Origin of the sequence: Streptomyces sp. NPDC085866 (assembly GCF_044541035.1) — a bacterium.
In the GTDB taxonomy this organism is placed as follows: domain Bacteria; phylum Actinomycetota; class Actinomycetes; order Streptomycetales; family Streptomycetaceae; genus Streptomyces.
The window spans coordinates 198148-252209 of record NZ_JBITSQ010000007.1; the positions used below are offsets into that span (position 1 = coordinate 198148).

At 71.5% G+C, this 54062-nt stretch carries 57 protein-coding genes, 7 pseudogenes and 1 riboswitch (1 of these 65 running past the window's edge); of the genes and pseudogenes, 21 read left to right on the top strand and 43 right to left on the bottom strand.

The window, feature by feature from the left end; genetic code table 11:
* Positions 1-119 precede the first annotated feature (119 nt).
* Positions 120-214: pseudogene (locus tag ACIF83_RS19350) on the top strand.
* A gap of 10 nt (positions 215-224) precedes the next feature.
* On the opposite strand, the gene ACIF83_RS19355 reads toward ACIF83_RS19350, so the two are convergent.
* From ACIF83_RS19355 to ACIF83_RS19370, 4 genes are all read right to left on the bottom strand, one after another.
* Positions 225-695, bottom strand: coding sequence for a DUF6174 domain-containing protein (locus tag ACIF83_RS19355; RefSeq protein ID WP_399728312.1), 471 nt, complete (start codon positions 693-695; stop codon positions 225-227).
* An 85-nt stretch (positions 696-780) separates the two neighbouring features.
* A complete protein-coding gene (locus ACIF83_RS19360; protein ID WP_399728315.1) occupies positions 781-1914 on the bottom strand; it encodes an MFS transporter in 1134 nt (377 codons plus the stop codon).
* A 170-nt stretch (positions 1915-2084) separates the two neighbouring features.
* Positions 2085-3155, bottom strand: a complete 1071-nt coding sequence (locus tag ACIF83_RS19365) for a hypothetical protein (protein WP_399728318.1) — start codon at positions 3153-3155, stop codon at positions 2085-2087.
* A 55-nt stretch (positions 3156-3210) separates the two neighbouring features.
* On the bottom strand, positions 3211-3336 hold the full coding sequence (locus tag ACIF83_RS19370) for a hypothetical protein (RefSeq protein ID WP_399728320.1): 126 nt from the start codon (positions 3334-3336) through the stop codon (positions 3211-3213).
* A 36-nt stretch (positions 3337-3372) separates the two neighbouring features.
* Between ACIF83_RS19370 and ACIF83_RS19375 the strand changes: the two genes are divergently transcribed.
* Positions 3373-3846 carry a TetR-like C-terminal domain-containing protein gene (locus ACIF83_RS19375; RefSeq protein WP_399728323.1) on the top strand — a complete coding sequence of 158 codons (474 nt, stop codon included), beginning with the start codon at positions 3373-3375 and terminating at the stop codon, positions 3844-3846.
* Here ACIF83_RS19375 and ACIF83_RS19380 read toward each other — a convergent pair.
* Positions 3827-4810: a hypothetical protein gene (locus ACIF83_RS19380; RefSeq protein WP_393479192.1), complete on the bottom strand. Its 984-nt coding sequence runs from the start codon at positions 4808-4810 to the stop codon at positions 3827-3829. The two genes, ACIF83_RS19375 and ACIF83_RS19380, sit on opposite strands and share 20 nt — an antisense overlap.
* A gap of 340 nt (positions 4811-5150) precedes the next feature.
* On the opposite strand from ACIF83_RS19380, the gene ACIF83_RS19385 reads away from it, so the two are divergent.
* A complete protein-coding gene (locus tag ACIF83_RS19385; RefSeq protein ID WP_399728326.1) occupies positions 5151-5951 on the top strand; it encodes an SAM-dependent methyltransferase in 801 nt (266 codons plus the stop codon).
* 101 nt (positions 5952-6052) lie between these two features.
* The gene (locus tag ACIF83_RS19390; RefSeq protein ID WP_393479184.1) at positions 6053-6973 is read left to right on the top strand and encodes a serine hydrolase; all 921 of its coding nucleotides are present in this window, start codon (positions 6053-6055) and stop codon (positions 6971-6973) included.
* On the opposite strand, the gene ACIF83_RS19395 is transcribed toward ACIF83_RS19390, so the two are convergent.
* The 3 genes from ACIF83_RS19395 to ACIF83_RS19405 form a co-directional block, all read right to left on the bottom strand.
* A complete protein-coding gene (locus tag ACIF83_RS19395; protein ID WP_399728329.1) occupies positions 6974-7345 on the bottom strand; it encodes a LysR family transcriptional regulator in 372 nt (123 codons plus the stop codon).
* 78 nt (positions 7346-7423) lie between these two features.
* Entirely contained in the window at positions 7424-8041 is a 618-nt protein-coding gene (locus tag ACIF83_RS19400) for a hypothetical protein (RefSeq protein WP_398140745.1), read from the bottom strand.
* A 163-nt stretch (positions 8042-8204) separates the two neighbouring features.
* Positions 8205-9077 carry a class I SAM-dependent methyltransferase gene (locus ACIF83_RS19405; protein ID WP_399728332.1) on the bottom strand — a complete coding sequence of 291 codons (873 nt, stop codon included), beginning with the start codon at positions 9075-9077 and terminating at the stop codon, positions 8205-8207.
* Positions 9078-9202: 125 nt separating this feature from the next.
* Between ACIF83_RS19405 and ACIF83_RS19410 the strand changes: the two genes are divergently transcribed.
* Positions 9203-9694 carry a peptidylprolyl isomerase gene (locus ACIF83_RS19410; RefSeq protein ID WP_393479175.1) on the top strand — a complete coding sequence of 164 codons (492 nt, stop codon included), beginning with the start codon at positions 9203-9205 and terminating at the stop codon, positions 9692-9694.
* Positions 9695-9798: 104 nt separating this feature from the next.
* Here ACIF83_RS19410 and ACIF83_RS19415 read toward each other — a convergent pair whose 3' ends face one another.
* Positions 9799-10128 (bottom strand): branched-chain amino acid transporter permease, encoded by a 330-nt coding sequence (locus ACIF83_RS19415; RefSeq protein ID WP_393479172.1) that lies wholly within the window; start codon positions 10126-10128, stop codon positions 9799-9801.
* Positions 10121-10870: an AzlC family ABC transporter permease gene (locus ACIF83_RS19420; protein ID WP_399728336.1), complete on the bottom strand. Its 750-nt coding sequence runs from the start codon at positions 10868-10870 to the stop codon at positions 10121-10123. Before ACIF83_RS19420 ends, ACIF83_RS19415 begins: the two co-directional genes overlap by 8 nt.
* A gap of 62 nt (positions 10871-10932) precedes the next feature.
* On the opposite strand from ACIF83_RS19420, the gene ACIF83_RS19425 reads away from it, so the two are divergent.
* Complete coding sequence (locus tag ACIF83_RS19425; protein WP_393479167.1) at positions 10933-11391, top strand: Lrp/AsnC family transcriptional regulator; 459 nt, start codon at positions 10933-10935, stop codon at positions 11389-11391.
* A 190-nt stretch (positions 11392-11581) separates the two neighbouring features.
* A complete protein-coding gene (locus ACIF83_RS19430; protein WP_399728340.1) occupies positions 11582-12373 on the top strand; it encodes a ribonuclease BN in 792 nt (263 codons plus the stop codon).
* 8 nt (positions 12374-12381) lie between these two features.
* Here ACIF83_RS19430 and ACIF83_RS19435 read toward each other — a convergent pair whose 3' ends face one another.
* The 3 genes from ACIF83_RS19435 to ACIF83_RS19445 all read right to left on the bottom strand — a co-directional run bounded on the left by ACIF83_RS19435 (position 12382) and on the right by ACIF83_RS19445 (position 14234).
* On the bottom strand, positions 12382-12807 hold the full coding sequence (locus tag ACIF83_RS19435; protein ID WP_399728343.1) for a MarR family transcriptional regulator: 426 nt from the start codon (positions 12805-12807) through the stop codon (positions 12382-12384).
* Positions 12804-13694: an NmrA/HSCARG family protein gene (locus tag ACIF83_RS19440; RefSeq protein ID WP_399728346.1), complete on the bottom strand. Its 891-nt coding sequence runs from the start codon at positions 13692-13694 to the stop codon at positions 12804-12806. Before ACIF83_RS19440 ends, ACIF83_RS19435 begins: the two co-directional genes overlap by 4 nt.
* A 114-nt stretch (positions 13695-13808) precedes the next feature.
* Complete coding sequence (locus tag ACIF83_RS19445; protein ID WP_399728349.1) at positions 13809-14234, bottom strand: nitrilase-related carbon-nitrogen hydrolase; 426 nt, start codon at positions 14232-14234, stop codon at positions 13809-13811.
* A gap of 19 nt (positions 14235-14253) precedes the next feature.
* Here ACIF83_RS19445 and ACIF83_RS19450 point away from each other — a divergent pair.
* A pseudogene (locus tag ACIF83_RS19450) lies at positions 14254-15091 on the top strand (sensor histidine kinase); the annotation flags it as partial.
* 36 nt (positions 15092-15127) lie between these two features.
* Here ACIF83_RS19450 and ACIF83_RS19455 read toward each other — a convergent pair.
* The 7 genes from ACIF83_RS19455 to ACIF83_RS19485 all read right to left on the bottom strand — a co-directional run bounded on the left by ACIF83_RS19455 (position 15128) and on the right by ACIF83_RS19485 (position 26032).
* Positions 15128-17188, bottom strand: a complete 2061-nt coding sequence (locus ACIF83_RS19455; RefSeq protein WP_399728352.1) for a serine/threonine-protein kinase — start codon at positions 17186-17188, stop codon at positions 15128-15130.
* 105 nt (positions 17189-17293) lie between these two features.
* Positions 17294-18274: a helix-turn-helix domain-containing protein gene (locus ACIF83_RS19460; RefSeq protein WP_399728355.1), complete on the bottom strand. Its 981-nt coding sequence runs from the start codon at positions 18272-18274 to the stop codon at positions 17294-17296.
* 84 nt (positions 18275-18358) lie between these two features.
* The gene (locus tag ACIF83_RS19465) at positions 18359-19078 is read right to left on the bottom strand and encodes an alpha/beta fold hydrolase (protein ID WP_399728357.1); all 720 of its coding nucleotides are present in this window, start codon (positions 19076-19078) and stop codon (positions 18359-18361) included.
* A gap of 21 nt (positions 19079-19099) precedes the next feature.
* On the bottom strand, positions 19100-20071 hold the full coding sequence (locus ACIF83_RS19470; protein WP_393479146.1) for an alpha/beta hydrolase: 972 nt from the start codon (positions 20069-20071) through the stop codon (positions 19100-19102).
* 207 nt (positions 20072-20278) lie between these two features.
* Entirely contained in the window at positions 20279-21202 is a 924-nt protein-coding gene (locus ACIF83_RS19475) for a helix-turn-helix domain-containing protein (RefSeq protein WP_393479143.1), read from the bottom strand.
* A gap of 110 nt (positions 21203-21312) precedes the next feature.
* Entirely contained in the window at positions 21313-23139 is a 1827-nt protein-coding gene (locus ACIF83_RS19480; RefSeq protein WP_399728817.1) for a BTAD domain-containing putative transcriptional regulator, read from the bottom strand.
* Between the two features lie 64 nt (positions 23140-23203).
* Complete coding sequence (locus tag ACIF83_RS19485; RefSeq protein WP_399728360.1) at positions 23204-26032, bottom strand: AfsR/SARP family transcriptional regulator; 2829 nt, start codon at positions 26030-26032, stop codon at positions 23204-23206.
* A gap of 170 nt (positions 26033-26202) precedes the next feature.
* Here ACIF83_RS19485 and ACIF83_RS19490 point away from each other — a divergent pair, with 170 nt between their 5' ends.
* Complete coding sequence (locus tag ACIF83_RS19490; RefSeq protein ID WP_399728363.1) at positions 26203-26766, top strand: hypothetical protein; 564 nt, start codon at positions 26203-26205, stop codon at positions 26764-26766.
* Between the two features lie 98 nt (positions 26767-26864).
* Complete coding sequence (locus tag ACIF83_RS19495; protein ID WP_398140758.1) at positions 26865-27692, top strand: maleylpyruvate isomerase family mycothiol-dependent enzyme; 828 nt, start codon at positions 26865-26867, stop codon at positions 27690-27692.
* 6 nt (positions 27693-27698) lie between these two features.
* Here the strand turns inward: ACIF83_RS19495 and ACIF83_RS19500 are convergent, their stop codons facing one another.
* The 8 genes from ACIF83_RS19500 to ACIF83_RS19535 form a co-directional block, all read right to left on the bottom strand.
* On the bottom strand, positions 27699-27926 hold the full coding sequence (locus ACIF83_RS19500) for a hypothetical protein (protein ID WP_145884255.1): 228 nt from the start codon (positions 27924-27926) through the stop codon (positions 27699-27701).
* Complete coding sequence (locus ACIF83_RS19505; protein WP_393479132.1) at positions 27913-28203, bottom strand: DUF6400 family protein; 291 nt, start codon at positions 28201-28203, stop codon at positions 27913-27915. Before ACIF83_RS19505 ends, ACIF83_RS19500 begins: the two co-directional genes overlap by 14 nt.
* Positions 28204-28266: 63 nt before the next feature.
* On the bottom strand, positions 28267-29001 hold the full coding sequence (locus ACIF83_RS19510; protein WP_393479130.1) for a hypothetical protein: 735 nt from the start codon (positions 28999-29001) through the stop codon (positions 28267-28269).
* 82 nt (positions 29002-29083) lie between these two features.
* Positions 29084-30052: a threo-3-hydroxy-L-aspartate ammonia-lyase gene (locus ACIF83_RS19515; protein WP_399728368.1), complete on the bottom strand. Its 969-nt coding sequence runs from the start codon at positions 30050-30052 to the stop codon at positions 29084-29086.
* Between the two features lie 53 nt (positions 30053-30105).
* Positions 30106-31272: a DSD1 family PLP-dependent enzyme gene (locus ACIF83_RS19520; RefSeq protein WP_399728371.1), complete on the bottom strand. Its 1167-nt coding sequence runs from the start codon at positions 31270-31272 to the stop codon at positions 30106-30108.
* On the bottom strand, positions 31269-32207 hold the full coding sequence (locus ACIF83_RS19525; protein ID WP_399728374.1) for an ornithine cyclodeaminase family protein: 939 nt from the start codon (positions 32205-32207) through the stop codon (positions 31269-31271). The genes ACIF83_RS19520 and ACIF83_RS19525 overlap by 4 nt, the downstream gene beginning before the upstream one ends.
* 10 nt (positions 32208-32217) lie before the next feature.
* Positions 32218-32856, bottom strand: coding sequence for a transcriptional regulator (locus ACIF83_RS19530; protein WP_393479120.1), 639 nt, complete (start codon positions 32854-32856; stop codon positions 32218-32220).
* A 126-nt stretch (positions 32857-32982) separates the two neighbouring features.
* Positions 32983-34761: a bifunctional sugar phosphate isomerase/epimerase/4-hydroxyphenylpyruvate dioxygenase family protein gene (locus ACIF83_RS19535; RefSeq protein ID WP_399728377.1), complete on the bottom strand. Its 1779-nt coding sequence runs from the start codon at positions 34759-34761 to the stop codon at positions 32983-32985.
* A gap of 334 nt (positions 34762-35095) precedes the next feature.
* On the opposite strand from ACIF83_RS19535, the gene ACIF83_RS19540 reads away from it, so the two are divergent.
* The 4 genes and pseudogenes from ACIF83_RS19540 to ACIF83_RS19555 all read left to right on the top strand — a co-directional run bounded on the left by ACIF83_RS19540 (position 35096) and on the right by ACIF83_RS19555 (position 37702).
* Complete coding sequence (locus ACIF83_RS19540; protein WP_393479116.1) at positions 35096-35923, top strand: IclR family transcriptional regulator; 828 nt, start codon at positions 35096-35098, stop codon at positions 35921-35923.
* Between the two features lie 22 nt (positions 35924-35945).
* Positions 35946-36764: pseudogene (locus ACIF83_RS19545) on the top strand (3-hydroxybutyryl-CoA dehydrogenase).
* Positions 36765-36816: 52 nt separating this feature from the next.
* Positions 36817-36999, top strand: a pseudogene (locus ACIF83_RS19550) (5-methyltetrahydropteroyltriglutamate--homocysteine methyltransferase); the annotation flags it as partial.
* A 124-nt stretch (positions 37000-37123) separates the two neighbouring features.
* Positions 37124-37702 carry a histidine phosphatase family protein gene (locus ACIF83_RS19555; RefSeq protein ID WP_399728381.1) on the top strand — a complete coding sequence of 193 codons (579 nt, stop codon included), beginning with the start codon at positions 37124-37126 and terminating at the stop codon, positions 37700-37702.
* A 6-nt stretch (positions 37703-37708) separates the two neighbouring features.
* Here the strand turns inward: ACIF83_RS19555 and ACIF83_RS19560 are convergent, their stop codons facing one another.
* From ACIF83_RS19560 to ACIF83_RS19575, 4 genes are all read right to left on the bottom strand, one after another.
* Positions 37709-38062, bottom strand: coding sequence for a hypothetical protein (locus tag ACIF83_RS19560; protein WP_399728384.1), 354 nt, complete (start codon positions 38060-38062; stop codon positions 37709-37711).
* A 92-nt stretch (positions 38063-38154) separates the two neighbouring features.
* The gene (locus ACIF83_RS19565) at positions 38155-38907 is read right to left on the bottom strand and encodes a CbtA family protein (RefSeq protein ID WP_393479106.1); all 753 of its coding nucleotides are present in this window, start codon (positions 38905-38907) and stop codon (positions 38155-38157) included.
* Between the two features lie 21 nt (positions 38908-38928).
* Complete coding sequence (locus tag ACIF83_RS19570) at positions 38929-39150, bottom strand: CbtB-domain containing protein (RefSeq protein WP_086692985.1); 222 nt, start codon at positions 39148-39150, stop codon at positions 38929-38931.
* 36 nt (positions 39151-39186) lie between these two features.
* A riboswitch (cobalamin riboswitch) is annotated at positions 39187-39329 on the bottom strand.
* Positions 39330-39448: 119 nt separating this feature from the next.
* Positions 39449-41635 carry an MMPL family transporter gene (locus ACIF83_RS19575; RefSeq protein ID WP_399728388.1) on the bottom strand — a complete coding sequence of 729 codons (2187 nt, stop codon included), beginning with the start codon at positions 41633-41635 and terminating at the stop codon, positions 39449-39451.
* A gap of 423 nt (positions 41636-42058) precedes the next feature.
* On the opposite strand from ACIF83_RS19575, the gene ACIF83_RS19580 reads away from it, so the two are divergent.
* Both ACIF83_RS19580 and ACIF83_RS19585 read left to right on the top strand, forming a co-directional pair.
* On the top strand, positions 42059-43273 hold the full coding sequence (locus tag ACIF83_RS19580) for a M48 family metallopeptidase (RefSeq protein ID WP_399728391.1): 1215 nt from the start codon (positions 42059-42061) through the stop codon (positions 43271-43273).
* A gap of 213 nt (positions 43274-43486) precedes the next feature.
* Positions 43487-43585, top strand: a pseudogene (locus ACIF83_RS19585) (3-oxoacyl-ACP reductase); the annotation flags it as partial.
* A gap of 78 nt (positions 43586-43663) precedes the next feature.
* Here the strand turns inward: ACIF83_RS19585 and ACIF83_RS19590 are convergent.
* Entirely contained in the window at positions 43664-44251 is a 588-nt protein-coding gene (locus ACIF83_RS19590; protein ID WP_399728394.1) for a rhodanese-like domain-containing protein, read from the bottom strand.
* Between the two features lie 81 nt (positions 44252-44332).
* Here ACIF83_RS19590 and ACIF83_RS19595 point away from each other — a divergent pair, with 81 nt between their 5' ends.
* Positions 44333-44620: a metal-sensitive transcriptional regulator gene (locus ACIF83_RS19595; RefSeq protein ID WP_393479096.1), complete on the top strand. Its 288-nt coding sequence runs from the start codon at positions 44333-44335 to the stop codon at positions 44618-44620.
* A gap of 33 nt (positions 44621-44653) precedes the next feature.
* Here ACIF83_RS19595 and ACIF83_RS19600 read toward each other — a convergent pair whose 3' ends face one another.
* Genes ACIF83_RS19600 through ACIF83_RS19610 form a run of 3 tightly spaced genes read right to left on the bottom strand, consistent with a single transcriptional unit; the run spans position 44654 to position 47180 of the window.
* Positions 44654-45400 (bottom strand): sulfite exporter TauE/SafE family protein, encoded by a 747-nt coding sequence (locus tag ACIF83_RS19600; RefSeq protein WP_393479094.1) that lies wholly within the window; start codon positions 45398-45400, stop codon positions 44654-44656.
* Positions 45397-45786, bottom strand: coding sequence for a rhodanese-like domain-containing protein (locus ACIF83_RS19605; protein WP_399728397.1), 390 nt, complete (start codon positions 45784-45786; stop codon positions 45397-45399). Before ACIF83_RS19605 ends, ACIF83_RS19600 begins: the two co-directional genes overlap by 4 nt.
* Positions 45787-45812: 26 nt before the next feature.
* Entirely contained in the window at positions 45813-47180 is a 1368-nt protein-coding gene (locus ACIF83_RS19610) for a rhodanese-like domain-containing protein (protein WP_399728400.1), read from the bottom strand.
* Between the two features lie 499 nt (positions 47181-47679).
* Here ACIF83_RS19610 and ACIF83_RS19615 point away from each other — a divergent pair.
* Positions 47680-47838, top strand: a pseudogene (locus ACIF83_RS19615) (inositol 2-dehydrogenase); the annotation flags it as partial.
* Between the two features lie 22 nt (positions 47839-47860).
* A pseudogene (locus tag ACIF83_RS19620) lies at positions 47861-48226 on the top strand (sugar phosphate isomerase/epimerase); the annotation flags it as partial.
* 84 nt (positions 48227-48310) lie between these two features.
* On the opposite strand, the gene ACIF83_RS19625 reads toward ACIF83_RS19620, so the two are convergent.
* From ACIF83_RS19625 to ACIF83_RS19645, 5 genes are all read right to left on the bottom strand, one after another.
* Positions 48311-49201 (bottom strand): DUF6895 family protein, encoded by an 891-nt coding sequence (locus ACIF83_RS19625; protein ID WP_399728403.1) that lies wholly within the window; start codon positions 49199-49201, stop codon positions 48311-48313.
* Between the two features lie 43 nt (positions 49202-49244).
* Positions 49245-49409, bottom strand: coding sequence for a hypothetical protein (locus ACIF83_RS19630; protein WP_393479083.1), 165 nt, complete (start codon positions 49407-49409; stop codon positions 49245-49247).
* A gap of 24 nt (positions 49410-49433) precedes the next feature.
* Complete coding sequence (locus ACIF83_RS19635) at positions 49434-49814, bottom strand: hypothetical protein (RefSeq protein ID WP_393479080.1); 381 nt, start codon at positions 49812-49814, stop codon at positions 49434-49436.
* 211 nt (positions 49815-50025) lie between these two features.
* On the bottom strand, positions 50026-51192 hold the full coding sequence (locus ACIF83_RS19640; protein ID WP_399728406.1) for an acyl-CoA dehydrogenase family protein: 1167 nt from the start codon (positions 51190-51192) through the stop codon (positions 50026-50028).
* Between the two features lie 51 nt (positions 51193-51243).
* Positions 51244-51384 (bottom strand): hypothetical protein, encoded by a 141-nt coding sequence (locus ACIF83_RS19645; protein WP_393479074.1) that lies wholly within the window; start codon positions 51382-51384, stop codon positions 51244-51246.
* 87 nt (positions 51385-51471) lie between these two features.
* Here ACIF83_RS19645 and ACIF83_RS19650 point away from each other — a divergent pair, with 87 nt between their 5' ends.
* A complete protein-coding gene (locus ACIF83_RS19650) occupies positions 51472-51693 on the top strand; it encodes a LysR substrate-binding domain-containing protein (RefSeq protein ID WP_393479071.1) in 222 nt (73 codons plus the stop codon).
* 88 nt (positions 51694-51781) lie between these two features.
* Positions 51782-52588: an alpha/beta fold hydrolase gene (locus tag ACIF83_RS19655; protein ID WP_399728411.1), complete on the top strand. Its 807-nt coding sequence runs from the start codon at positions 51782-51784 to the stop codon at positions 52586-52588.
* A gap of 99 nt (positions 52589-52687) precedes the next feature.
* Here the strand turns inward: ACIF83_RS19655 and ACIF83_RS19660 are convergent, their stop codons facing one another.
* Positions 52688-53272, bottom strand: a complete 585-nt coding sequence (locus tag ACIF83_RS19660; RefSeq protein ID WP_393479065.1) for a PadR family transcriptional regulator — start codon at positions 53270-53272, stop codon at positions 52688-52690.
* A 126-nt stretch (positions 53273-53398) separates the two neighbouring features.
* Positions 53399-54062 carry the 3' portion of an acyl-CoA dehydrogenase family protein gene (locus ACIF83_RS19665; protein ID WP_399728414.1) on the bottom strand. 515 nt of this gene lie beyond the right edge of the window, so only the last 664 of its 1179 coding nucleotides appear in the window; its start codon lies off the right edge, out of view; it ends in the stop codon at positions 53399-53401.

The following is a 54062-nucleotide window of genomic DNA, read 5'->3' on the forward strand; positions in this document are numbered from 1 at the left end:
AGGCCGGGCCGGACACGGCGTCACACGGCGCTCGTGTCAGCGGTGTGTCAGGCCCGGGTCAGCGGCTCCTGCCACTCTCCTTCATGTGAACGGCACGGGAAACCGGAGGCCGGGAACAGGGAGAGGTGCCCGGAGTGGCTGATCGGGGACCTACGAGCACGCCTCGAGGTCGGGCCCCACGGGGCCCACGCAGGTTCGAATCCTGCCCTCTCCGCAGCGATGCCCTAGCGCCCGACCGCGTAGTCACTGATCGTGTACTCGGCCTCGTCGTCGGCCGCGTTCGCCGACCAGTCCAGGGTGATGCGCAGTGGATACCCAGTGGTCGAGTACTCCGCCTCCGCGGTGTCCGCGCCGTCGCGACGGGCCTGTTCGAGTTCCTTCACCAGTCCGCCGATGGTGGGCACCGCCCGGGGCGACCGCTTCACCACCCTGCGGCCCGGCTCGTCCAGCCCCACCACCCGCACCGCCTTCCCCTCCCGCACGGTCACCCGGAAGGTGCCGATCAGGAGCCGCTCTCCCCCACTCGACTTCAGGGTGTAGGCGTACGCCGACGGCTCCTTCCAGGCGGTGCTCTCCGCCTGCGCCGTTCTGTCGACGTCGGCCTCCCCCTGGCACGCGGCGGTTGCCCAGACGAGCCCCGCCATCAGTGCGAGGCGGGGCAGCGCGGACCGGGGTACCAGACGGACGGATGTCATGTTCGGGCCTCTCACCTACGCGGGCAGTTGTTCCTTCGACGCCGGAGGACCGCGGAACGTTCGCCCGACCTGCCTGAACCTCGGTTCAGGACCGGGCGGTGGCCGAGGACAGGTTCCGTCGCACCCTGATGCCCACTGCCGTCACGAGCAGGATCGCGCACGCCGTGAACACCAGACCGGCTCCGCGCAGCCCCAGCACCAGCGTCATGGCGCCCACCCCCACGACCGGCAACGAGATCCCCACGTACGCGACGACGAAGAACGCCGAGATGGTGGCGCCTTGGTGCGCCGGCGGCGCCGCGTTGCTCACCTCGGTCAGCCCGGCGCGGAACGCCATCCCCTGCCCCACGCCACCGGTCACCGCCCCGGCCAGCAGCAGCGGGAAGGACTCCAGGAACAGCGCGGTCGCGATGAGGAGGAGTCCCGCGACGAGCACCGTACAGCCCAAGGGCAGGGAGCGGCGCGCGCCGACCCGTCCCATGAGCAACTGGCCACCGGTCGAGGCGCAGAACACGCAGAACACGACGCCACCGGCGACCGCCAGGTTGTGCTCCCCGAGTGTCTGCGTGAGGAAGGCCGGGGCGACGGCCGTGAACAGGCCGAGCATGGCGAAGCCCGCGAAGGCGGCGAGGGCGCAGGGAGCGAACACTCCGCGTGCCTCCGCCGGGACCCGCATGCCCTGGGGTCGCAGCGACGGCCGCGGAACGGTACGGCGCACGGTCTCGGGCAGCAGGCAGACGACCACCGTGGCGACGGCCAGGAGCGCCAGATGGGTGGCGAACGGAAGCTTGAGCGGCCACGGGGCGTACTCGGCGAGGAATCCGGAGACGAGCGGGCCGAGCCCCAGACCGCCCATGTTGGCCGCGGTCGCCGCCAGTGCGGCACGGCCGCGTTGGGCGGGCGGGGCCAGTTCGAGTACGGCCGCGGTGCCCGTGCCGCTGAGCAGACCGGCCGAGAAGCCCGACAGCACCCGGCCCGTGTACAGCAGCGGCAGTCCGACCTCGGCGAGGAAGCACACCGCGCTGAGGGCGGCCAGGCCGAGCGCGACCAGCAGCACCGGCCGCCGTCCCAGCACGTCGGAGAAGCCGCCGGCGATCAGCAGGGCGGCGATGACGCCCACCGCGTAGACGGCGAACACCACCGTCACGATCAGTTCGGAGAACCCGATCTGCTCCCGGTACAAGCCGTACAGCGGTGTGGGCAGGGTGGTGCCCATCATTCCGATGGCGAAGACGCCCGCCGCGGACTTGTACCCAGGGCGTCCTCCACCCCGCCGGTGAGGCTCTGCGTCGCTGCTGATCACATCCCACCTTAGGCATCGGCCGTCGGGCGCGGTGCGCCCCGCAACGCCGTGCTGCGCCGTCCGTGCCGCCACACCCGGCCAGGGGCTCAGCCCCCGAACGCGGGATACCCTGACAGGGGCGCGGCCTGCCACCCTCCGGCGACCTTCCGCAGCAGCAGTTCCATGGTCTCCGCGAACGCCGGGAACTCCTCGATCCCGCTCGCCGTCTCCCAACGGTGTCGCAGTACCTGACGCATCGTCGGCACGGGACGCCGGGTCCGGTGCATCGGCCGGTCCTCCGCGGCGCGCGGGAGCAGCGCCACTGTCACGTCGACCGTCCAGACCGCGATCGCCTTGCGCATTCCGGCCTCCCACACCGCATCCTCGGCGAGGGCCGGGTACGCGGTCACGACCTCCGTGCGACAGATCTGCTCGATCTCCTCGGCCAGTCCCGCCGGAAGCCTGAAGACGCACCAGCAGCTGGAGAAGGGCATCCGGCAGTAGGCGGCGGTCAGGAACACCGACTGGAAACAGGCCGCCTCGAAGTCGATCAGGCGCAGGCCGTCCGCGGTGAGCAGGTTGTTGTCGGGGCAGGTGTCCCCCGGGGTGAACGCCGGGTACTCGTCGGCGCCCACCGTCCCGATCCGGGCCAGCTCCGCCGACAGTTCCGGTGGCGCGGTGACTCCGGCCTCGGCCAGCAGCGGGAGCAGGTCAGCGGCGTTCCGCTCGATCCACGGCTCGTCCCCCCAGGACGACAGTCCCTTGTCGTACCGCGCCGCCAGCCTGGTGAAGTCGGCTCGCCTGTGCACCGACGCCGCGGCGAGCCGGCCGAGCCCCGCGGCCCAGGTCAACAGGCCCTCCGCGGCGGCCTTCGGGTCGTCTCCGAGCAGTACGTCCGCCAGCGTGGGCGCAGCCCCCAGATCCTCCATCACCAGCAGCGGTACGTCGGTGTCCACGCCGAGCAGCGCCGGGCCGGCCGCCCGGAGGTCGAGCCCGGCGGCCTCGGAGGTGAACGACCGCAAGGCGTCCGGCTCGTCGGTGAACGACTTGACGATCACACTGTCGCCGGCCGCGGTGCGACAGCGCACCACGGTGCTGCGCCGGCTGCCTCCCAGGTCGACGGGATCGGAGAGTTGGGTGCCCAGCAGGGCGCCTGCGGCACGGAGGATCGCATCCATCCCGGCATCCTGCCACCCCCTCCGCAGCGACATGAGCCCTGCGGACGCAGGCGATTCAGCTCGCGGCGCCGGCCTCGTAGAAGGCGCAAACGGCGCAGCCGATCCATTCCGGTCGTTCCCAAGTGGCCCAGCGGAGGCGGGCGTCCTTGTCGATCGAGGCGGACGTCCCGTCGGCGCTCACGCCGACTGCACGCAGCCGCCCGGTCTCGTCACGGACATGGGTGAGGCCGTCGCGGACGTCACGGATCACCGTCTGCAGCCACTGATCGCTCTCGGCCGCAGCTACATCCAGTGGGCCGTCGAGGACCCCGCCGTCGCGCGGCTCGTCTTCAGGGCGGGAGCCACCGGTCCGGACTCGGTCGTCACCCCGCACCCGCTTGAGGTGCCCGGGGCAGAACTCGACCGGTTCGCCGCGGCCGGCGCACTGCCGGCCACGGCGCGCCCGGGCGCCGAGTTCACTGTCTGGGCGGCCCTTCACGGGCTTGCCGTGCTGCTCGTCGACGGGCTCGGACACACCGACGACGAGCGGGCCGCCGGCCTCCAGGCCGAACGCCTGGTACGGGCCGTTCTCACCGGCCCGGCACAGGAGGAGACCCCGTCCGCCGGCCGGCCGGCGCTCGGCTCCGCCCACACCCGGCGCCTGGCCGGCCCGCAGCCCGGCCCCGCGCCCGCTACACCAGGAAGGCGTTGACGCGACCCGCCGCGATCTGCTTCTTACCGGTGACCGGCTGTGCGACCGCGGCCTGGGGCGTGGCGGAGTTGACGCTCCAGCGGTATCCGACGAAGAGGGACGTGTCGGGGTCCGCGTAGAAGATCATGTGCCCGTAGCCCACTCCGCTGTGCTCGGTGTAGGTGGCATTGTCGTCGGCGATCTCGGCGCGGCTGTCCGGGTACGAACGGTAGCGGTCGATGCTGGACTGGCTGGTGAGGTCGGGGCCGCCGTGGGGGCTGTTGGTGCAGTCGACGATCTGGAAGAGGTGCGGGACGACCCCGGTGATACCCAGCTTGCTGTCGACGGAGGAGGCGTAGGTGCCGAGGTAGGCGCGGATCAGCACGGTGTGCCCGGTGTAGGGGGTGCTCTTGACGGCGGGGTCGTAGTCCCAGGCGACGATGTCGCCGGGGCGCAGGTTCACCGGCTTGGTCACCGGGTCGATGTGCGGGACGTTGGAGGCGTTGAGGAATCCGGCCTGCAGATCCTCGGCGTTGGGGAACGAGGTGGTGCGGGTCGAGCCGTCCTTCGGCGGGAAGTACTGGTTGAAGTACGCCGTGGTGGCCCAGCCGTACGCGGTGTCGGCTCCGTACGAGCGCTGCAGCAGGCTCGTCATGAACGAGGCGCACTGGGAGAGGTTCTCGAACTCCTCCGGGTGCCCCGGACGCCCCCAGGTCACCTGGGTTCTGCCGAGGTTCTCACCGTTGGTCTGTTCGACGTTGTACCGGTTGTGGTCCCACTGGTTCGTACGCAGCCGCAGGTACTCCACCAGCGTCTCGGCCTCCAGCAGGTGCGGCGGCTTGAGCTGGTAGAGCGCGGCGGTCGCCGGTTCGGCCGCGGCGGCCCGGGTGGGCGAGATCAGGGAACCGGCGGACGCGGCGAGCGCCAACCCGGCGCTCCCGGCCAGCAGGTGACGACGGGACGGACCCGAAAAGGACGTGGACACATGACCCCCCTGGTTATGTGGAGCGGCGAGAACGGTCAGGGCCTCGCCTTCGATCGCCGGACGATACCAGGCGATCTGATCTTGGTCGGGCCGTCCGCCTCGGCAGTGTTCCAGATCGGGCACATGGTCCCGACAAGGCAATATTTGCGCCACGCGGCCGATGCACGGTCGCCCAGCAGCCGCGTCCGGCCTGCTCGAGCACCTGGCGGGCACACACGACGACACCGTCCCGCGCCTGCGCGCGACGCACAACCACGTGGCCGGGCATGGGAGTTGATGTGCGAAGCTGTCGTGAACCGTTCGTGCGTGGGGCCGTGGCGGTCGTCGAGAGGGGCGCGGTGTGGGACAGGACGGCGGCTTCAGCGTCGAGGAGATCGACACCGGCAGGCCGCACCCTGCGCGGATCTACGACTACCTGCTGGGTGGCAAGGACAACTACGAGGTGGACCGGCGGGCCGGCGACGAACTGGCCGCCGCCGCACCCGAGGTGCGCATAGGGCTGCAGGCCAACCGCGCGTTCCTGCGGCGCGCCGTCCGGTACGTCGTCAGCAGCGGGGTACGCCAGATTCTCGACATCGGCACCGGGCTCCCCACCTCTCCGAACGTGCACGAGGTCGCCCACGAGCTGGCACCGGACGTCCGCGTGGCCTATGTCGACAACGATCCGATCGTGGCCGCGCACGCCAACGCGCTGCTCAGCAGCTCCGGCGCGACCAGTGTCGTACTCGCCGACGTACGCGACCCCCAGGCCATCGTGAACCATCCGGAGGTCCGCCGGGCCATCGACTTCGACCGGCCGGTCGCGCTCCTCCTCGTGGCCGTCCTCCACTTCCTCACCGACGCGGAGAAGCCCGCGCAGGCCGTCGCCGCCCTGCGCGACGCGCTTCCGGCCGGCAGCTTCCTGGTGCTCTCGCACGCCACCGGCGACTTCGCCGATCGCAGCGCCGCCCAGGCCGTCTACAACAAGGCCACCGCCACGCTCAACCTGCGGTCCCGCACCGAGGTCGAGGGGTTCTTCGACGGCTTCGAACTGGTCGAGCCCGGCCTGGCCCAGGCCCCGTTCTGGCGCCCGGACACCCCGCCTCCGCCGAGGTCGGCCGAGATCGGCTTCTACGGAGGGGTGGCCCGCAAGGCCGCGTGATCCCAAGGCGGTTCGGGATGCATGGGCCGTCCCGGCCGGTCGCCGTTCACCGGTGGCGTATCGTGCCCCCGGCCTGGGGGTGGGTCTGTGATCGTGGGCGGATGATCGAGGACCGACTTGAGCAGGTGTTCGCCGAGGCCGGGTGCCAGGGCAGTGTGGCTGTCCTGGACATCGACGGTCCCGGGCAAGTGGTGTTGGCCGACGACGAGTTGGTGGTCGCCGCGTCCACGTTCAAGATCGCGGTGGCGTTGGAGTTGTTCTGCCAGGGCGCCGAGGGCGAGCTGGACCTGGCCGAGCGGGTCCGGCTGTCGCCGTCGCGGGCCACGCCGGGCGGTCAGGGCTTCTGCATCTTCGAGGACGAGGCCGAGGTCTCGCTGCGCGATGTCGCCCGGATGATGGTGACGATCAGCGACAACACCGCGACCGACGTGGCGATCCGTCGGGTGTCGGTGCCGCGGATCCACGCACGGCTGGCCGCGTTGGGCCTGGACCGGATCCGGTTGGCGGGCACGATCCAGGAGGAGTTCGACGCGATCGGCCGCGATACGGGCTTCGCCGGGTGGGCGGAGATGAACCGCGCGATGCGCGAGGCGGGCTCGCCAGGGGACGCCGACCGCATATGGGAGCGCGCGCTGTCCACTCCGTCCCTGCAGCCCGGGCGCATCACGAGCGCGACGGCCGGGCAGATGGCCGCCTTGCTGAGGATGATCTGGCGGGACGAGGCCGGGCCCGCTGACGCCTGCGCCGCGGTGCGGACCGTCATCGGTCAGCAGCGGCTGACCCGCAAGATCGCCGCGGGGTTCGGTACCGAGGCGCGGGTGGCTGCCAAGTCCGGCACGGTTCCCGGATGTGTGAGCAACGACGCCGGAGTCGTGCAGTTCCCGGACGGCTCCCGCTTCGCGGTGGCGGTGTTCACCAGGCCCACCGGGCCCGGTACGGGGACACCACAGGCGGATTCCGTGATCGGCGCAGCCGCACGGTTGGCCGTCGAGCACCTGCGTCGGCCGAGGGACGCCGGGTGATCAGTCCTCGAGCAGCCGCCATGCGATGAGGGCGGGCCTGTCCCGGAACAGGGCGGTGGGCTCGGTGAGTTGGACACCCAGGGTCCGTACGATCTCTTCTGGTCGGCGGGCGACGCTGCCGTGATGCAGGTGGAGACGGTCGGCGGCCCGACGCAGGGAGCCGGTGGCGCAGTAGGCGTCCAGGGTCTCCAGGTCTTCCGGGTCGCCGGCGACGCGGGAGATCGCGGCCACGTCGGCGCTGTCCCGCGCCGCGTCCTCGGGTATCCGGGCGAGCAGCGCCAACGCCCCCGCATCGGCGAGCGTCGCCGCCGTCACTGCGCGGGCCGGGCAGATCAGGCCGCCGATCCGGTCGAGCGGAAGCTGAGACCGCACGGCGACGACGCGGAGCGCCAGGGCGGCGGCGACCCCCGTGAGCCGTAGCGCCGGTACCTGTCGCGTTCGCGCGCCTGCTCAGCCCTGATGCGGAGCATTCCGGCCGGCCGCGGCCAACTCCCTCCTCACCCGAGCTCGGTCGATGGACCACGCGCAGAGACCCACCAGTACGGCCGCCGCGAACCCGTATGCCGGCAGCCACAGGGTGGTAGTAGCCGACAGGCAGTCGGCAACAGCCTCATGGATCTTCGCCTCCTGCGCGTGAGCCAAGGCGGCCCTGTCTCGGCCGACCAGGTTCGCCAGCGCGGCCTCCGCCTGGATGCCCGCGTACTTGCCCAGCTCGGGACACGCACGCCGAGTGCCCGGCATCGGAAACAGCCATGCCGAGCGCTGAAGAACGGGGGCGATGGTGATCGCAACACACAGGCCGACCACCAGTGAGAACGCGGCCAGATTCCTTATGTACGTGGATCCGAGGCCGGGCATCCATGTCGGCAGTCGGTAGAAGGAGAAGATCACCGCAAGAAGCGTCACCCCGATGTAGCTGGCGAACCATTGCCAGGAACCCTGCGCGAGTGCGGCCGTGAGCACGGCGGCGAGTGCGATGCCGATGACCCCTGCCTCACCGGGAGTCTCACGGCCCGCACCCATGGATGTCGTTTGCCGGGCTTCTTGAAGTCTGGGGCGATCGTCCATGATCTCTCCTGCAGGGTTCGGAAGCCATCAGCATCGGGGCACGGTGCGTTTCGACATGGAGCCATGCCGAACCGGCCCGGAGGCCCCGCCCGATTGGCCGGGATTCCAGACCGGGTGCGTCCGCCCACGAGTGGCGCGCCTGCTCACCCTTCGCTGTCACAGGTCACAGGTCGGCCGGGCGCCCGGCCCCGGCAGGGACGGTCGGACTTCGCCACACGAACACTTCGGTGCTGGGCCCCCGTTCGCAGAAGCGGCCCGTCGGGGAGGACGAGCGCAGCAGGTGGCGCAGATCGGCTTCGAAGGCGTCACGGCGCGCGCCGAAGAGGCCGGGTGCGGAGTACGACATCGAGAAGGTCCCGGCGACGACGTCGTCCTCTCCACGTTCCAGTACCTGCCCGCCGGGGACGACATGCCGCTCGGGCCCCAGGAATCCGGCGCGGGCGATGACCGCCGCTTCGCCGCCGGGTGTTCCGTTGGGCAGCACTCCGCGCCCGGCACGACGGACGGGTCCCAGGTACCGCTTGACCAGTTCGTCGATCGCGCCGTACGGAACACCTGGATACGCCAGGCCGTCGATACCGAGCCGCTCGCCCTTCAGGTCCGAGACGTGCACCAGCGCCCCGCCGGGCCGGAGCATGCCGCGCACGGTGGCCGCCACCAGGTCGCGGTCCATCCAGTGGAAGGACTGGGCGAAGACCGCCACGGTGAAGGTGCCGAGGTCCGCCGGCAGGTCCTCGGCCCGGATCCCTACCCAGCGGGACTTGGCGGCCCGGCCCGCGGCGGCGGCCCGGCGGGCGGCTTCGTCGAGCATGCCGGGGTCGGGGTCCACGCCCACGACTTCGCCGAACAGGGGCGCGAGGGGCACGGACAGGGTGCCTGGACCGCATCCCACGTCGAGGAGGCGCCCGGTCCCGTCGAGCCCGAGCGCGTCGGCCAGCACCGGCACGAGGGTGGGGGCGTACGGCAGTCTGCCCCGGTCGTAGTAGGGGGCTGCGCCCGCGAACAGTGTTTCGTCCCACACCCAGTCTTCGGCCACAGGAGGATTTTCCACGTGTGCGGGGCGCGGGGCACGGTGTTTATCGGTGGGGTGCCAAGCGACACCAGACGCTCAAGGAGACCCTTCTGCACGTCGCGGGACTCCACGAAGGTAGGTTGATCGCCATGAGTGACAACGTGTACTTCGACATCAGCATCAACGACCAGCCGGCCGGCCGGATCGTCTTCAAGCTCTTCGACGACGTGGTTCCCAAGACCGCCACTAACTTCCGCGAGCTGGCCACCGGCAAGCACGGCTTCGGCTACGCCGGTTCCTCCTTCCACCGGATCATCCCGCAGTTCATGCTGCAGGGCGGCGACTTCACCAAGGGCAACGGCACCGGCGGCAAGAGCATCTACGGCGAGAAGTTCGCCGACGAGAACTTCACTCTGAAGCACGACCGACCGTACCTGCTGAGCATGGCGAACGCCGGCCGGAACACCAACGGCTCGCAGTTCTTCATCACCACGATCGTCACCGACTGGCTCGACGGCAAGCACGTCGTCTTCGGTGAGGTCGTCGAGGGGCAGAAGCTCGTCGACCAGATCGAGGGCCTGGGCAGCCGGAGCGGCACGCCCAGCGCCAAGGTCACGATCACCGCGAGCGGCACGGTCTGACCGACGCTCCCCGCACCGGCGGGTGACGTGAACGCCCCGGTGATGACGCCGGTCGGTTCTCTCTGACCGGCCGTCTCACCGGGCGTCACTCTGTCGACGGGCCGTCAGTGCGCGAAGACCGTGCTGGCCAGGGCCACATGGACGGCGGTGCCGCCGAGGATGCTCAACAGGGCGTTGCGGCGCCACAGATGCAGGCCGACGGTGACCGTCAGGGCCGCCAGAGGGGCCGCCACGCGGGCGTGGGTCAGCGGCAGGTCACGCAGGCAGTAGACGACCAGGATCACCATGATCCCGGCGGGCATGCGTGTGCTCAGGTACTGGACCGTACCGCTCGCCCGCAGCGGGGCGAGGGCGGCGAAGGGCAGGGCGCGCAGGGCCCAGGTCACCGCGGCCGATATCAGGACCGCGGCAACGAGGTAGGTCGTGTCAGGCATGGCTCGGCTTCCTGCGGGTGGTGAGGTGTCGGGCCAGGAGCCCGGCCGTGAACAGGGCGAAGGCGACCGGCAGCAGCTGACCGGGGAACAGCAACCGGGCGGCAAGGGCGCTGAGGAGGGCGAGCAGCGGGGTGGGCAGATCGCCCCGCCGGTCACGCACGGCGTCGAGCGACAGCACGGTGAACAGCGCGGTCAGCGCGAAGTCCAGCCCGGTGACGCTGTCCGGGACGAGGGAGCCGAGCAGGGCTCCGGCGGTGGCGCCCCCGGCCCAGTACAGGTGCATGAAGAGCTGCAGCCAGAGGATGCGCCGGCTCGGCCACGAGCGGGCCTGCTGCCCGGCGGTCAGGGCGTACGCCTCGTCGCACAGGGCGAAGGTGCTGTACGCCTTCCCGAGACGCCCCTGCACCCGGTGCAGTGGGAAGGACAGGGCGTAGAAGACGTGCCGCAGGTTCACCAGGAACGCGGACACGGCGATGGAGACCAGCGGCGCGGACGCCGTGACCATGCCGATCAGCAGGAACTCGAACGACCCGCCGTAGATGAGCGCGCTGGACAGGCCCGCCCACCACCAGCCGACTCCGGCGTGGGTGACGAGCACCCCGAGGGCGATGCCGAGCGGGACGAAGCCGAGGCCCACGGAGGCGGAGTCCTCGAACGCGGCTCGTGCCTCGGAGCGGGGCCTGGGCGGCGGGCTCGGCGCAGCCGAGGTCGGGCTGTCGGCCACGGCGGGGGTTGTTCGCATGAAGACATTTTAGGAAATATGTCACGTCATATGGTTGCCGATAATGTCCCTATGCTGGGTGGATGCGCAATGAAATGAGACTCGACGCCATCGATCGAGACATTCTGTTTCACCTGCGCCAGGACGGCCGGCTGACCAACGTCGAGCTGGCCCAGCGGGTGGGACTGACCCCACCGCCGTGCCTGCGCCGGGTCAAGCGGCTGGAGGAGGCGGGTGTCATCGCCGGGTACCGGGCCGTCGTCGACCCCGAGGCCCTCGGCCGCGGTCTCGAAGTCCTCATCGACGTCGAGGTCAGCGCCAATGACCGGACGACGTTCCTGGAGTTCGAGGACACCGTGGCCGCCTTCGACGAGGTGATCGAGTTCCGGCGCATGTACGGCCGCCCCGACTACTTCGTCCGCGTCGCCGTCGCCGACCACGCCGCCTACGAGTCCTTCCTCACCGAGAAGCTCAGCGGCCTGCCGTGCGTCCTGCGCATCGACTCACACCTGACCATGAAGACGATCAAGTCGGGTTCCTGAGCCCAGGGTGCGGCCGCGTCGGCCCCGGGTAGGCCGACCTCCGAGTGCCCCCCTCGGCATGTCCGGCCGGGCGATTCCGCGGCTTTTGTCCGATCCTGTCACCAGAGACTCATCGAGGGCCGCCCGGGCGAAGCAGACGGCGGACGACCGTCGGCGACGATGCCTGGTGCGGCGAGCACGGGAGGAACCCGTGAGGCAGTGGCGGCGCGGCCTCCACCGCGCTTGGGAGTGGCTGCGTCTGCGCGCCCTGCTCCAACACGGCCGTGAACTGGAGCTGATGCACCGGGCCATGGGGTTCGCCACGCTGGCTCTGGTGACGCTGGCCCCGCTGTTGATCGTGGTCGCCGCGACCGATCCGCTGGTGCGGGGAGGCTTCGCCTCATGGCTCACCGACGGCATGGGACTGTCGGGGCAGTCCGCCGAGGCGCTCACCGAAATCATCAGTCCCCCGCGCAAGGTCATCGGCACCACCAGCGTGCTGAGCCTCATCCTGCTCGCGGTGTTCGGTATCTCCTTCGCGGGCAGCGTGCAGAACGGGTACGAGCGGATCTGGGACCTCGCGTCGGGGCCCTGGCACCGGGTCTGGCGGCAGGCGACCTGGCTGGTGGTGCTGACCGCCTACCTCTATCAGGAGGTGCAGACGCGGACGGCGATGCACGGTACGCAGCGGATCTCACTGTCCGTGATCAGCGGGGTCCTGTTCTTCTGGTGGGGCCAGCACTTCCTGCTCGGGGGCCAGGTCCACTGGCGCACCCTGCTACCGGGCGCGATCGCCACGGTCCTCGGCCTGGTCGGCCTCAGGGCGTTCTCGTTCCTCGTCTTCACCCCGCTCATCGTCACCAACGCACTGAACTACGGCGCGGTCGGGACCGTGCTGGTGGTGGAGTCGTGGCTGATCGGGGTCGGGTTCGTGGTGTACGGGGGTGCACTGTTCGGCCGCTGGTTCGTCGAGCACCACTGGATGCCCACCCACGAGGAGTGAACGGCCCGTCAGCCGGCCGAGACCGCGACCGGTGCGCCTTCGAGGTTGCGCGTCATACGTTCCAGGACGCGTACAGCGGTGCCGTACTCCTCCAGCGGGATGCCCGCGATGACCTCCTCCCGGAAGAAGGCGACCCGTTCGGTGACGACGGCCAGGCGGACGTCGCCCTGCGCGGTGAGGATGAGGAGGCCCGTGGCGGGGCGTGTCGCCCAGCCGTCGGTGAGGACGGTCCGGACGGCGGCGGCCAGGGCGATGGTGTCGGCATTGGCGGCCAGGGTGGCGTGGACCTCGGTGTCGGCGACTCCGGGTGCGGCGCGGACGACGTTGAGGACCTGCCAGGTCAGGCGGGAGAGGCCGTACTCCGCGAGCAGGGCGTCCATGCGCCGGGTGAGGGCTTGGTCGGTTCGGTTGAGCCAGTAGCCGATGGGTTTCATGACAGGGCGGGTTCCTTCGGGTTCGGGGCGAGCAGGCCGGGCCAGTCCTGGGCGGCGGCCCAGTCGGCGAAGGTGCGCCAGCCGACCCCGGGGTGGGCGCGGCGCAGGCCCGTGACGTCGACGTCGAGGCCGTTGGTGGTGAAGTACGAGAACATCGCCGCGAGGTCGTCGGAGTGGGTGCGGACGTAGGACAGGGGCACCTCGCGGTGCGTGACGGGTCGGCCGGTGGCGGTGGACAGGACCGCGGCGATCTGGGCGGCGGTGAGTTCGTCGGAGGCGATGTCGACACGGCGGCCGGTGAAGGCGGGCCGGCGCTGCAGGACCAGGGCCGCGAACGCGCCGATGTCGCCGGCCGGGATGAGCGTCAGGGGGCGGTCGGCCGGCATGGGCCAGGCGAAGGTGTTCTCGCGCAGGCCTTCCAGGGTCCAGCCGGAGGCGAAGTTGTCCATGAAGGCCGCGGGGGCGATGACCGTCCAGGGGACGCCCGTCGCCCTCAGGTGGCGCTCGATCTCGTCCTTGCTGTCGTAGTGCGGGATGCCCGTGCCGCGGTCGGCGTGCGCCGCCGACGTGAACACGATGTGGCCGACCCGGGCGGCCGCCGCCGCGTCCAGCAGGGTCCTGCCCTGCCGTACCTCGGTGGTGGTGTCCGTGCCGAACGGGGTGGTCACCGCGAAGAGGGAGTCGGCGTCGGCGAGGGCGGCGTCCAGGGAGGGACGGTCGTCGAAGTCGGCGTACCGGATGTCAGCACCGAGTCGGCGCAGGGCCTCGGCCGCCGGTGCGGCGGGGGTGCGGGTGAGGGCGCGGACCCGGTGTCCGGCGGCCAGCAGGGCGTGGGCGGTGGCTCCGCCCTGGGCACCGGTCGCACCGGTGACGGCGATGGTGAGCATGTGGGCTCCTGAACGTATCCGGACAACACTTAACTGCGCTGCACATTAACTGCGTTACGAAGAGAATAACCCGCACCTTCACTGCGTCGCACAGATAAAAGAGTGTGAAGCGGATCACCCCTGCGTCGGCCCGACGGCCGCACGTGCGGATTCGTCGACATGGAGGGTGGAGACGTCCGGGCGGGCGTAGTGGCCGGTGGGGTCGAAGTCGAAGCGGACCCGGGCGAGGTCGTCGAGGTCGAGTTCGGCGGACAGGATGACCTCGCCGTCGCGCAGCGGGCCGGCCAGGACCTCGCCGAGCGGGGACACGATGACGGAGCCGCCGCCGATGAGGACGGTGCCCGGTGCGTCGCCCTGGACGGGGTGGACGTCGGCGGGCAGGGAGTCGCGGCGCGGGTACTGGCCGGCGCCGAGCACGAAGCAGCGGCACTCCACGGCGATGTGCTGCAGGGTGGCCTGCCACGAGTCGCGGTCGTCCACGGTCGGGGCGCACCACAGGTCGACGCCCTTGGCGTACATCGCCGTACGGAACAACGGCATGTAGTTCTCCCAGCAGATCGCCGTGCTCCCGCTGTGGCCGCTGGGTCTGGTGGTCGGCCGAGTGTGGAGCGGGCTGCTGCGCCGCGCGCCGGTCGTGCTGCCGCTGACCACCCGGCTCGCCGACCTGGAGGCCGCCTGGTCGACGGCCCTGTTGCGGCCATCGCCCCCGGACCCTGCTCGCCGCCCGCGTCGAGGAGCTGGCCGCGACCCGCGCCGACGCGATCTCCGCGAGGCCGAACTGCGCCGTATCGAACGCGATCTGGGCGACGGGGCCCAGGCCCGCCCGGTGGCGCTGTCCCTGCGGATCGGGCTGGCACGGCGAGCCTACGACCGTGATCCGGAGACCGCGCGCAGGCTGCTGGCCGGGGCACAGGACCAGGCCGAGGAGGCGCTCACCGAGCTGCGCCAGGTGGTGCGCGGCATCCATCCGCCGATCCTCACCGACCGTGGCCTGGCCGGTGCCGTGCGGGCCCTGGCGGCGAGGTGGGGGTCCCCCGCTCCGGCGAAGCCGAGAGTTCGGGAGGGGTTGAGGTGGCCGTGGAGGTGGCGGGCGGTCCGGCGGAGGGACCGCGGCCCCCGGCCGCCGTCGAGGCCGCGGCGTATTTCGCGTCGCCGAGGCGCTGACCAACGCCGCCAAGCACGGTGGTGGCCGACGGGCGGCCGTACGGCTGGAACGCCTGCGCTCCGGGCTGCGTGCCGTCGTCCGGGGCGACGGCACGGGCGGGGCCGACGAGAGCGAGGGCACGGGCCTGCTGGGCATCCGCCGCAGGGTGGCCGCGCCGGACGGCAGCGTGCAGGTGTCCAGTCCGGTCGGGGGCCCGACCGTCGTCGAAGTGCGGCTGCCGTGTGTGTGGTGATCGCCGAGGGCGGCGGGCAACCGGCCGGGGCGGCCCTCACTTCATGCAGTCGCCCGAGCCCGTGAACTCGGGGAAGCGGCTGTTGCCCTCCCACACGACTACGGACCAACGGGTGTACTGCCACGCCTTGTTGCTGCTGTACTCGGAGACCAGCCGCCGGCAGGCCGTGGTGGTGACGACGTCCTGGAAGTTGGACCGCTGGGCGCGGCCGATCAGTGTGCCGTCGGGGTCGTGCATCCACACGTACGCGGCCTTCTCGACGGGATCGAAGCCGAGGCTGATGTCGTTCTCCGCGGCCGCCGGATCCACCCCGTTGCCCTCGGCGACCCGGACCTTCCAGGCCGCCGTGACGGCCTTGTCGGTCGCGTCGGCGACACGGATCTCCGCCCGGTCGCTGCTCGGTATCTGCGCGGTCGTCAGGCCGGACTCGTCACCCTGCCACTGACCGGCGATCAGGTTGTAGCACCCGTCGGTGGCCTCGCCGAAGCCGAGGATGTTCGGCTCGGGATCGGTGTCGTAGCCCTTCCAGAAGACCGAGTAGCGGCCGTAGGGCCAGGCGGTGGGGTCGTCCGCGAGCCGGCGGGCGAGGGCGGTGCAGGCCGCCATCTCCCCGCTCCTGCGGAACACTTCCTGCTGGTCCTCCGGAAGCTGGGAGATCGGGCCGCCGGTCACCATCAGCGTCTGCGCGCTCTTGTTGAACGTGACCGTGGGCTCCATGAAGGCCATGTCCTTGGTGGCGAGCATGGTCCTCATGTCGTCCCGGACCGTCGTCGCCACGTCCTGCTCGTCCGCGGCGCTCGCTCCGGTGCTGGCTCTCCACTCGTCGTCACCGGGCTGGGTCTCGTCCCCGGCGCGGGTGAAGGCGGGGTCGGCCACCCCGGCGAGCGGGTCGGTCGGGACGGCTGCCCTGCGAGGATCGACCGCCGGCTGTACCGGTTCCGTCGTCCCGTCGGGCGCGGCGGAACCGCTGTGCTGTGCGGTGCTGTCCTCGTGTGCGGCCGGGGACGCGGTGGCCGTGGACTCCCTGGTCTTTGCGGCATGGTCGCGGCCTCCACCGGGGAGGGCGATGACGGCGCCCGCGAGACCGCCGGCCACGGCTGCGGCGACGAGGACGGTCGTGATGCTCCGCTTGCGGGAGGACGGTGCCGCCGGGGCATGCCAGCGGGGATCGTCCAGGGTGGGCAGGTCCCACCGGGCCATGACCGGTTCACCGGCGCGGGTGGGTCCCAGGTCCACCTCGCCGCCGACGACCTGGGTGGTCTGCGCGGCGAGCAGCCCGGCACACTTCTCCGCCGCCGCGACGGCTCGAATCCGGTCGGCGGGCTCCTTCGCGAGGGCCGTCTCCACGATCTCCCGCAACTCCCGAGGAACTCCGTCCAGATCGGGCTCCCCCGACATGACGCGGAACGCGACCGCGTCCGGCGCACCGGCGCCGAACGGGAGACGGCCGGTCGCGGCGTACGCCACCAGCGCGCCCCAGGCGAACAGGTCGCCCTCGGGTCCGGCCGTGCCGCCGCGGTAGTACTCGGGGCTGATCCAGCCGGGGGTGCCGGTCAGGACGCCGGTCCGGGTCACGCTGGTGCCGTCGGCGGCGTGCGCGATGCCGAAGTCCAGCACGCGGGGCCCGGCGGGCGTGAGGATGACGTTCTGCGGCTTCACGTCCCGGTGGACCACACCGGCCTGGTGAATGGCCGCCAGCGCCTGGGCCGTACCGGTCGCGAAGGCGTACAGGGTGCCACCGGCGAGGGGGCCGTGCTCGGCCAGGTGCTCACTGAGGGTGGGGCCGGGCGCGTAGGCGGTCGCCAGCCAGGGTGCGGCGGCTTCGGGGTCGGCGGCGAGCAGGGGCACGAGGCAGGGGCCCTGCACCCGGGCGGAGAGCTGGACCTCGCGGCGGAACCGGGCCCGGAACTCCGGGTCCTGGGCCTGCGCGGGGTGGATCACCTTGACCGCGACCCGCAGTCCGTCGTCGGTGAGGCCGGCGTGGACCGTGCCCATGCCGCCGGAGCCGAGACGGCCGATGATCCGGTACGGGCCGATGCGGGCAGGGTCCCCGGGCTGGGCAGGCCGCACCCGCCCGCCCGCGCCAGTAGTGCTCACGGAACTCCCCCCAGGAGCATGCCGATGGGCCGTGCAGAAGATGTGGAGAATGTGTATATCACGCAGATGGTTGACGTCGGCACGCGTTCTCGGGGAGCGGGCGGGTCACACGGTCACGGCGATACTCACCCCGGCCGACGCACCGTCAAGCTGCCATTCCCTGGGCGTCATCCCGTACACGGCGCGGAAGCAGCGGCTGAAGTGGCTGGGGCTCACGAAACCCCAGCGGCGGGCGACCGCTGCCACGCCGCCCGACTGCGCCTCGGGCCTCAGCAGGTCCCTTCGGCAGCGTTCCAGGCGCTGCAGCCGGATCCAGCAGCCCACCGTCACGCCCTCGGACCGGAACAGCTGGTGCAGGGAACGGACCGACATGAAGTGTGCCGCGGCGATCCCGGACGGGGAGAGTTCCGGGTCGGACAGGTTGCGCACGATGTGGTCCTTCACGCGCACCAGGGTGACCGCGGCGGTCTCCGAGGACGGCGGCGCGAGGCGTCCGCACCGCTCGTCGATCAGCAGCGCGAGCAGGTCGAGCGCCGTGGCGGCGACCTGCCGGCCCGCGGTGTCGTCGAAGCTCTCCGCCGCACGCGCCATGCGGGTGAAGTACGTCGACACCAGTGCGGTGCTCGCCTCGTCGGGGCGGAACGCCGTCGCCGTCACCGCCCGCAGATCCTCGTCCGGCACACGGAGGGCCTGGCGCGGGAAATGGAAGGACGTGAAGCGGAATTTCTCGTCGAGTCTCTTTCTGAACCTGCGGGACGAATCCGAGAGAGAGAACTCGCCGGGCCGAATCACGGTCTCCCGGCCGTCCTGCTCCTTGAGTGAGGAACCCCGGAGCTGGAGGCTGAGGGTGAGGAACTCCTGGCCGTCGCGGGCGATGAGACGTCTGCTGCGCGTCACCTGTTGCGGACCCGCCTCGACATGAGCGACCTGCAGGACGCCGACGCGCCGGCCGACGATGCTTCCCGGGGACGGTTCCCTCTCCAGGAAGGTGACGTCGAGCGGGATGAAGGTGCGGGACAACGCCTCGTGCCAGCGCTCGGCCCGGGCGGAGGCGGCGAGGGGCGCCGCGGAGAGAACGTCGGACACCAGGCTCCACGAAGAGTCGGAAGGAAGACCGCGTACGGGCTCGCCCTCCCGCACGGGCGGGAGGGCGAGCTCCGTGGCGTGCGGTCAGCTCGTCGCGCGGACCGCGTCGAGGATCAGTGCGGCGACCTCCTTGGGCCGGGACACGGCGACCGCGTGGGACGCGCCCTCCAGCTCCAGGACGGTCGCCCCGGCCCGCTTCGCGCCGTAGCGCTCGACCTCCGGGTTGATCGCCTCGTCCGCACCGGCGACCAGGGCCCAGGACGGCTTGGTCTGCCACGCGGCGGCGGAAGCGGTCTCCTCGAAGGCCGCGGCGGCGAGCGGGCGCTGGGCCACCGCGAGGACCTTGGTGACCTCGGGGGCCACGTCGGCGGCGAAGACCGACGGGAAGGCGTCCGCCGCGATGGTGACCTCGACCGCGTCCTCGCCGTCCGGGCCCGGGTACGTCCACTGCTTCAGGTTGCTCACCAGCGGCGAGAGCGGGAAGCGGCCCTGCAGCTCACCGAGGCTCTCACCCTCTTCAAGGACGTAGGCGGCCACGTAGACCAGCCCGACGACGTTCTCGACGGTGCCGGCCACGGTGATGAGCGCACCGCCGTACGAGTGGCCGACCAGCACGACGGGACCGTCGATCTGGGCGGCCACGGAGGCGATGTAGGCGGCGTCGGAGGCGAGGCCGCGCAGCGGGTTGGGCGGCGCGACGACGGGGATGCCCTCGCGCTGCAGTTCTTCGATGACCCCAGACCAGCTGGCCGCGTCGGCGAACGCGCCGTGGACCAGGACGACCGTGGGAGTGGAGGCGGTCATGTCGGTGCTGTCTCCTCGGCTTCAGGCGGTGTGCAGGGCGGTGTGCAGGGTGCGGGCGGCCAGGGAGATGGCGGCCTCGGCGGCGTGGGTGCCGCGCAGGGCGTTGAGCATGACGAAGTCGTGGATGATGCCCTGGAAGCGCACCGCGGTGACGGGCACGCCGGCCTCGCGCAGCTTGTTGGCATAGGCCTCGCCCTCGTCCCGCAGGACGTCCGCCTCGGCGGTGATGACCAGGGCCGGCGGCAGGTCCTTGAGCTGCTCCGTGCCGGCGCGCAGCGGGGAGGCGGTGATCTGCGCCCGCTCGGCCTCGTCGGTCGTGTACTGGTCCCAGAACCACTGCATGCCGTCGCGGCGCAGGAAGTAGCCGGTGGCGAACTGGTGGTAGGAGCCGGTGTCGAAGTTCGCGTCCGTGACCGGGTAGAACAGCACCTGCTGGACCAGCGGGAGACCCCCGCGCTCCTTGGCCATCAGGGTGAGGGCGGCGGTCATGTTCCCGCCGACGGAGTCACCGGCCACGGCCAGCCGGGAACCGTCCAGGCCCTTGGAGGCGCCCTGCTCGACGACCCACCGGGCGACGGCGTAGTTCTGCTCGATCGCGACCGGGTAGCGGGCCTCGGGCGACAGGTCGTACTCGGGGAAGACGACGGCCGCGTCGGCGCCGACGGCGAGTTCGCGCACCAGGCGGTCGTGGGTGTGCGCGTTGCCGAAGACCCAGCCGGCGCCGTGGATGTAGACGATCACCGGGAGGGTACCGGTGGCACCGGCAGGCTTGACGATCCGAGCCCGGACACTGCCCGTGGGGCCACCCGAGACGGTGATCCACTCCTCGTCGACGGCCGGCTTCTCGATCTCGCCGGACTGCACCTCGTCGACCGCCTTGCGGCCCTCCGCCGGGTCGAGGTCGAACAGGTACGGCGGGTTGGCGGTCGCGCGGGCGAACTCGGCGGCGGCGGGTTCCAGCACCGGCTCGACCGGTGCTACGGCATCGGACATCGATTCTCCTCGATTTTCGGGGGGCGCCGGATCGCGTGGTGAATCCGCTGAGTACTCCGGCACCGCTCAGCGCCACCGTAAGTCCGCTGGGCGGAGGTCAATTGCCCGTGAGCGAACGGTCGGTGTGCCGACAGTGCACGGATTCGCGCGGCGCCGCTGTGGGTCCGTCGGAGGGCACGGTTCGGTGCGCCGACGGGAGGCAGCCGGCTACCGGCCCGCGGAGTCCCGCCACTCGCGCGGGGTCATCCCGTACGTGGCCCGGAAGACGCGGCTGAAGTGCGTGGCGCTGGCGAAGCCCCAGTGGCCCGCCACCGCGGCGATGGTCCGGGTTCCATGGGAACGGGCCGCGAGTTCGCGCCGGCACTCCTCCAGCCTGCGCAGCAGGATCCGCCGGCCGACGGTGGTCCCTTCGTCCGCGAAGAGCTTGTGCAGGTACCGCACGGAGATGTGGTGGGCGCGGGCGATCCGCTCGGGGGACAGCTCCACGTCGCTCAGGTTCAGGTCGATGAACCTGAGGATCCGGGACACCAGGGCCGACTGGTCGTCGGCGGCCGCCCTCCCGTGTTCGCGCAGGTGATCCGTGGCGAGGGTGGTGAGCAGGTTCACCGCGTTCCAGGCGAGCATCTCGCCGACCGTGGCCCGCGACGCGACGGCTGTGTCGGCGAGGTCGGACAGGAACGGCGAGAGGAGGGAGCCCATCCGGGAGTCGCGGCGCACCGGCACCCTCGTGATCCGGTGCAGGTCGCGGTCCGTGAGCCCCAGGAGTCCGCGTGAGAGCAGGAACGTCTTCGTACGGCATCGCTCGGGGAGGTCCAGCGCGGGCGGGCGGTGCAGATCGAAGAAGCAGATGTCGCCCGGGCCGAGTTCGCCGTCCACGGAGGGTTCCTGCAGTAACAGCGGCCCGCCGCCCCGCACGCCCACGAAGAGGAACTCGCCGCTGTCCCGGGCGATCCACCTGCGGGGCCCTCCGGTGAGGTCCGGTTGCGCGTACGGCGAGCGTTCGCGTGGCAGTGCGGCAGGGGCCGGGTCCGTGATGAGGATGTCGAGTCCCATGGCCCGCCGCCACATCGGTCCCGGTTGCGGTGACCCCGGGTGTCCGCCGCTCGCCTCGATGCCGGACGTCGCCGTCATCCTTCGTCGCCTCCGCTCTGTCGTCGCATGAAGCGGCACTGGAGAAGGCCACTTCGCCGGGAGCGTAGGGCGGGGGATGTGCAAAAAGAGTGACAAGGAAGTGAGGGCGCTTACTCCGTGAGTTCGGCGGCGAAGGCGCGCAGCAGCTCGTGCGGGGCGTAGTGGCCGGGCGCGGCTTCGGTGACGAGGTGCGCCTCGGCCAGCTCGCCCAGGAGGGTCCGGGCCTCGCACAGCGGCAGGTCGGCGAGTGCTGCGGCGGTACCGGCCGTGACGAAGGGGCCGGTGTGCCGCGGAAGCAGCCGGAACAGCCGGGCGCCCTGCGCCGACAGGGTGCGGTAGGAGCAGTGGAACGCGGCGCGGGCGTCGGCCGCCCCCTTGGCGGAGGAGAAGGCGTCGAGGCTGCCGTGGGAGGCCCGGAGTTCGGCGGCGAGAGCGGCCAGCGGGAAGTCTCTGCGGCTGGTGGCGCGCGCGGCGACGACGGCGAGGGCCAGCGGCAGCCGCCCGCACCGCGCCACGATCTCCTCGGCCGCCTCGGGTTCGGCGGCCATCCGCCCGGAGCCGATCCGCCGGGCCAGGACGGCGCGGGCGTCCGCCGCGGTCGGCAGGTTCAGGCGCAGCGGGCGCGCGCCGGCGGCGAGCAGGCCGGGCAGTCCGTTGCGGCTCGTGACCACTGTCAGGCAGCCGGGCGAGACGGGCAGCAGGGGGCGGAGCTGCTCGATGTCGGCTGCGCCGTCGAGGAGAAGGAGAAGGCGGCGGCCCGCCACCAGGCCCTGGTAGAGGCCGGCGAGGGCGTCCGCGCCCTCCGGCATCCGCTGCGCGGGCACTCCGAGGGCGGTGAGGAGGTGCCGTAGCGCCTCGACGGGTTCCAGGGCAGCCCGGCGCGGATCGAAGCCGCCCAGCTCCACGTGGAGTTGGCCGTCCGGGAAGCGGTCGGCGGCGCGGTGCGCCCAGTGGACCGCGAGGGTGGTCTTGCCGATGCCCGCCATTCCGCTGATCAGGACGGTCGCGGGCCGGTGGCCGGTGGCCGCAGCCGTGTCGGCGAGGGCGCTCAGCGTGTCGAGCTCGGTGCTGCGGCCCGTGAAGACGGCGAGGTCGGGCGGCAACTGGGCAGGACGGATGAAGGGTTCCGGAGATTCCGGTCGCGCCGACGGCATGTTCCAAGCGGTGACGTGCCCGGCGGCCCGCACCTCCTGGCGCAGGACGCGGGCGTGGGCCGCGCCCAGCTCGGGGCCGGGTGCGACGCCCAGCTGGGCGGCCAGGTCGCGCCGGACGTGCTCGAACACGGTCAACGCCTCGGCCTGCAGTCCGCAGGCCGCCAGCGACATGACCAGTCGGGCGTGCAACGGCTCGTCGAGCGGCTGGAGTTCGGCGGCTCTGCGCAGGGCGGGCAGCACCTGCTCCGACCTGCCGCACAGCAGCGCGACGTCCGCCGCCGTCTGCGCGGTGCGCACGATGTCCCGCTCCACGGCCGCGAAGTGCGGGTGCGCGCGGGTGGCCGCGGGTATCCCCGTCGCCACCGGGCCGCCCCACAGGGCCAGGGCGTCGGCGAAGTGCCGTACCGCCTCCTCCGGCCGTCCGGTGGCGGCGGCCCGCATGCCCTGCCGGGCGAGGTCACGGAAGCACAGCAGGTCGACCTCGTCGGTGTCCGCCTCCAGCAGATAGCCGCCGGTGCGGCCGAGCACGCGCCGTCCGGGCGCGCGCGGCGGCAGCCCCGGTTCCAGCAGCCTGCGCAAGGCACCGACGTAGCGGCGCACCACGTTCCGGGCACTTGCCGGGGGCTGCCCGCACCAGAGCACGTCCACGATCTCGCTCATCCGCATGGGCCGGCCCGTGTGCACCAGCAGCAGCCCGAGCAGGGCCCGCTGCTGCGGAAAGCCGAGATCCAGCTCGGTCTCCCCCCGCACCACCCGCAGGGATCCGAGCACTTCGAACCGCATCACGTCACCGAGCCCCGTACCGCACGACCACCGACCAGCGCCGCAGCGCGCGTGTGCCCACCGCTCACACCGCGCCGAGCCATTCGTCCCGTCCGTCGAGTCTGGCCCGGACCCGGTCGGCGTCGGGATGGCCGAGGGCGGTGAGGAGAGTGAGAGCCTCTTCCCAGGCGGCCCGGGCGCTGTCACGGTCGCCGGTGGCCAGGTGGGTCTCGCCGATGCGGGTGAGCGTGTCGGCCTCCGGGTACGGCACCCCGAGCGCGCGGTACAGGGTCAGCGCGTTGCGGTAGCCGAGCAGGGCGTGCGGGTGGCGGCCGAGGTGGTGGTAGGCGTAGGCGATGCTGTCCCAGGTCGCGGCCTGGCCGTAGCGGTCGCCCAGGTCCTGGAGCAGGGTCAGGGCTTCGAAGCAGTGGGCGAGCGCCTGCCGGTGTTCGCCGAGCAGGACGTGGTACCAGCCGACCGAGTTGAGGACACTGGCCTGCGCCGGCCGGTGGCCCGCGGTACGGAACAGGTCGAGGGCGAGCCGGTTGTGCCGCAGGGCCCCGGCCAGGTCGCCCTGCTGCTCGCTCATCCAGCCCAGGCTGCGGTGGGTCCCCGCGCGGCCGACGCGGTCACCGAGGCCGGTGAACAGCTCCAGGGCCCGGTCGAGGTGGGCGCGGGCCTCCTCGTACAGTCCCAGTCTGCCCGCCGCCCGGCCGAGGCCCCGCAGGGCGCGGGCCTCCAGGGCGGGCTCGGCGAGCCGCAGCGCCGCGTCGAGCGCGGTGCGCTGGGCGGCCAGTCCGTCGTGCCAGTGGCCGCGCCGTTCGAAGTACGGCTCCAGGGACCAGGTCAGCAGACACGCGAGCCGGTCGCGCCGGGAGGCCGCCGCCGCCTGGATGACGGCGGGCAGCGCCCCGTACTCGGCACCGAGCCAGGCCAGGGCCTGGCTGTCGTCGGCGAACGGGTCGGCGTGCGTGTGCTGCGGCAGGGGCGGGAGATCCCCACTGGGATCGAGGAGCACACCGGCGGCATGGGCGGAGTACAGGTAGTGCGCGAACAGCCTGTCGGTCGCCTCCTGCCGCTCGGCCTCGCCGTGGTGGGCCTGCAGGAGTTCGGCGGCGTGCGCGCGGAGCAGGTCGTGGAAGGCGTAGCGGCCGGGCGCCGGCTCGTTGACGAGGTGGACGCCGGAGAGTTCGGCGAGCAGGGGACGCACCTGACGTAGCGGCAGTCCGGCGAGCGCTGCCGCGGCGGCCGGGGACACGTCCGGGCCGGGATGCAGGGCGAGGAACCGGAAGAGCCGGGCGGCCTCGGCCGACACGGCACCGACGGACCAGGAGAACACCGTGGCGACATCCGCCGAGGTGTCGGGCCGGGTGAAGGCGTCGAGGCTGCCGTGGGCCTCGCGGAGTTCGGCGGCCACGGCAGCCAGCGGGAAGTGCGGGCGCAGGGCGGCGCGGGCGGCCACGCAGGCGAGGGCGAGGGGCAGCCCGGCGCACCGGGTGATGATCGCGTCGACCGCCGCGGGTTCGGCGGCGATCCGCTCCGCGCCCAGCCGGCCGGTGAGGAACGCCCGCGCCTGACCGGTGTCGAACGGCCGCAGGGTCAGGGAGCGGGCTCCGTGGACGGCCACCAGGCCGGTGAGTTCGTCCCGGCTGGTGACGATGGTGAGGCAGCCGGGCGCGCCGGGCAGCAGCGGCCGCACCTGCTCCGCGTCGCGTGCGTTGTCGAGCAGGACGAGCACCCGCCGTCCGGACAGCACGCTGCGGTAGAGCGCGGCCTGGGCGTCCAGGCCCTGCGGTATGCGCTCCGGCGGCACCCCGAGCGCGTCGAGGAAGCCGCGCAGGGCCTCCCCCGGATCGGTGATCGCCCCGGCCGGAGCGAAGCCGCGCAGGTCGATGTAGAGCTGCCCGTCCGGATACCGGTCGGCGACCCGGTGGGCCCAGTGGACGGCGAGCGTGGTCTTGCCCACCCCCGCCATGCCGCCGAGCGCGGAGATCAGCACCGTCTCGGCGTGCTCCGCGTCACCGGCGAGCGAGCCGAGCACCTCCGCGAGCTCGGTGTGCCGTCCGGTGAACGTGGGCAGGTCGTGCGGCAGTTGGGCGGGTACGGCGGGGTGCGGGCCCGGGGATTCCCTGGGCGGCGTGTCGGCGCCCTGACCGGTCGCCTCGTGCAGCGCTTCCCGCAGTTCCGGGCCGGGATCGATGCCCAGCTCGTCGGCGAGGCGGCAGCACGCGGTCCGGTGCGTGTCCAGCGCCTCGGCGCGGCGGCCGGTGGCCGCGAGGGCCAGGACCAGCCGGGCCAGCAGGGGCTCGTCCAGCGGGTGCGCGGCGGCGGCCTGCCGGAGTTCCGGCAGCACCCTCTCCGGTACGCCGGCGCGCAGCGCCGCGTCGGCCGCCTCACGCACGGCGGCGAGGCGCTCGCGCTCCGGCCCGCCGACCGCGATGCGTTCGCGCACGTCCGGGGAGATCCCGGCGGCAACCGGTCCGTTCCACAGCGACAGCGCTTCGGCGAGCACCTCCACGGCCCGTACGGGCGAGCCCTCGGCGGCGGCCCGCCGGGCTTCGTCCCGCAACTCGCGGAACCGTACGAGGTCCAGGGCGTCGCCGTCGGTGACGAGCCGGTAGCCGCCCGCGCCACGCACCACTCGCCGGCCCGACGCCCGCGCGGGCAGCCCCGGCTCCAACAGGCGGCGCAGGGAGCCGACATGGCGGCGGACGACGTTGACGGCGGTACGCGGCGGGTGCGGCCCCCACAGCGCGTCGACGATCTCGGCTACGGGCACGGGCCGGCCTGCACGAAGCAACAGGAAGGCGAGCAGCGCCTGTTCCTGAGGCCCCCCGAGTTCCAGCTCGCGCTCCCCGCGCCAGACCCGCACGGGCCCCAGCACCGCGAACCGCACGGCCGACTCGTCCGGCATGACGCCCCCCTCCGGTCTGCCTCCCCGGACTCGAATGTACGTCACCGGATCAGTAACCGAGAGTTACTGCACCGCGAGATCCCCGGAACTTCCGGCGTCTCTGCGTGCAACCATTCGCCATAGTTGCGTGTCTCACCTCATAACAGCATGACTCGACCAAGGGGGACATCATGCGAAGATTTGAGGCAGTGATAGCAGCGCTCCTTCTGGCGGGCGCAGGGTTGGGGACGGCGTCGAGCGCGGCGGCCACCACACCGGCGACGGCCTGTCCGACCGGCTGGGGCAGCGGCGCCAAGGGCGGCCCCACCGCCGGTGCCGTGCCGCTCGACGACATCAGGACCGGTCGGCACGCCTGCTTCGACCGTATGGTCTTCGACGTGCCGGGCGGGGGCCGTTCCCTCGGCTACTCCGTCAAGTACGTCCACCGGCTCCACCAGAGCGCCAGCGGCCGGTACATCCCGGTCGGCGGCGGGGCGATCCTCGACGTCCACATCGGCGCGCCGAGTTACGACCCGGAGACCGGCGCGGTGACGTACCCGGGACGGGTGGGCCACCACCTTCCGGGCGTGAACGTCAGCGGGTACCGCACCTTCAGGGACACCCGGTTCGCCGGCAGCTTCGAGGGAGAGACCCAGATCGGTCTCGGGGTCCGGGCCCGGCTGCCGTTCCGGGTGATCCAGCTGTCCGACCGTCTGGTCATCGACGTGGCCCACAACTGGACGGGCAGCCGCTGATCAGGGGCCGCCCGCAGGCTTGCCCTGTGCTCCCGAGTCTGGTTGGGTACCCGGCACCCCGTACCCACGGGGCACGGCGGGCAGGAGGGACGGGCGGCGTGCGGTCGACGGAACGGCAGGACACCGAGGGGGTGTTGCCCGACGGACTCGGGCAGGCGATACGCGGGACCGCCGAGGACATCGCCGCGCTGTTGCGAGGGGTGCCCGACACGGCGGTTCCCGTACCGGGGTCGCAGTGGACCGTCGGCGAGGCGGCCGCGCATCTGGCCCTGGCCAACGAGCTGATGGCCGACCTCGCCGCCGGGCGCGAACGCCCCTACGGCGACGGCACCCCGCAGAGCCTGGCGGCGGCGAACGAGGAGTCGCTGACCGCCTTCGCGGAGCGCCGGGCGGAGCCGCTGGCGACGATGATCGCGGAGCAGGCCGAGGTCTTCCTGGACGCCATGACGCGGACGGCCGCCGAGGACCCTGCACCGACCACGCCACTGGGCCCCATGAACCGCGGCGTTCTCGCGTCCTACCTGCTCACGCACATGCTGGGCCACGGATACGATCTCGCGCGCGCCCTCGGCCGCCCGCACATGGTCGACGGACCCCGCGTGAGCCTCTGCATGCCGTTCATGCTCTCGGTCATGCCGCGCGTCACGAACACCGCGGCCACCGCCGGTCTCACGGCTCGCTACACGGTCCGGCTCCGCGGCGGCGAGGCGTTCGGCGTGGCCTTGGCCGACGGTGCCGTGCAGGTGACCCCGGGGCCACCGCAGGACCGCTCGGACTGCACCATCCTCATCGAGCCCACCACCTTCCTGCTCGTCGCGCTGGGCCGGCTCAACCCGTGGCGTGCCATCGCCCGGGGACAGATCCTCGCCTGGGGATCCAAGCCCTGGCTGGCCCCCCGCTTCCCGACCCTGTTCACCGCGCCCTGAGCCGTCTCACCCCTGGGACCGGGTGGCTCCGAAGTGGGTCTCGTGGTTCCAGACGTGGGTGCAGGACGGGCACTGCAGGTGGAGCAGGCTGCCGGTGTTGGAGAGCAGGTAGCGCCAGTGGGAGCGGCACTCACCGCCCTGCGCGCAGGTGGCGCACTGCCGGCGGTCGTCGCAGTTCGGGCAGTCCACCCAGGCACGGCGCCCGATGTCGGCCTGCGGATCAAGCGGCAGCATCGCCGCCCCCGCGCCTGGGGAGCACCCCGGCCGCGACCAGCTCGTCGTAGATCCGCTGCTGTTCCGCGTCGAGGCCGGAGTACAGCAGGTCGTACGCCTCCTCCTCACCGCGCAGCGCCGCGACAGGGTCCCAGTCGGGCCCCAGAGCGGCCAGGGCGTGCGTACGCCGGAGCATCTCGTGCGCGGTCAGGTCGACGACGAACTCGACCGGCTCGGACTCGCTCACCGCGGCAGGCTCGTCGGGCTCGCCGGGAAGGATGGGGTCAAAGGAGGACATACGATCGAACGTAGGTAAGCCTTTCCCGCCACGGCAAGAGCAGGTGGGGGAAGTCACAGCAGGTCACTTCAGGATGTTGACGGCCCGCGCGACCACCAGGACCACCGTCACCAGGGAGACCGAGGACTGCAGCATCATCAGCATCTTCGCCCACCGTGACAGGGGCATCACGTCGGTCGGGCTGAAGGCGGTGGAGTTGGTGAAGGACAGGTACAGGTAGTCCAGGAAAGCGGGCTCCCAGTCCGGCGGGGCGACCTCCGGGCTCTGCATCTGCGCGAAGAGGAAGTCGGCGTGCTGCTGCCGGCCGAGGGCCCGCGCCATCGGGCCGCCGCGGTCCCACTCCCAGTACCACAGGGCGAACACGATGACGTTCGTCAGCCAGATGCCGCCGCCGGTCAGCAGCAGCGGCACCGCGTCCTTCCCCGCGCGGCCGCTCACCAGGTCCCCGACGAGGCGGAGGGCCGCCAGGCCGTTGGCCAGGCTGATGACGGAGATCAGGCCCAGGCCGAGCCACCGCAGCCATCGCGTCCGCGGCTCGACCCGCCGGGGGTTCGCGGCGATCAGGCCGGCCAGCAGCACCAGCTCCAGCACCGGCAGCGCCCAGTACGGCTGGAGCGCGAGCCGGTGCGGCAGCATCAGCTGCAGGGCGACCGCCACCAGGATCACGGCGGTCACCGCCCAGCGCGGCTCCCCGCGCGTCGCCCGCCGCCACGCGGGGACCAGATCGCGCTCGCCGGTCTCCAGCAGTCGCTCGATCCTGGCCAAGCGGTTCTCGGCGTCGCCCGTGGCATCGGTCATGGCGACGATTGTCCCGGGGGGGGGGCGGGCCGCGCGTCGATGGGGGTGTCGGGCACCGGGCGTACGGGCGCTGACCTGCGGTTCAGCCGCTCATGAGGGCGGTGAACCGCTCGGTGTCGATGTTGCCGCCCGAGGCGATGACGCCGATCCGCCGCGGGAGGTTCTCGACGCGTCCGGCCAGCAGGGCCGCCAGGCCCGTGGCGCCGCTGGGTTCCAGGACGATCTTCAGGCGTTCGAAGGCGAACCTCATGGCCTGGATGATCTCCTCGTCGCTGACGAGCGCGACGGCGTCGACCAGACGCTGGCTGATGCCGAAGGTGATCTCGCCGGGGGTGGAGATCGCCTGGCCGTCGGCGATGGTGCGGGGCACGGGAATGGTCACGCGCTCGCCGCTCTCCAGGGAACGCTTGGTGTCGTCGCCCGCCTCGGGCTCGACGCCGATCATCCGGATGTCCGGGTGCAGGGCCTTGGCGGTAGTGGCGCTGCCGGCGATGAGGCCGCCCCCACCGACGGGCACGACGAGTGCGTCCAGTTCTCCGGTGTCCTCGAGGAGTTCGAGGGCTGCGGTGCCCTGGCCGGCGATGACGTGGGGGTGGTCGTAGGGCGGGATCAGGGCCAGGCCGCGGTCTTCGGCCAGGGCCTCGCCGAGGGCGGTGCGGTCCTGGGCGTAGCGGTCGTACGTGACGATCTCCGCCCCGTAGCCGGCCGTGGCCTCCATCTTGGAGCGGGGGGCGTCCTCGGGCATCAGGATGACGGCGCTGGTGCCCAGTTCGCGGGCGGCCAGGGCGGTGGCCTGGGCGTGGTTGCCGGAGGAGTAGGCGGCGATGCCCTTGGCCAGTTGCTCGGGAGAGAGCTGGGCGGCCGCGTTGTAGGCGCCGCGGATCTTGAAGGCGCCGATCCGCTGGAAGTTCTCGCACTTGATGAACACCTCGGCGCCGACGAGGGCGTCGAGCGTGCGCGAGGTGAGGACGGGGGTGCGGTGGGCGATGCCCTTGAGGCGTGCGGCGGCCTCACGGACGTCGTCGAACGTTACGGGCGAAACGGCGGCCATGGCATGTCCTTGGAGTAGGAGGCGGGACGTGGTCGGGAACCTCGGTGGGCGGGCTACCAGCCGCTGACGCGGTTCCAGACCCCCTGGATCGCGGGCGTGGGGCCGTCGGGACGGCTGCCGTCGACGACGTGGTAGCCGTGGTGCTGGGCCGCCGTGGCGCAGGCGTGGTTGGGCAGGACGCGCAGGCGGGTGCCGACGGGCAGGTCGGGCAGGACGGCTCCGTCACGTGCGGAGAGGATGCCGTGCTCCTGGCTCGCGCCCGTCATGACGAGCCCGGGGATCAGCCGCCCGGTCAGGTCGGTGACGAGGCCGTAGCCCCGGTCCTCGGTCTGGGCGGAGGTGCCCCGGTCCCGGGACATGGCCATCCAGCCGCCGTCGGTGATGATCCACCCGTACTCCGGGCGGTGACCGATGACGGTGACGACCACCGACAGGGCGAGGTCGTCGAGGTCGCAGACGCCCAGGCCGGCCATGACCAGGTCGAAGAAGACGTAGTTGCCGGCGCGCAGTTCGGTGACGCCGGCGAGGTCGTCCGCCGCGTGGGCGGTGGGTGTGGAACCGACACTGACGACGGGCACGGGCAGCCCGGCGGCCCGCAGCGCGTCGGCCGCGGCGACGGCGGCGTCGCGTTCGCTCTTCGCCGCGAGGCGCTGATCCTCCGCGGTGTTGGCGAAGTAGGACTCCCCCGCGTGCGTCAGTACACCGTCGAGGCAGGCCGCCTCGTGCAGGATGCGGCCGATGCCGACGAGCCCGGGCGCGTCGGGCCTGAGGCCGCCGCGGTGGCCGTCGCAGTCGATCTCGATCTGGGCGGGCAGGGCGATGCCCGCTTCGCGCGCGCCGTCGGCGACGGCCGTCGCCTGTTCGGTGCTGTCGAGCAGGACGCGCAGCATGACACCGCGGCGCCGCAGGGCGATCACGCGGGGCAGCTTGTGGGGGTCGATACCGACGGCGTAGGTGATGTCGGTGTAGCCGGCGTCGGCGAACGCCTCGGCTTCGGCGAGGGTGGAGACGGTGACCGGTCCGGGTGTGCCGTCGTGCAGGAGGGCGGCGACGTCTAGGCTCTTGGCCGTCTTGACGTGCGGGCGCAGGGTGACTCCGAGGCGGTCCGCCCGCCGGGCGAGCCGTGCGATGTTGCGTCGTGTCCTGTGCACGTCGACGACGGCGAACGGGGTGTCGGGATCGGCCAGGTTCCGGACGTGCGTTGATGGTGCGGTGGTCACAGGGTCATGTCCAGTTTCTCCAGAAGGGCCAGGCCCAGGCAGAGGTCCTGCAGGCCGATGCCGGAGCTGTCGAAGACCGTGATGTCGGCGTCGTCGGTGCGTCCCGAGACCCGGCCGGTGAGGACCTCGCCGAGTGGGGTGAGCACGGTCTTGTCCGGGGCGTGCTGGCTCTCGCCCATGCGGCGGGCCTGCTCGGGCAGATCGCAGAAGACGCGCGCCACGGAGAACAGTTCCGGGTCCAGTTCCCGCTTGCCGGGAGCGTCGGCGCCCATGCAGGAGATGTGGGTGCCGGGCCGGACCCATGCGGCCTGGAACAGGGGCGGGGCGTCGGCGGTGGCGTTGGTGGCGGTGACGATGACATCGGCCCGGGCGCAGGCCTCCTCGGCGCCTGTGACCATCGCCGTACGGCCTTCCGCCGCGAGGTCGGCTGCCATCCGTGCGGCGCGGTCCTCGTCGCGGCCCACGACCAGGACCTCCGCCACGGGCCGGACCCGGCTGACGGCCCGTACCTCGTAGGCGGCCTGGTGCCCGGTGCCGAACACGGCCAGCGTGGTGGCGTCGGGGCGGGCCAGCAGATCGACGGCGAGGGCGTCGGCGGCCGCGGTCCGGTAGGCGTTGGCCTTGCCGACCTCCAGGACGGCGGCGATCCTGCCGATCGTCTGGTCGAGGAGCAGCAGGGTGGAGTGGTGGCGCGGCAGACCCTGCTCCGGGTTGCCCGGCCAGTAGCTGCCGATCTTCACCCCGGCGTGCGTGGCGGAGGCCGACGGTTTGAGCGTGAACCGGTTCTTCGGGTCGGATCCGTGCACGGCCAGACCGGGGAAGACCGCACCGTCCACGGTCGCGGCGAACGCCTCGCGGGCCGCCTGCAGCGCGAGGTCCTCGTCGACGACCGCGGCGGTCTCCTCCTCGGTGATGTGCAGCAGACGGCGGCTCATGAGTGGCCCTTCACTTGGTGTAGTTGTAGACGGTCGCGCGGGACACGCCGAGCAGGTCCGCGATCGCCTGGGCGGCATCACGCGAGTCGAAGTAGCCGTCCGAGTGCAACTGCCGTACGAGCGCCTTCTTGCCCTCCCGGCCCAGCGACCTCGGGGTTCCCCCACGTTCCGCGGCGAGCGCCTCCACCGCCTGGCGCAGTTCCCGGGCGTTGCGGTCGCGCAGGGTCTCCAGCGGCTGCTCACGGTGCTCGGTGTCGGTGGCGACGAGGTTGGCCAGGGCGAGCGTGACCGGCGACAGCACGGAGACGTCGAGGTTCAGGCACAGAGCCGCGATGTACTCACCGGCACTGTTCTTGATGCCGATCGACGTGCTCTTGGCCGGGCGGCCGTCGGGGAACTGGTTCGGGTAGTTCTGGATGACGCTCGGGTACTGCGGGTCGGCGATGCGCGCCAGCCCCAACTCGGTTGCGGAGTCGCCGACTTGTCGGCCGGAGAGGTTGTTCTCGATCGCCCGGATCGCTTGCTCCGGATCGCGCAGGTCGTGCAGAACCACCTCGCACAGCCCCGGGAACATCCGGCCCAGGGCAACGGCGATCTTCTCCGTTTCGCGGATGAGGTGCTCGTCCGCCTCGGCCGCAGCGGTACGCATGACGTGGCCCTCCCACTCAACGCTCTTCGACTCATTTTCCAACTCTGGACAGTAAGGCTAAGCGGTTGCGCCGTCGCCGTCCAGCAGCCGGCCGTGGAGGCCTCCATGAGCGGGCCGTCCTGCGCGCTACCTCCGTTGGGCGGCCAGACGTATGGGGGCGTTGGCGGCGCCGTATCCGCGGTAGCCGCCGGACCGTTGCACGAACTCGAAGAAGACGTGGCCGACCGTCTGCGTGTAGCAGTGCCGGAACTCGCCGCCGTGCTCGTCCCGGTCGTAGAGGATGCCGAGTTCGCGGTAGGTCTCCCACTCGCCCTCGGGAAACTCGTACCGCGCCCGAAGGTCGTCGTAGTAGTTGGCGGGCACCTGCAGCAGGCCGGCGCCCGCCGCGCGGAAGCGGCGCACCGCCGCAACGATGTCGTCGACGGCGAAGGCCACGTGCTGAGCCCGGGTGCCGTCCTCGTCCGTGGGGCTCGGGGCGAGGTTGAGGATCAGCCGCGGTCCGGCGTGCGGGCCGGACAGGGCGCGGCTGCGGAAGAGCCCGTAGGGGTCGGCGAGTTCGACGGTGTCGTGCGGGCTCAGGCCGAGCACGGCGCGATGGAAGAGCACCGCCTCGTCGAAGTGGTGCCAGGGCTGGGTGAGCGCGAGATGGTCGATGCCGGTGACGCCGGAGGACCGGCCCGCCGCCCGGTGCTCGAAGTCGTCCGCCCAGCTGGGGAGTCCCGGTCGGCGGGTGGCGCAGAAGAGCACTTCGGTGCCGTCCGGTGCGGCGACCGACTCCAGGGGGAGGCCCTGCTCGGCGCGGCGCCTGGGGAGGGTCGGGGCGAGCAGGGCCTCGGCGCGACGGGCGCAGGCCTGCGGATCCGGTGACTCCAGACCGATGGCGGCCAGCCTCGTACCGGCGCGACGGGTGGCGGCTCCGGCGTCGACCAGGACCCGGGCCTCGCCCTGCTCCCACAGGTCGACGGGCTTGCCGCGGTGCCGGGCGGTGCGGGTGAAGCCGAGGGCGGCCAGCAGGTCACCGACGGGCTGGGGGTCGCCGGCGGCGAGTTCGGCGAAGGCCACGCCGGAGGGTGCGGCCGTGGCCGGCAGGGCGGACACGCCGGCGGCCTCCTCCAGGGCGAGCAGGGACCGCAGACCGTCCACGGCGGTGCGGCCCGCGTCCGCCTGACGGAACACGTCGTTGAAGACCTCCAGGGACAGCGGTCCCTGGTAGCCGGTTGCGCGCACGTGCCGTACCAGGCCGGCGACGTCGAAGCCGCCCTGGCCGGGGAAGCAGCGGTAGTGGCGGCTCCACTGCAGGACGTCCATCGCGAGCAGCGGGGCGTCGGCCAGCTGGAGGAAGAAGATCTTCTCGCCGGGGATGTCCTCGATACCCTTGGGGTCCGAGCCCCGGGAGAGGATGTGGAAGCTGTCCAGGCAGGTGCCCAGCGCCGGGTGGCCGGCGGTCTCGACGATGCGCCAAGCGTGATCGTACGTGTTCACGTGCCGCCCCCAGGCGAGCGCCTCGTAGGCGACGCGAATGCCGAACTCCTGCGCCAGATCCGCCAGTCGGCCCAGCTGCCGGGCGGCGAGCGCGTCGTCGTCCAGCGTCTGCGGGGAGACGTTGGAGCAGACGAGGACGGTGTCGACGCCGAGCCGGGTCATCAGCTCGAACTTGTGCCGGGCGCGGCGGAGGTTGCGGGCGAACTCGTCGGCGGGCACGGCCTCGATGTCCCGCATGGGCTGGTAGAGGTCGATGGTCAGGCCCAGGTCCGCCGCGCGGGCGGCGATCTCCTCGGGCGACAGGGGGCTCGCGAGCAGGTCGTTCTCGAAGATCTCGACGCCGTCGAAGCCGGCGCGCGCAGCGGCGGTGAGCTTCTCGGTCAGAGTGCCGCTCAGGCAGACGGTGGCGATCGACTTCCGCATGGTCGCTCCCTACGCTGATCCAGGTCTTCTGGGCGACCACTAGGCGGTTCGTCCGTTCCACTGTGCGGTCAGACTAATCACGCGACGGGCTTCGGACAAGGGCGCGTCGAGCCGGGCCGGACCGGCACGCGGAGCAGCCCCGAACGCTGTCGATGAGCGTGGCGAGCAGTAACGACGCGAAGGCGGCCCTGGACCGCTTGACCCATTGTGTGGATCAAGCGGTCCATTGAGCAGCGCGATAGGGGCAGGCTGCGGAGCCATCCAGGGCTGCGACAGGATGGCCCCGGCGTCGTGGTTTCACCGGTCCGTGCACCGGACTACCGTCGGGGGTGTCATGAGCGGGTCGGCCACAGCGGGGAGGCAGCAGGTGAGCGTGGAAGAAACGCCGACGGGCGGCGACCGGGATCAGCAGCCCACCGGGGTGCGCAGTGTCCGGCGGGCCTTCGACATCCTCAACCTGCTCAACGAGCAGCGGCCCGTCATCACGCTACGGGAGATCACCGAGGCCACCGGGCTGGCGAAGACCACCGCGCTGCGGCTGGTGCAGACCCTGGAGGAGAGCGGCCTGCTGTGGTCGCACCCGGCCGGCTACACCGCGGGGCCGGCACTGTGGCGCTGGGCCTATCTCGCCCGCAGCCAGTGGGAGGTGCCCCAGGAGACCCGCAAGGTCATGCGCGACCTCGCCGACCGGCTCGGCGAGACGGTCAATCTCTTCGTCGCCCGGGACGTCCACCGCATCTGCGTCGCCCACGAGGAGAGCCCGCACCCGCTGCGTCATGTCGTCGACGTCGGCGACGAGCAGCCCCTGTGGGCCGGCGCCTCCTCCAAGATCCTCCTGCGCGACGCCTCCGATGCGTTCCTGCAGCGTGTGGCCGCCGCCTCGCCCCACGGTGAGACGTACGCCGATCAGCTGCGGACGTGGGCGGCCGATGCGGCCGAGCGGGGCTACGCGGTCAGCAGCAGCGAGTGGGACGAGGGGCTGACCGCCGTGGCGGTGCCCGTCACCGGCCGCACCGGCCGGGTCGTCGGGTCCCTCTCATTGAGCGGCCCCAGCCACCGCTTCCCCTACGAGGCCGTCGAGCGCTTCGCCGCAGAACTCGCCCAGGGTGCCCGGCTCATCTCCGACCAGGGCTTCACCCACCCCCTGGGCAGCGAGGGCTGAGCCGACGGTCGGCGGCGGCCGGATGGGCGCGGGCATCGCCGAGGTCTGTGCGCGGGCCGGGCTGGACACGGTGGTCTGCGAGGCCGACGCCACGGCCGCACGCGCCGCACGGAAACGCGTGGCCTCCTCCCTGGACCGCGCGGTCCGGCGGGGCAGGCTGGAACCGGCAGCGGCCCGGGACGCACTGGACCGGCTGGTCTTCAGCGGTGATCTGGAGGACCTGGCCGACCGGCAGCTGGTCGTCGAGGCCGTCATCGAGAACGTGGACGTCAAGACCGAGGTGTTCGCGGCGCTCGACAAGATCGTCGAGGATCCTGGCGCCGTGCTCGCGACGAACACCTCGTCGCTCCCCTTGATGCGCCTCGGCATGGCCACCTGTCGCGCGGACCGGGTGGGTCTGCACTTCTTCAACCCGGTACCCGTACTGCCGCTGGTCGAGGTCGTGACCTCCCTGCACACTGCGGCGCAAGCGGCTGCCGTCGTCGAGGAGTTCGCCGCACAGACGCTCGACAAGACGGTCATCCGCTCCCGGGACCGGGCCGGCTTCGTCGTCAACGCGCTGCTCGTCCCGTACCTCCTGTCGGCCGTCCGCACGGCGGAGTCCTGCTTCGCACCGCCGCCGACATCGACACCGGCATGGAGCTGGGTTGCGCCCACTCATGGGTCCGCTCAGGCTCGCGGACCTGATCGGGCTCGACACCGTCGCCTCGATCGCAGAGTCCCTCTACGACGAGTTCAGGGAACCTCTCTACGCCCCTCCCCCACTGCTCCGGCGGATGGTCGAGGCGGGACTGCTGGGCCGCAAGTCCGGGCGGGGTTCCACCTGTACGACCGGAGCTGAGCGGTAGGCTTGCCCGTGCAGCTGGTTCGCCCCGTCCTCCAGGCGGGATGCGTCCCCTCGCGTGCCCGGCACGGGCGAGGTGGCCGACCTGCTGCGCCTCGGGCTCGAGGCCGTCCCGGCCGAACGCCTGTGGGTCAACCCGGACTGCGGTCTCAAGACCCGCGGCTGGCCGGAGGTACGGGCCGCCCTGGAGAACCTGGTCGCCGCGGCTTTGACCGTGCGCACGGAGATCTAGTCGCCGAGCCCGCCCCGGCCGTACCGGCCGGGGCGGGTCTGCACGGCCACCACGCATGCCCGTACCGTCCTACGTACGCAGCCCAGGACCCCCGCCCCGCGGCGGAAGCAGGAGGAACAACCACGTGACCAGCCGTGTCACTCTCATCTCACCCGCGACCACGCCCTCACTGCGGCGGGCCCGCTTCGACGACGGCGACTCGATCGAGGACAGCGCGGCGGCGCGGGTCAGACCGGCGGCCGGGTCCCTGCCCGCAGCGGGCCGCGTCCTCGTCTCTCCCAGCGTGCGCTGCCGGCAGACGGCCTGCGCCCTCGGCCTCGACGCATCGGCGGAACCGGAACTCTCGGGCCTCGACGTGGGCCGGTGGCGCGGGCGGACGCTGGACGACGTCGGCGCCGTCGAGCCGGAAGCGGTGGCCCGCTGGCTGGCCGATCCCGGGGCTGCACCGCATGGCGGCGAGTCGGTGCGGGAGCTGTGTGCGCGGGTCGCGGGCTGGCTGGACACTAGCGGGCCGGCGGACGGCAGGACGATCGCCGTGGTGGAGCCCGAGGTCGTACGGGCTGTGGTGGTGCACGCGTTGGGCGCGCCCGAGGCGGCGTTCTGGCGCCTCGACGTCGCGCCGCTCACGGCGACGGAGGTCACCGGCCGGTCCGGACGCTGGAACGTGCGGCTCGGACACGGCCTCGCCCAGCCGGGCGACTGACGGCGGTCAGGAAGTCGCCTCCCGATGGCGACGCAGCAGTGCGGCGATCGCGCACCGCAGGCAGTCGGTGTCCGGGGCGCCGGTCGTGCCGTGGTCGCCGTGGCAGTCGGCCGTCGCCCGTCGGACCGCGCCCTCATCCGGCGTGCGGCAGAGGGCCGTTGGGCCGCCGACCAGGGCCTCCAGCTCGTCGAGAAGTCTCTCGGTCCGCTTGACCTGTTGGGCGAGCACCCGTACCCGCGCGCTCTGGCCGCCGATCTGGCGTCGGCTGGCGATGAGTTGGGCGTACTCCTCCATGGTCAGGGCGATCGCCTCACGTCCGCCGAGAGTGATGTGGCGCGGTTCGGGACGTTGTCTGGCCACTCGGCTCCTCCGCTCGTCGCCTCCGCCGGTGTCCCGGGAACGCGAGAGGGCCCCCGGACGGTTCCGAAGGGCCCTCTCGTGTCCTGAAGGGATCAGTGCGTGGCGGGAACTCTCCGCCCGGACGCAGTGGTCGCGGGCTTCGGATTCAGTTGCCGCTCGGCCAACTCGCCGAAGAGCAGGCCGAATCCGCCCCACAGAACGGCCTGGATGGCCAGTGCGGAGAGGCGGAACCGCCACAGCAGGGTGGCCGGGAAGTCCTTCGGCACCTCGTTGACGACCGGGAGGAAGGCGTAGGCCAGACCGATCGCGACGGCGAAGGCGGCGACCGCGACGACGGTCGCGTACCAGGTGCCCAGGGTGGGTGCGAGGCGCTTGCCCAGGATGGTGACGGCGACCGCCAGGAGCACGCTGAGCAGCATCATCAGGAAGTACAGGGTAGTCCGCTTGCCGATGGTGTCGGGCTCGCCGACCGACGGCGGGTTGGCCGGGTACTTCAGGAACGGGACGACGTACACGGCGAGCAGCGCGCAGCCGGACAGCAGCAGCGCGGTCGCCCGCGGGCTGAAGCGGCCGACACGGCCGAGCGCGACGCAGAAGGCGAGCGCGGCGATCCCGCCGAAGGCGACCCCGTAGATGAGGACACCGGTGGCGAGGCCCAGGGTGGACTGCAGGGAGCGGGAGACGACCTCCATCCCGTGCTCGTGGGAGTGGGCGTCCTCGAAGCTGATCGCGCTGTCGACGTTCGGCTCACCGAGGAGGTAGGCGACGACGAGGGCGAGCACGCCGGCGGCCAGGCCGGCGAGCATGCCTCGCACGAGAAGGTTTCTCACGGTTGCGGAGTTCATGGTCGAGCGGCGTCCCTCGCGTCAGTGGCAGGGGAAGCCGAGCAGGTGGCGTGCGTCATGCACCCACTCGTGGACGTCCGTGCCGTTGAACACGGAGGTGGCGCCCTGCTCGGCGCCGACGAAGTACAGCAGGACGAGCATGAGGATGCCGAAGAAGACCGCCCACGGAGCGATCGCCTTCAGCGGCAGCGTGGCGGGAACGGCGGGGGTGGTGGCTGTCGGCTGGGCGACGGTCTGCGCCATGGCAGGACCTCCTCTGGGAGTTCGCGTCCCATCTCGGTGGTGCACATGACGACGGCCACGGGTCTGACTCACGGGACACCCAGGGGTGTTCCGCATACAGTGGCGCGACCGTGCCGGATTCCCACCGGCTTCCGTCTCGCCGTCGTCGATATCGGACAGACCGTACCGCGTGGCGCGTGCATGGCCAAGACCGCGTGGTCCGTCGTGATCTTCCTCTCGCCTCGGCCGCTGTGCTGACGACGGGTCGGGTCTGCCGGGCTGTGCGGCCCGGCAGACCTGCGCCGTCCTCGTGATGCTGCTAGCCGCGGCGGCCCGACGGATCGGGTGCGACCGTGTCCCGGTTCCGGCCGGGAACCGAACCGGCGTCAGGAGATCCGGCGCCGACCGCCGCTTCCCGCGCCTGGTCCCCGTGGCCCGGCCACCACGCCGCGTGGCCGATCAGCGCGGTGAGGCTCGGCGTGAAGAACATCGCCATCACGAAGGCGGCGACCGCGATACCGAAGGAGACCGCGAAACCCATCTCCGTCAGCAGCGCGTTGCCCGCCAGCATCATCGTGGCGAAGGTCGCCGCCAGGATGAAGCCGGCCGCCGCCACGGTCGGCCCGGCGTGCCGGAGCGCCATGCCGGCCGCCTCGCGGGGCTCGCGGCCCTCGCGGGCCTCCTCGCGGAGCCGGGCGATCATGAGGATGTTGTAGTCGGTGCCGATGGCGACCACGAACAGATACATGATCACCGGGAGCATGAACATCAGACCGGAGTGTCCCTGCCCCTCCTGGAAGATCCATACCGTGGCGCCGAGGGTGGCACCGAAGCCGAGGCCCACCGAGGCCATCAGGTACCAGGGGGCGACCACGCTGCGCAGCAGCAGCCCCAGGATGACCATGATGAGGAGGGCGGCGACGGGGAAGACCGTCCGGTAGTCGTGGTTGACCGCCGTGGCGATGTCCTTGTAGATCGAGGACATGCCGCCGACGAGGGCTTCGGTGCCCTCGGGGGCGTCGGAGTGCGCGACGTCGCGCACCTCGCCCACGGCATCGATCGCCTTGTCCGTCGACGCCTCGTACCTGAGCGTGACGGTGAAGTCGGCGGTGGTACCGCCCTTGTTCAGCTGGGTCAGGCGGGCGTTCGCGACGCCGTCCACGGCCCCGAGCTTGTGCGCGTACGCGTCCAGGCCGGACTTGTCCAGCTGCTTGCCGTCGGTGCTGGACAGGAAGACGTCGGTGGGTGCGGCGGCGCCGGCCGAGTACGCCTTCTGCATCTCGTCCTGGACGACCATGGACTCCTTGGTCTTGGGCATGGAGCCCGCCGCCAGGTCGAACGTGGCGTTGAACCCGAGGGTGCCGAGCGACAGTGCGACCAGGACGAGGCCGGACACCGCGGCGGTCAGCGCCGGGCGGCGCTGCACGCCGCGGCCGAGGGCGGCGAACCGGGCGTTCTCCGGCTCCCGTTGCCAGGACTTGGAGGGCCAGAAGACCTTCGGCCCGATGAGCGAGACCACGGCCGGGATCAGGGTCAGGCCCGCGACCAGCGTGGCCGCGACCGCGATGGCGAGTGCCGGGCCCATCTGCTTGAGGAAGCCGAGCGTGGACAGCACCAGCGCGAGGAAGGCGATGATCACCGCTCCGGCGGCCGAGGCGATGGCCTCGCCGACCCGGTCAACCGCGTTGATCATGGCCTGTTTCGGCTCGTCGCCGGCGCGCAGGCGCTCGCGGTAGCGGAACATCAGGAAGAGGAAGTAGTCCGTGCCCACGCCGAAGAGCACGACGATCAGGATCGACGAGATCGAGCTGTTGGCCTGCAGGTCGAACAGCTTGGTGGCGTAGGCGATCAGGCCGTTGGCGACGGCCGACACCAGGCCGATCAGGACGAGGGGGAGGATCGCCAGGATCGGCGCACGGAAGATGATCAGCAGGGTGATCAGGATGATCGCGAAGGTGCCGATACCGATCAGTGCCTGACCGCGCTTGGACGAGTCCTGCTGGTCGAGAGCCTGCGCGGCGGAACCACCGAGCTTGACGTCGAGGTTCGTGCCCGTGGCCAGTTTCTTGACGTCATCGCGCAACGCCTTGGCCGCGTCGATCTGTTTGGGCTGGCCGGCGTTCTTGCTGTCCATCTGCACCAGGGTCAGGTCATACCTGCCGTCCTTGGACGGCTGGCCGGGGACGACCTTCTGCACCTGGTCGATGTGCTTGCTGCCCAGTTGTGAAGTGATCCGGGCGATGTCCTGTTTGTCGGCGGCGGTGAGCTTGCCGCCGTCGGTGCGTTGGTACAGCGCGATCGCGGACGGGGTGAAGGCGCTGGGGAACGCCTTCTCCTGTAGCTCCGCCGCTTTGATCGACTCGTAACTCTTTGGCAGGAAACTGCTCTCGTCACTGTTCGAGGGCAGGCTCGGCGCGGTGGCGACGATCGCCACCGCCGCGATGAGCCATGCCACGATCGTCCAGACGGGATGACGGACGACGGCATTCCCAATGCGTCGGAACATGCGGAAGGTCCTCCTGGACAGGAAGATCACCGCAGCCCGGGGAGCGGACCCTGGCATCGGCGACCCTGACCGGCCGTCACTCTCGGGCCGGTCGAATGGTTGTCTTGAGATGCGATCGTAGTGACCGCACGCCGAGATCATTCCATCGTGTGACGCCCGGCCGGGAAAAACCCTTCTCTTTTCAGTCACGGCTGTTCACTTGAGGTTTGAGGCGTGAACTCCCGCCTGACTGACGGGTGCCGGAGCGCCCTGTCCGGATCCGCTTCCGGCGTACGGACTCCCCCAGCGCTCACATGCCGTGCGCCGTCGGCTCCCGTGAGGCGTACGCGTGGGCCCCGAGCGCCGAGGCGCTGGTCCCCCTGGCGGCTCAGATGTTGCTCAGACCGCTTGCTCTGCACTCCGCCGCGATGATCGGATCGCCCCGTGTTCGAACGGCACCGGTCGTTCATCGCTGAGGGGGAGCATGTGGAAAGTGATCGTCACAGTCGACCGGTAAGCGCTGCCCGCATCAAAATCACGACAGCAGCCGCGTACGCCGTCGCCGGCATGGTCCATCTCGTTACGGCGGCGCTGTTCACCGTCAGCCTGTTGTTGATCGTTCTCGGGTTCCGCACTGTTGTTCAGCCTCTGGTGGGTCTGATGCCGCTCGGCATGGCACTTGCAATGCGCCCACGCCCCGGACGGCTGAATCCTGACCTGCCCACACTGCGGGGGGCAGATGCTCCGGCCCTGTTTCAACTGTTGAACGACATAGCGGACACGGGCGGGGTACGGCGCCCCGATACGGTCCAGTTCACTCCGGACTTCTCGATCACCGTCACCCACTTCGGGTTTCGCCGGAAGAGCTGCCTTGTTCTCGGCCTCCCGCTCTGGGCCGCTTACCCGCCTCAACAACGTATTGCCGCTGTGACCCATGCACTGGCTTACACAGCTCCTCACAACGTCCGTTCTCGCGCATTTGTCGCCACGGCCCTCGAGGCACTTACCGCCGGGTCGGAGACAATGCGAGCCAACGGCAATGCGTACATCTCGTGGAATGCCAATGCCTATGCCTGGCGTGCGGACGATGTGGCAGCCGGAGCACGGCGCTTCAACATCCGGGCCCGGACCAGCGAGTGGGTACTGTGGATGCCAAGAGCGGCAATGGCAGCGACGGCGCGCCTGCTGCTCCGGCTCACGCTGCCGGCCCTGCAGAGTGCGCAGTTGGAGGCGGACGACGCGACTGCCCGTACGGCTTCCTCCGAAGCCGCTGTCGCCGCATTGAACGACCAGCACCTCGCACGCGCGATATGCCTGGAAGTGCATCGTCTGGTGATCGAGACAAAAACGCTTTCCAGGAACCGGTCCGCCGCAACCCCCCACGGCGATTTCTGGGAAAACGTTGCCCACCATGCCGAACGTCTACGCGAGCACCGAGGCAGTGGCCGGTCCTCCGACCCCGACGCTCTCACTACCGCGTTCGACGTTACCCGTGATCCTTTCGATGCTCTGCGCATGGCGCGATTGACGGATACCCCGCAACACCGCGCGACGATCGTTCTGAACGAGTCCAGCCTGACCCGTATCGCCAACGAACTCCGCCTACCCGAACAGGCAGTGTTGAGCAAGATGATGCGCGATGGCATCGCTGTGACATGAGCCCGTTGCGCTGCACTGCGAGTCGTTCCCAGGGCGTGATCGCATCGACTCCTCGCAGCGGCACCGCCGTTACGACGGCCACGGTGGCGGCGGTGCTCGGCGAGGACGGTCGATCCGCGACCGTTGTTGAAGCAGTTGGCCTGACGGCACCCCCTTAGGGGCGCGGGGAACTGCGCGACCAGCCACGACGAACCCTCCGCCGCAGCCGGATACGACCAGGCGAACTTCATCACCGGCGCCGAGATCCCCGTCGACGGGGCCCTCACCGCGCACGGTGGCGCCAAGTCCGCCTCGGACGCGCCGCCTTCGTGAGCCGTCACCGTGGAGCGACCGCCTCGCGAATCTCCGGGGCGCCCGCGCAGTACTCGAGAGCGCCCCGGAGCGTACGGCTCAGCGGCTGCGCAGAGCGGTGAGTGCGGCATCGAGGTCGGCCGCGCGGGGACGGTTGTGCGGCAGCTTGCCGAGCAGGGCGGCCATGCCGCAGGTGTCGGTGAGCGCGGAGAAGACGAGACCGCCCGCGACGCCCGCCGACAGGACCTGGAAGGCCGGGTGCACGAGCAGCCCGAGGCCAATGCCGGCGAGGACCAGCGCGCCCGCCGTGAACCGGACCTGCCGCTCCATGCTCCAGCGGGCCCGGGTGTCGCAGGCGGCGGGCTGCTGCAGGTCGTGGCCCGCAGCGGCCCAGCCGCTGGTGCCGCCGGCCAGGGTGGCGGTGGGTATGCCCTGCACCGCGAGCAGCTTGCAGGCGTTCTCGGAGCGGGCTCCGGAGGCGCACACGACCAGGACGTCGCCACGGTCGGCGGCGTGCCGGATCTCGGGCAGGGCGCGCCGGATCTGGTCCAGGGGGATGTTGAGGGCACCGGGCAGGTGGCCCGAGGCGTACTCACCGGGGGTGCGTACGTCGATGACGGTCAGCTCGTGCAGCCGGGTGCGGGCCTGGTCGGAGCGGAGGATGACGGGGGCGAGGGGGGCGGTCATGGCAGATGTGATCCTTGGTGTTCGACGCCGTCCCGTACCGGGACGTACAGTACCCCTAGGGGTATTTTTGGAGGAGTGATCGTGGAACTGGAACTCGCGGGTGCGGAGCTGAAGTCCGTCCTGAACCGGCTGCGCCGCGCGCAGGGCCAGATCTCCGGCGTGATCCGGATGATCGAGGAGGGGCGCGACTGCGAGGACGTGATCACGCAGCTCGCCGCCGCGTCGCGGGCGCTCGACCGCGCGGGTTTCGCGATCATCGCCACCGGCCTGCAGCAGTGCATCACCGACATGGAGTCCGGCCGCAAGAACGGCGAGGACCCGGACCAGATGCGGGCTCGTCTGGAGAAGCTCTTCCTGTCGCTGGCGTGAGGGGGCCGGCGCGGGGCTGTGAGTGCGGGCGCATCACACCACCGCGTCGATCATCATGAACACGGCCACGGCCAGCAGCACCAGGGCGAAGGTCCGTTGCAGCGCGCGCCCGGACACCTTCGCCCCGAGCCGCTTCCCGTCCCACGCGCCGAGGACCGCGGCCCCGGCGAAGGGCCCGATGACGGCCCAGTCCAGACCGTCGGCCGTACCGGCACGCATCGCCAGCGCGGCCAGGGAGTTGGCGGTGATCACCAGCAGGCTGGTGCCCACCGCGTCCCGCATCCGCATGCCGAGCACGCTCACCAGCGCGGGCACGGCGAGGAAGCCGCCGCCGACGCCGAGGACGCCGGTGACCGCGCCGAGCCCGGCACCCGCGGCCGCCGCCCGGTCCGGTCGCACCGGTACCCCTGTCTCCGACGCGGCACGGGGCCGTAGCATCCGCACCGCGGCCGTTCCCGCCACCACGGCGAAGGCGGCTGTCAGAGCACCGGCGGGCAGCCGTCCGGCGAGCGCACCGCCCAGCATCGCGGGGACTGTCCCGGCCGCCGCGAACAACAGCCCGGTGCGCCACCGCACATGACCGTCCCGGGCGTGCGCGGACAGCGCCGTGGCCGAGGTCACCGTCACGATGACGAGGCTGGCGGTGGTCGCCGCGACCGGGGTGAAGCCGAGCAGGTAGATCAGGGCGGGGACGGCCAGGACGCTGCCGCCGCCCCCGAGCGCGCCGAGCGCCACGCCGATGACGGCGCCGGCGGCCAGGGCGAGTACGACAGCGCTCACGCGACGATCCCGTTCCCGCCCCGCGAGTCCACCACGGGCAGTCCCGCTGCGGCCCAGTCCCGCATGCCGCCGATCACGTCCACCGCCTCGGCACCGCGCGCGGCCAGAAGATCGGCCACCTGCCGGGAGCGGTTTCCCGAGCGGCAGATCACGACGAACGGACCCGCCTGCGCGCCGGCGGGCAGCCCGGCCCCGGTGGCCAGCGCGGACAGCGGCAGGTGCACGGCTCGTGGCGCGTGCCCCGCCTGCCATTCATTTGGTTCACGAACGTCCAGCAGTACGGCGTCGGCGCCACCCTCGGCGGCACTGCCGTGGCCGGTACGGGCGGCAGCCTCCTGGACGGTCACCCGGCCCGTAACGCGCCGGTCTCGTCGGAAGATGCTCATCTTGGCTTGTCGCTCCTGTCTTGCGGTCAGGCGGTACGGACCGTGAGCCCTGCGCCCCCGGCCGCGTCGAAGCCGTCGTCCACGGCGACGACGTCGCGGCCGGCCGCGTCCAGCAGGGAGGCGGCGATGGCGGCGCGCATACCGCCCGCGCAGTGCACCCACACCGTGCCGTCGGGGATCTCGTCGACGCGGCGGTGCAGGGTGTGGACCGGTATGTGGACCGAGCCCTCGATGAAGCCGCCCGCTCGCTCAGCGGTACGCCGGACATCGAGGACGACGACGCCGTCCGCCGGGTACTGGCCGGCGAGCGCCGCGAAGGTGGCCCGGGGGAAGGAGGCGAGGGTCTCGTTCTCGCGGACCCAGCTGCCCGGTTCCCCGGTGGCCGCGGCGGCCGGCCGGTCGATGCCCACGCGGACCAGCTCTCGCTGCGCCGCGGCGAGCTGCTCGGCTGACTCGGCGAGCAGCGTGACCGGCTTGCCCCACGGGATCAGCCAGGCGAGGTAGGTGGCGAGCTGTCCTTCGGCCTCGAAGTTGACCGAGCCGGACACGTGCCCTGCGGCGAAGGCGACGCGGTTGCGCAGGTCCACCACCCACTCCCCCGCGGCCAGCCGGGTGGCGATCTCGTCCGCGTCGGCCGGAGCGGGCGGGGTCAGGTCGACCGGCGCGGGCCCCGCGGCATTGGCCGGACCCATGTGCGCGTAGTACGCGGGGATGTCGCCCAGCCCTGCCAGCAGGTCGGCTACGAAGGCGTCCACGTCCCGGGTGAGGGCCTCGTTCGACGCCTTCTCCTTGCCGATCGTGCTGTGCACCCCCTCCGCCTGCGACGACGCGCAGAAGCTGCCGAAGCCGTGCGTGGGCAGCACCTCGGTGTCGTCGGGCAGCTCGGTGGCCAGGCGGTGCGCGGAGGCGTGCTGCGCACGGGCGAGGCGCTCGGTCAGCCGCGGCTCCACGAGGTCGGGGCGGCCGACGGTGCCGATCAGCAGGGAACCGCCGGTGAACACCGAGACCGCCGTTCCGCCCTCCTCCAGCACGTAGGAAGTGTGGTGCGGGGTGTGCCCGGGCGTTGCCACGGCGCGCAGGGTCAGCCCGGCGGTGGCGTCGATCACCGTACGGTCGCCGTGCTCCACCGGTACACGATCGAAGGAGACAGCGGCCCCGGCGGGCACCAGATAGGCGGCGCCCGTGACCCGGGCCAGCTCCAGGCCGCCGGTGACGTAGTCGTTGTGGACGTGCGTCTCGACGACGTGCGAGATCCGCACCCCACGCCGGGCCGCCGCCGCGATCACCTGGTCGATGTCGCGCGGCGGGTCGACCGCCACCGCCGTCCGCTCGCCACCCGCCAGATAGCTGCGGTTGCCGAGCCCCGGCACCTCGATCGTGTCGACGAAGAACACGAGGTACTCCCTTCCATCGCACATCCCTCGAAGAATTACCCCGGGGGGTATGCCTTCGACAGTACACGATTACCCCCGGGGGTATCCTCGACGGAGGTCGACCCGACCGATTCGCCCCCTCCCGGCAGGGCCGCCGCCCTGCGCTGAAGCGGCTACGCGGTATAGACACTGCGCAACCCCACCCGCAACGAGATCACCGAGCGCATCTGCGACCTCTCGGGAAACACACCGGCCGGGAGCACGCTGCTGCTCTCCTTCACGGGGCACGGCGTGCGGATCGGCACCACCGACCACCTGGTCCCCGCCGATGCCCGCGCGCCTGCCGACGGCAGCGACGATCCGGCCGGATGGGACCGGCCCCACGTACGGGAGTCCCTCCTGGAGGCCGACATCAGCCGCCGCGCACGAGGAGGCCCGGAGGCTGGAGCCGGGCGCCGGCCTGGTCGCGCCGCACCGGCCGGAGGGGCTGAGCACGTTCCGCCCGGCACAGGACGAGTACGCGGCGCTGGAGGCGGACAACGAGCCGACCGGGCCCTCGGCCTGGGACGGCTACGCCGCCACCGTCATCACCGCCGCGACCGTCGAGGCCCTGGAGTCGGGCCGCGTCGTCGCCACGGACCTCAAACCCCGCCCGGCCCGCTACGGAGGCATCGCATGAAGATCGCCCTCGACGAGTTCAACGGCCGGAGCGGGCCGCCGAGAGCGAGGCCGCCTTCTGGCGCTCGCTGGAGGAGCTGTTGCCGCTGTTCGAGCGGGAGGGTGTCGCTCTCCACCTGGAGGCGTACCCGGACGACTTCCATGAGGAGAACGACCCGGCGGACGGCCTGGTCCGGGCGATCAACAAGCCCTGGGTGAACTACTACTGCGGCCCGTATCCACCAGCATCTGGGCATCGGCCAGGACGAGGTCGGCTGGGACGCCTTCTTCGGCACGCTGCGTGAGCTGGGCTTCGACGGCGTCGCCACGGCCTGTGTCTTCGCCTGGGAGGAACGGCCCCGGGAATCCTCCGCGTTCATGCGGACCGGATCACCAAGGCACTCTCCGCCTGGCGGCAGGGCACGCGCCAGGCCGGCGCGCCGAGGCTCACGACGGGCTCCTCGGCGCATCGGCGACCGGCACGCGGCCTGCAGTCACCGGGAGTAAGGCGTTCGCCGGTCGTATTCGGCCAGCGCCGCCAAGGCGACCAGGGTCGGATGGTAGCGATTGGCGAAAGCACCGCTCACGTCGTCCGCATGCCGGGGGTGCGGCGGCATACCGCTGCCGCGTTCCGCGACGGCGGCGAGGGCCTCCGCTGCGTCATGAACGTAACGGCTCATCGGGGCCCCGGTGATGAGCAGGCTCATGACGCACTCTGCTACAAGGTCGAAATCATGTCGGCGCAGGAAGACGGCCCCGCCCTCCTCCAGAAAGGCGCGAGACCATCCGGTCGTGCCAGGGCTCCAACGCGCCGCCCGCCGTCCCAGCATGGTCGCGTAGAAGGCGAGATGAGTCAGGTCGTACATGTCCTGCACGGACTCGCCCGCAGGCCCGGCCGCGCCCGCCAGCTCGGCCAGCCGCGTGCGCGTCGCCTCCCTGCAGTCCTGCATGCCTGCCACGTCGCAGGTGAAGGCCAGGTCCACCTCCACGCGTCCCGTACGGCCTGCTTTCTCGCAGAGCAGGGCCCTCACCAGCGCGTGGTTGTCGAACCTGCGCCCTGTGATCGTTTCGAGTGCCGGGAACGGCAGAAGCAGAGCACGCGCGTGAGTCGATCGCGTGGCGGCAAGCGAGCGGAGAATGTGTTTCTCCTTGCGGTGCAGATCAGTCCACAGGACGTCGGCAACGCCGCGGGCCCAGCGCGCGTATGCGTCACCTGATGCGCCCGAGGAAAGCGGGCGGGTCAGACCGAGGAGGACGATCGCGAATTCCGCAACCCTGATGAGCCCGTCGAGTCGGTGCGTGTCGGCGCAGAAGTCCGGCGCATGCTCCTCCAGCCACTGGCACAGACGACGTGCCGCGCGCATGCTGCCGACCATCGCGGCCATCTGCCCTCACAAAGCATGCACCGGTCCCCCCGGGGACGCGGTGTCAGTTCCCGCGGGGGTCGTGCCGGCGTCCTGCGCCGCGCAGCCATCGCGGGAACGGGAACATCTTGTTGAGCAGATCCCTGCGATGGTGGCAGCCGCAGCCCTGGCCGGGTTCGATTCCCAGAGCCCTTGCGGCCAGGGCGAACACGTCTCCCAGCCCGGTCATCGCGCGGGGTCGTCCTGTGCGCGGTCAGCCCACCTGGAGCAGCGCGACATCGCACGAGCTCGACTTCGGCGGCGCGACGTGCAGGTTGTCCTTCGAGATGGTCAGGATCACCGGACCACCACTCTCCGCGTCCTCGCTGGTGAGGAAGCAGTAGAAGTCGTCCTTGCAGGTCCAGTTCTGGCCATCGGCCCGGAAGACCACGTTCCAGTAGTCCTTTCCGGTACGCAGGAAGCCAGTCCAGAAGCCGGCCTGCATACCGGTCGCCTCAGCGCCGTTCTGCAGGGTCTCCCAGGTGTCGTTGTCGTAATGGTCCCTGTCGTAACGGTGGTTCGCCGTCAGGCTCGAGATGGTCCCGCCCCACTGGTTGCGCACAACCACGGGAAGCCAGTTGGTCGGATTCGACATGAGCACTCCGTTCTGCACGAGGCAGCGATTACCTTCGGAATATTCGGACAGAATATGTCCTTCCCGATGAATCCTGAAGAACCGCCGAAAAAACGTCGTTTCACCCTTTCGGCTCCGTGACGGTCGCCGCGGTGATGGCCATGCGGCCTTCACGCCCTGGCCGGCGAGGTCGTCGAGCCGTGTCACCCGGGCCGAGGCACGCTGACGAGGTTCAGGCGTCGAGTCGTCCCCGCTTCACCAGCTGGGCCGCGATGACATTGCGCTGGATCTCGTTCGTGCCCTCGCCCACGATCATCAGCGGGGCGTCGCGGAAGTAGCGCTCCACGTCGAACTCGGTCGAGTAGCCGTAACCCCCGTGAATGCGAACGGCGTTGAGGGCGATCTGCATGGCGGTCTCGGACGCGAAGAGCTTCGCCATGCCCGCTTCCATGTCCACCCGTCGGCCCGCCTCGGCCTCCCGGGCCGCGTACAGGGTGAGCTGACGTGCCGCGGTCAGTGAAGTGGCCATGTCGGCGAGGTGGTTGCCGATGGACTGGTGCTGCCAGATCGGCTTGCCGAACGACTCGCGCTCCTGGGCGTAGGCCAGTGAGTCCTCCAGCGCTGCCCGGCCGACCCCGAGGGCGCGGGCGGCGACCTGGAGCCGGCCCGTCTCCAGGCCCTTCATCATCTGGGCGAACCCCTTGCCCTCGACCCCGCCGAGCAGGGCGTCGGCCGGCACCCGGTGGTCCTCGAAGGACAGCTCGCAGCTCTCCACGCCCTTGTAGCCTAGCTTGGGCAGGTCACGGGAGACGGTGAGTCCGGGGCCGTGCTCGGCCAGGAGGACGGAGATACCCCGGTGCGCGGGGCTCGCCTCCGGGTCCGTCTTGCACAGCAGGGCGATCAGCCGTGAGCGGCGGGAGTTGGTGATCCATGTCTTCGCCCCGTTGACCAGGTATCCGCCTGCATCCTTGCGGGCGACGGTGCCGATGGCCTGGAGGTCGGAGCCGCCGCCGGGCTCGGTCAGGGCCATCGTCGCCCGGACCTCCCCGGTGGCCATCTTCGGCAGGTAGCGGCGCTTCTGCTCCTCGGTGCCGAAGTGCAGCAGCAGCTTGGCGACCACCGTGTGCCCGCCCATCGCACCGGCCAGGCTCATCCAGCCGCGCGCCAGTTCCTCGGTGACCAGGACGTAGCAGGGCATGGAGACCGGTGTGCCGCCGTACTCCTGCGGGACGGCCAGGCCGAAGATGCCGAGTTCCTTCATCCGGTCGATCAGGGCTTCGGGGTAGGTGTCGGTGTGCTCCAGCTCCCGGACGACCGGCCTGACGTCCTTCTCGACGAAGTCGTGCACAGTCCTGACGACGAGCCGTTCGTCCTCGGAGAGGATGTCGAGGGTGCTCATGGTGTGATGACGCTCCTTGGTGTCCCTACCCGACCTTGTCCGTGCTCGACTTCAGATGACGTGTTCGGCGCGCAGCTCCTGCGTCAGGGCTTCCGGCAGGACGGTCTCCGGCCCGAACCGAATGCCATCATGAGGAGTCATGAAAGCGGGATCGAAATAGCAGTGCGTGATCGAGCCATGCGTGCCGCGCATGGCTCCGGAGGAAGCGACCGTGGACGTCGATCGACGCCGCCGCGGGGCGGCGGGGCCGAGCTGGACGTCGCCGTCCGGACCAACTCCATGCGGGTGCAGAAGCAGCTCGTCCTGGCCGGGCGCGGCTGGACCGTCCCGCCCGGCGTCGGCATCGCGGCGGACCTCGCCGCCGGCACGCCGAGCGCCGCTCCGCTCGCCGGGCCCGACGCGTGGCGCCCCATCGTCCTGGCCACCCCGAGCTCCGGGCGCACACCGCCCGCAGTGGACGTCGTCGCGCGAGAGCTGGTGCGCGGATCCGCGCCGAGGTGACCCGCGGTGGCCGCTCTCCGCCCAGCTCCAGGGAACCGCCGCCACCGAGACCCAGGGACCCGTACCCCAGCTGCACCGAAAGGCCGTCATGCCCGACACCGAGTCGCCGCTCCCCACCTACGCCCACGCCGAGGACGGCACCGCCCTCGCCTGTCAGCGCCTGGGCACCGGCTTTCCGCTCGTGCTGCTCGCCGGGCAGGCGAACAACCATCACTGGTGGGACGGCGTACGCGAGGACTTCCACGGCACACACTCCACGATCACGCTGGACTACCGGGGCACCGGAGCGAGCGACAAGCCCCAAGGCGGTTATTCGACCCGGCAGTTCGCCGAGGACGTGATCGCCGTCCTCGACCACCTGGGCATCGAGCGGGCCGACGTCTACGGCACCTCGATGGGCGGCCGGGTCGCGCAGTGGGTGGCCGCCGACCATCCGGAGCGGGTCCGGCGCCTGGTGCTCGGCTGCACCACACCCGGTGGCCCGCACGCCGTCGAGCGCGACACCTCGGTACGGCGCGCGCTGGCCCAGCCCGACCCGAGGGCCGCCCTGCACGCCCTGATCGACCTCATGTACTCCCCCGCCTGGCGGGCCGCCCACCCCGGCCCCTACAACACCCTCGGCGACCCCGCGATGCCGCCGCACGCCCGGCGCGGCCATCTGCTCGCCAGCAACCGGCACGACGCCTGGGACGCCCTGCCCGGCATCAGCGCGCCGACGCTGATCCTCCACGGCGACGAGGACCGGATGGCCCCGCCGGACAACCTCGCCCTGCTGGCCGGCCGCATCCCCCACACCCGGACGCACCTGTTCCCCGGTGCCCGGCACGCCTACTTCGAGGAGTGTCGCCCCGAGGCGAGCGCGTTGGTGGCGGCCTTCCTCAGGGACGAGGGGTAGTCATACGGGCAGCGCCCGCGGCCGTCCCATGACGCTGGGCGACACCCACTTCGGCGAAACCGGGATGCTGCCCGGCCACACCGGCCTCGGCACAACGGCTCAGGCATCCTCGGCCCGTGCGGCAAGTGCCGCGGTGCGCTGGTCGAGCCGCTTCAGAGCGACCTCGCCCCAACGGAGGTTGTCCTGCTCCAGGGACAGGCCACGCAGCAGGGTGAGGTAGGGGCCGATCCGTTCTGCGGTGGTGATGTACTCGTCCTCGGTGCGGCCGGCCAGCAGGCGCTCCCGCATTCGCTCGAAGCGGACGGCCTTGGCGGCAGCCAGCTCCATGCGCTGGGAGATCGCCGTACGGACGGCCTGGAGGTCGCCGACGTCGACGCACTGGACCTTGACCAGCAGTTCGTCCCTGATCGCGGTCGGCTTGGCCGGAGGTTCGGTGGTGTAGGCGTGCACGGCCGCGTACCCGGCCTCGGTGAGCGAGAAGAGGCGCTTGTTGGGCCTGCGCTCCTGCTGGACGAAGCGAGCGGCGACGAGGCCCTCGCTCTCCATGCGCTCCAACTCACGGTAGATCTGCTGCGGCGTGGCCATCCAGAAGTTGGCGACCGAGGACTGGAACCCCTTGGCGAGGTCGTACCCGGACGCCTCACCCTCCAAGAGCGCGGCCATCACCGCATTGCGCAGAGCCATGGAGGTCAATTTAGCACCGGATCGGAATATTCAACTAGTTTAATATTCCGATCCGGTGCCAGGCCGCGACTGGGCGGGAACCGCGGCCCTCTCCGGCTCACCGGGCGGTCACCCGGAGGCGGGCCGTCAGCGGAAGGCCGCGTGGCCCGTCAGCGCCTGGCCCAGCGCGAGGGTGTGCATTTCGGTGGTGCCTTCGTAGGTGAGGACGGACTCCAGGTTGTTCATGTGCCGGATGACCGGGTACTCCAGCGAGATACCGTTGGCGCCGAGGACCGTACGGGCGGTGCGGCAGATCTCGAGGGCCTCGCGCACATTGTTGAGCTTGCCGAAGCTGACCTGGGCGGGGTGGATTCCCGGCCCGTCCTTGAGGCGGGCCAGGTGCAGGGCCGTGAGCGTGGCCTTGTGCAGTTCGAGGGCCATGTCGACGAGCTTCTGCTGGGTGAGCTGGAAGCCGGCCAGCGGCTTTCCGAACTGCTCGCGCTGGGCCGCGTACCCGGCGGCCGCCTGCCAGGCCGAGCGTGCCGCGCCCGTGACGCCCCACACGATCCCGTAACGGGCCTCGTTCAGGCAGGTCAGCGGTGCTGCGACACCGTGGGCGCCGGGCAGCAGCGCGCTCGCGGGCAGCCGCACGCCGTCCAGGACCAGTTCGCTCGTGACACTCGCCCGCAGCGACATCTTGTGCTTGATCTCGGGCGCGGAGAAGCCGCGCGTCGCGGTGGGGACGACGAAGCCGCGGATGCCGTCGTCCGTGCGCGCCCAGACGATCGCGACCTCGGCCACCGAGCCGTTG

Excerpts from the sequence above, each read along its gene's own strand:
- ACIF83_RS19355 (WP_399728312.1), bottom strand. The coding sequence starts at position 695 with ATGACATCCGTCCGTCTGGTACCCCGGTCCGCGCTGCCCCGCCTCGCA.
- ACIF83_RS19360 (WP_399728315.1), bottom strand. The coding sequence starts at position 1,914 with ATGATGGGCACCACCCTGCCCACACCGCTGTACGGCTTGTACCGGGAG.
- ACIF83_RS19365 (WP_399728318.1), bottom strand. The coding sequence starts at position 3,155 with ATGGATGCGATCCTCCGTGCCGCAGGCGCCCTGCTGGGCACCCAACTC.
- ACIF83_RS19375 (WP_399728323.1), top strand. The coding sequence starts at position 3,373 with ATGGGTGAGGCCGTCGCGGACGTCACGGATCACCGTCTGCAGCCACTG.
- ACIF83_RS19390 (WP_393479184.1), top strand. The coding sequence starts at position 6,053 with ATGATCGAGGACCGACTTGAGCAGGTGTTCGCCGAGGCCGGGTGCCAG.
- ACIF83_RS19400 (WP_398140745.1), bottom strand. The coding sequence starts at position 8,041 with ATGGACGATCGCCCCAGACTTCAAGAAGCCCGGCAAACGACATCCATG.
- ACIF83_RS19410 (WP_393479175.1), top strand. The coding sequence starts at position 9,203 with ATGAGTGACAACGTGTACTTCGACATCAGCATCAACGACCAGCCGGCC.
- ACIF83_RS19415 (WP_393479172.1), bottom strand. The coding sequence starts at position 10,128 with ATGCCTGACACGACCTACCTCGTTGCCGCGGTCCTGATATCGGCCGCG.
- ACIF83_RS19420 (WP_399728336.1), bottom strand. The coding sequence starts at position 10,870 with ATGCGAACAACCCCCGCCGTGGCCGACAGCCCGACCTCGGCTGCGCCG.
- ACIF83_RS19425 (WP_393479167.1), top strand. The coding sequence starts at position 10,933 with ATGCGCAATGAAATGAGACTCGACGCCATCGATCGAGACATTCTGTTT.
- ACIF83_RS19435 (WP_399728343.1), bottom strand. The coding sequence starts at position 12,807 with ATGAAACCCATCGGCTACTGGCTCAACCGAACCGACCAAGCCCTCACC.
- ACIF83_RS19440 (WP_399728346.1), bottom strand. The coding sequence starts at position 13,694 with ATGCTCACCATCGCCGTCACCGGTGCGACCGGTGCCCAGGGCGGAGCC.
- ACIF83_RS19445 (WP_399728349.1), bottom strand. The coding sequence starts at position 14,234 with ATGCCGTTGTTCCGTACGGCGATGTACGCCAAGGGCGTCGACCTGTGG.
- ACIF83_RS19465 (WP_399728357.1), bottom strand. The coding sequence starts at position 19,078 with ATGACCGCCTCCACTCCCACGGTCGTCCTGGTCCACGGCGCGTTCGCC.
- ACIF83_RS19470 (WP_393479146.1), bottom strand. The coding sequence starts at position 20,071 with ATGTCCGATGCCGTAGCACCGGTCGAGCCGGTGCTGGAACCCGCCGCC.
- ACIF83_RS19475 (WP_393479143.1), bottom strand. The coding sequence starts at position 21,202 with ATGACGGCGACGTCCGGCATCGAGGCGAGCGGCGGACACCCGGGGTCA.
- ACIF83_RS19480 (WP_399728817.1), bottom strand. The coding sequence starts at position 23,139 with ATGCGGTTCGAAGTGCTCGGATCCCTGCGGGTGGTGCGGGGGGAGACC.
- ACIF83_RS19485 (WP_399728360.1), bottom strand. The coding sequence starts at position 26,032 with ATGCCGGACGAGTCGGCCGTGCGGTTCGCGGTGCTGGGGCCCGTGCGG.
- ACIF83_RS19490 (WP_399728363.1), top strand. The coding sequence starts at position 26,203 with ATGCGAAGATTTGAGGCAGTGATAGCAGCGCTCCTTCTGGCGGGCGCA.
- ACIF83_RS19500 (WP_145884255.1), bottom strand. The coding sequence starts at position 27,926 with ATGCTGCCGCTTGATCCGCAGGCCGACATCGGGCGCCGTGCCTGGGTG.
- ACIF83_RS19505 (WP_393479132.1), bottom strand. The coding sequence starts at position 28,203 with ATGTCCTCCTTTGACCCCATCCTTCCCGGCGAGCCCGACGAGCCTGCC.
- ACIF83_RS19510 (WP_393479130.1), bottom strand. The coding sequence starts at position 29,001 with ATGACCGATGCCACGGGCGACGCCGAGAACCGCTTGGCCAGGATCGAG.
- ACIF83_RS19515 (WP_399728368.1), bottom strand. The coding sequence starts at position 30,052 with ATGGCCGCCGTTTCGCCCGTAACGTTCGACGACGTCCGTGAGGCCGCC.
- ACIF83_RS19525 (WP_399728374.1), bottom strand. The coding sequence starts at position 32,207 with ATGAGCCGCCGTCTGCTGCACATCACCGAGGAGGAGACCGCCGCGGTC.
- ACIF83_RS19530 (WP_393479120.1), bottom strand. The coding sequence starts at position 32,856 with ATGCGTACCGCTGCGGCCGAGGCGGACGAGCACCTCATCCGCGAAACG.
- ACIF83_RS19535 (WP_399728377.1), bottom strand. The coding sequence starts at position 34,761 with ATGCGGAAGTCGATCGCCACCGTCTGCCTGAGCGGCACTCTGACCGAG.
- ACIF83_RS19540 (WP_393479116.1), top strand. The coding sequence starts at position 35,096 with ATGAGCGGGTCGGCCACAGCGGGGAGGCAGCAGGTGAGCGTGGAAGAA.
- ACIF83_RS19565 (WP_393479106.1), bottom strand. The coding sequence starts at position 38,907 with ATGAACTCCGCAACCGTGAGAAACCTTCTCGTGCGAGGCATGCTCGCC.
- ACIF83_RS19570 (WP_086692985.1), bottom strand. The coding sequence starts at position 39,150 with ATGGCGCAGACCGTCGCCCAGCCGACAGCCACCACCCCCGCCGTTCCC.
- ACIF83_RS19575 (WP_399728388.1), bottom strand. The coding sequence starts at position 41,635 with ATGTTCCGACGCATTGGGAATGCCGTCGTCCGTCATCCCGTCTGGACG.
- ACIF83_RS19590 (WP_399728394.1), bottom strand. The coding sequence starts at position 44,251 with ATGACCGCCCCCCTCGCCCCCGTCATCCTCCGCTCCGACCAGGCCCGC.
- ACIF83_RS19605 (WP_399728397.1), bottom strand. The coding sequence starts at position 45,786 with ATGAGCATCTTCCGACGAGACCGGCGCGTTACGGGCCGGGTGACCGTC.
- ACIF83_RS19625 (WP_399728403.1), bottom strand. The coding sequence starts at position 49,201 with ATGGCCGCGATGGTCGGCAGCATGCGCGCGGCACGTCGTCTGTGCCAG.
- ACIF83_RS19630 (WP_393479083.1), bottom strand. The coding sequence starts at position 49,409 with ATGACCGGGCTGGGAGACGTGTTCGCCCTGGCCGCAAGGGCTCTGGGA.
- ACIF83_RS19635 (WP_393479080.1), bottom strand. The coding sequence starts at position 49,814 with ATGTCGAATCCGACCAACTGGCTTCCCGTGGTTGTGCGCAACCAGTGG.
- ACIF83_RS19640 (WP_399728406.1), bottom strand. The coding sequence starts at position 51,192 with ATGAGCACCCTCGACATCCTCTCCGAGGACGAACGGCTCGTCGTCAGG.
- ACIF83_RS19645 (WP_393479074.1), bottom strand. The coding sequence starts at position 51,384 with ATGCGCGGCACGCATGGCTCGATCACGCACTGCTATTTCGATCCCGCT.
- ACIF83_RS19650 (WP_393479071.1), top strand. The coding sequence starts at position 51,472 with ATGCGGGTGCAGAAGCAGCTCGTCCTGGCCGGGCGCGGCTGGACCGTC.
- ACIF83_RS19655 (WP_399728411.1), top strand. The coding sequence starts at position 51,782 with ATGCCCGACACCGAGTCGCCGCTCCCCACCTACGCCCACGCCGAGGAC.
- ACIF83_RS19660 (WP_393479065.1), bottom strand. The coding sequence starts at position 53,272 with ATGGCTCTGCGCAATGCGGTGATGGCCGCGCTCTTGGAGGGTGAGGCG.